The organism is Streptomyces actinomycinicus (assembly GCF_016741775.1).
Classification (GTDB): Bacteria; Actinomycetota; Actinomycetes; order Streptomycetales; family Streptomycetaceae; genus Streptomyces; species Streptomyces actinomycinicus.
In genome coordinates, this window is sequence record NZ_JAERRK010000004.1 from 1 (window position 1) to 55,188 (window position 55,188).

General features: G+C 69.9%; 55 protein-coding genes and 2 pseudogenes (1 of these 57 only partly in view). 27 read left to right on the forward strand and 30 right to left on the reverse strand.

The window, feature by feature from the left end:
- Positions 1 to 257 precede the first annotated feature (257 nt).
- The gene (locus JK359_RS09650) at positions 258 to 692 is read left to right on the forward strand and encodes a VOC family protein (protein WP_201834010.1); all 435 of its coding nucleotides are present in this window, start codon (positions 258 to 260) and stop codon (positions 690 to 692) included.
- 71 nt (positions 693 to 763) lie between these two features.
- Here the strand turns inward: JK359_RS09650 and JK359_RS09655 are convergent.
- A pseudogene (locus JK359_RS09655) lies at positions 764 to 862 on the reverse strand (IS5/IS1182 family transposase); the annotation flags it as partial.
- A 224-nt stretch (positions 863 to 1,086) separates the two neighbouring features.
- The gene (locus tag JK359_RS09660) at positions 1,087 to 1,533 is read right to left on the reverse strand and encodes a MarR family winged helix-turn-helix transcriptional regulator (RefSeq protein WP_201834012.1); all 447 of its coding nucleotides are present in this window, start codon (positions 1,531 to 1,533) and stop codon (positions 1,087 to 1,089) included.
- Between the two features lie 108 nt (positions 1,534 to 1,641).
- On the opposite strand from JK359_RS09660, the gene JK359_RS09665 reads away from it, so the two are divergent.
- Together JK359_RS09665 and JK359_RS39810 are read left to right on the forward strand one after the other, a co-directional pair.
- The gene (locus JK359_RS09665) at positions 1,642 to 2,571 is read left to right on the forward strand and encodes an alpha/beta hydrolase (protein WP_201834014.1); all 930 of its coding nucleotides are present in this window, start codon (positions 1,642 to 1,644) and stop codon (positions 2,569 to 2,571) included.
- Between the two features lie 557 nt (positions 2,572 to 3,128).
- Positions 3,129 to 4,514 carry an NB-ARC domain-containing protein gene (locus JK359_RS39810; protein ID WP_307788033.1) on the forward strand — a complete coding sequence of 462 codons (1,386 nt, stop codon included), beginning with the start codon at positions 3,129 to 3,131 and terminating at the stop codon, positions 4,512 to 4,514.
- A 664-nt stretch (positions 4,515 to 5,178) separates the two neighbouring features.
- Here the strand turns inward: JK359_RS39810 and melC2 are convergent.
- The 8 genes from melC2 to JK359_RS09710 form a co-directional block, all read right to left on the reverse strand.
- A complete protein-coding gene (gene melC2 / locus JK359_RS09675) occupies positions 5,179 to 5,997 on the reverse strand; it encodes a tyrosinase MelC2 (protein ID WP_201834016.1) in 819 nt (272 codons plus the stop codon).
- A gap of 43 nt (positions 5,998 to 6,040) precedes the next feature.
- Complete coding sequence (melC1, locus tag JK359_RS09680; RefSeq protein WP_443729078.1) at positions 6,041 to 6,595, reverse strand: apotyrosinase chaperone MelC1; 555 nt, start codon at positions 6,593 to 6,595, stop codon at positions 6,041 to 6,043.
- 836 nt (positions 6,596 to 7,431) lie between these two features.
- Positions 7,432 to 7,746, reverse strand: coding sequence for a mercuric ion transporter MerT (merT, locus tag JK359_RS09685; RefSeq protein WP_236677591.1), 315 nt, complete (start codon positions 7,744 to 7,746; stop codon positions 7,432 to 7,434).
- The gene (locus JK359_RS09690) at positions 7,743 to 8,516 is read right to left on the reverse strand and encodes a heavy metal-responsive transcriptional regulator (RefSeq protein ID WP_201834020.1); all 774 of its coding nucleotides are present in this window, start codon (positions 8,514 to 8,516) and stop codon (positions 7,743 to 7,745) included. The genes merT and JK359_RS09690 overlap by 4 nt, the downstream gene beginning before the upstream one ends.
- A 646-nt stretch (positions 8,517 to 9,162) precedes the next feature.
- Positions 9,163 to 10,599, reverse strand: a complete 1,437-nt coding sequence (locus tag JK359_RS09695) for a sensor histidine kinase (protein ID WP_201834022.1) — start codon at positions 10,597 to 10,599, stop codon at positions 9,163 to 9,165.
- A complete protein-coding gene (locus JK359_RS09700; RefSeq protein WP_201834024.1) occupies positions 10,596 to 11,330 on the reverse strand; it encodes a response regulator transcription factor in 735 nt (244 codons plus the stop codon). Before JK359_RS09700 ends, JK359_RS09695 begins: the two co-directional genes overlap by 4 nt.
- A 204-nt stretch (positions 11,331 to 11,534) precedes the next feature.
- Complete coding sequence (locus JK359_RS09705; RefSeq protein ID WP_201834026.1) at positions 11,535 to 11,939, reverse strand: PepSY domain-containing protein; 405 nt, start codon at positions 11,937 to 11,939, stop codon at positions 11,535 to 11,537.
- Positions 11,940 to 12,401: 462 nt separating this feature from the next.
- A complete protein-coding gene (locus tag JK359_RS09710) occupies positions 12,402 to 13,661 on the reverse strand; it encodes a SpoIIE family protein phosphatase (protein WP_201834028.1) in 1,260 nt (419 codons plus the stop codon).
- A gap of 221 nt (positions 13,662 to 13,882) precedes the next feature.
- Between JK359_RS09710 and JK359_RS09715 the strand changes: the two genes are divergently transcribed.
- Complete coding sequence (locus JK359_RS09715; RefSeq protein WP_201834030.1) at positions 13,883 to 14,524, forward strand: carbonic anhydrase; 642 nt, start codon at positions 13,883 to 13,885, stop codon at positions 14,522 to 14,524.
- Between the two features lie 1,692 nt (positions 14,525 to 16,216).
- Positions 16,217 to 16,633: a hypothetical protein gene (locus JK359_RS38870; RefSeq protein ID WP_236677593.1), complete on the forward strand. Its 417-nt coding sequence runs from the start codon at positions 16,217 to 16,219 to the stop codon at positions 16,631 to 16,633.
- Positions 16,634 to 16,836: 203 nt separating this feature from the next.
- Here JK359_RS38870 and JK359_RS40090 read toward each other — a convergent pair whose 3' ends face one another.
- From JK359_RS40090 to JK359_RS09740, 4 genes are all read right to left on the reverse strand, one after another.
- Positions 16,837 to 18,621, reverse strand: coding sequence for a serine/threonine-protein kinase (locus tag JK359_RS40090; protein WP_201834032.1), 1,785 nt, complete (start codon positions 18,619 to 18,621; stop codon positions 16,837 to 16,839).
- A gap of 873 nt (positions 18,622 to 19,494) precedes the next feature.
- Positions 19,495 to 20,241 carry a hypothetical protein gene (locus JK359_RS09730; RefSeq protein WP_201834034.1) on the reverse strand — a complete coding sequence of 249 codons (747 nt, stop codon included), beginning with the start codon at positions 20,239 to 20,241 and terminating at the stop codon, positions 19,495 to 19,497.
- Between the two features lie 170 nt (positions 20,242 to 20,411).
- Positions 20,412 to 21,194, reverse strand: a complete 783-nt coding sequence (locus JK359_RS09735) for a TIGR03084 family metal-binding protein (RefSeq protein WP_236677594.1) — start codon at positions 21,192 to 21,194, stop codon at positions 20,412 to 20,414.
- A 134-nt stretch (positions 21,195 to 21,328) separates the two neighbouring features.
- Complete coding sequence (locus JK359_RS09740; protein WP_236677595.1) at positions 21,329 to 21,826, reverse strand: DUF1963 domain-containing protein; 498 nt, start codon at positions 21,824 to 21,826, stop codon at positions 21,329 to 21,331.
- 39 nt (positions 21,827 to 21,865) lie between these two features.
- Here JK359_RS09740 and JK359_RS39815 point away from each other — a divergent pair, with 39 nt between their 5' ends.
- Positions 21,866 to 21,988 carry a hypothetical protein gene (locus tag JK359_RS39815; protein ID WP_269138984.1) on the forward strand — a complete coding sequence of 41 codons (123 nt, stop codon included), beginning with the start codon at positions 21,866 to 21,868 and terminating at the stop codon, positions 21,986 to 21,988.
- A gap of 297 nt (positions 21,989 to 22,285) precedes the next feature.
- Positions 22,286 to 22,669 carry a hypothetical protein gene (locus tag JK359_RS38880; protein WP_236677596.1) on the forward strand — a complete coding sequence of 128 codons (384 nt, stop codon included), beginning with the start codon at positions 22,286 to 22,288 and terminating at the stop codon, positions 22,667 to 22,669.
- Positions 22,670 to 22,829: 160 nt separating this feature from the next.
- Here JK359_RS38880 and JK359_RS09750 read toward each other — a convergent pair whose 3' ends face one another.
- Positions 22,830 to 23,270: a nuclear transport factor 2 family protein gene (locus tag JK359_RS09750; RefSeq protein ID WP_201834036.1), complete on the reverse strand. Its 441-nt coding sequence runs from the start codon at positions 23,268 to 23,270 to the stop codon at positions 22,830 to 22,832.
- A 116-nt stretch (positions 23,271 to 23,386) separates the two neighbouring features.
- On the opposite strand from JK359_RS09750, the gene JK359_RS09755 reads away from it, so the two are divergent.
- The 3 genes and pseudogenes from JK359_RS09755 to JK359_RS09765 all read left to right on the forward strand — a co-directional run.
- Positions 23,387 to 23,959 carry a TetR/AcrR family transcriptional regulator gene (locus JK359_RS09755; RefSeq protein ID WP_201834038.1) on the forward strand — a complete coding sequence of 191 codons (573 nt, stop codon included), beginning with the start codon at positions 23,387 to 23,389 and terminating at the stop codon, positions 23,957 to 23,959.
- 109 nt (positions 23,960 to 24,068) lie between these two features.
- Positions 24,069 to 24,446: an STAS domain-containing protein gene (locus JK359_RS09760; RefSeq protein ID WP_236677598.1), complete on the forward strand. Its 378-nt coding sequence runs from the start codon at positions 24,069 to 24,071 to the stop codon at positions 24,444 to 24,446.
- 388 nt (positions 24,447 to 24,834) lie between these two features.
- Positions 24,835 to 25,115 (forward strand): annotated as a pseudogene (locus JK359_RS09765) (helix-turn-helix domain-containing protein); the annotation flags it as partial.
- Positions 25,116 to 25,570: 455 nt separating this feature from the next.
- Here the strand turns inward: JK359_RS09765 and JK359_RS09770 are convergent.
- The 3 genes from JK359_RS09770 to JK359_RS09780 all read right to left on the reverse strand — a co-directional run bounded on the left by JK359_RS09770 (position 25,571) and on the right by JK359_RS09780 (position 27,021).
- Positions 25,571 to 26,005 carry a DUF2267 domain-containing protein gene (locus JK359_RS09770; protein WP_201834040.1) on the reverse strand — a complete coding sequence of 145 codons (435 nt, stop codon included), beginning with the start codon at positions 26,003 to 26,005 and terminating at the stop codon, positions 25,571 to 25,573.
- A 79-nt stretch (positions 26,006 to 26,084) separates the two neighbouring features.
- The gene (locus JK359_RS09775) at positions 26,085 to 26,480 is read right to left on the reverse strand and encodes a DUF2267 domain-containing protein (RefSeq protein ID WP_201834042.1); all 396 of its coding nucleotides are present in this window, start codon (positions 26,478 to 26,480) and stop codon (positions 26,085 to 26,087) included.
- 103 nt (positions 26,481 to 26,583) lie between these two features.
- A complete protein-coding gene (locus JK359_RS09780; RefSeq protein WP_201834044.1) occupies positions 26,584 to 27,021 on the reverse strand; it encodes an Hsp20/alpha crystallin family protein in 438 nt (145 codons plus the stop codon).
- Between the two features lie 128 nt (positions 27,022 to 27,149).
- On the opposite strand from JK359_RS09780, the gene JK359_RS09785 reads away from it, so the two are divergent.
- Positions 27,150 to 27,809 (forward strand): type III effector protein, encoded by a 660-nt coding sequence (locus JK359_RS09785; RefSeq protein ID WP_201834045.1) that lies wholly within the window; start codon positions 27,150 to 27,152, stop codon positions 27,807 to 27,809.
- 282 nt (positions 27,810 to 28,091) lie between these two features.
- Positions 28,092 to 28,436 carry an ANTAR domain-containing protein gene (locus JK359_RS09790; RefSeq protein WP_201834047.1) on the forward strand — a complete coding sequence of 115 codons (345 nt, stop codon included), beginning with the start codon at positions 28,092 to 28,094 and terminating at the stop codon, positions 28,434 to 28,436.
- A 162-nt stretch (positions 28,437 to 28,598) separates the two neighbouring features.
- On the opposite strand, the gene JK359_RS09795 is transcribed toward JK359_RS09790, so the two are convergent.
- The 3 genes from JK359_RS09795 to JK359_RS09805 all read right to left on the reverse strand — a co-directional run bounded on the left by JK359_RS09795 (position 28,599) and on the right by JK359_RS09805 (position 34,057).
- Positions 28,599 to 32,933, reverse strand: coding sequence for an nSTAND1 domain-containing NTPase (locus JK359_RS09795; RefSeq protein ID WP_201834049.1), 4,335 nt, complete (start codon positions 32,931 to 32,933; stop codon positions 28,599 to 28,601).
- Complete coding sequence (locus JK359_RS09800; RefSeq protein WP_201834051.1) at positions 32,920 to 33,369, reverse strand: CU044_2847 family protein; 450 nt, start codon at positions 33,367 to 33,369, stop codon at positions 32,920 to 32,922. Before JK359_RS09800 ends, JK359_RS09795 begins: the two co-directional genes overlap by 14 nt.
- A gap of 517 nt (positions 33,370 to 33,886) precedes the next feature.
- Positions 33,887 to 34,057, reverse strand: a complete 171-nt coding sequence (locus JK359_RS09805; protein WP_201834053.1) for a hydrophobic protein — start codon at positions 34,055 to 34,057, stop codon at positions 33,887 to 33,889.
- Positions 34,058 to 34,301: 244 nt separating this feature from the next.
- Here JK359_RS09805 and JK359_RS09810 point away from each other — a divergent pair, with 244 nt between their 5' ends.
- Positions 34,302 to 34,475: a CsbD family protein gene (locus JK359_RS09810; RefSeq protein ID WP_201834055.1), complete on the forward strand. Its 174-nt coding sequence runs from the start codon at positions 34,302 to 34,304 to the stop codon at positions 34,473 to 34,475.
- Between the two features lie 81 nt (positions 34,476 to 34,556).
- Here the strand turns inward: JK359_RS09810 and JK359_RS09815 are convergent, their stop codons facing one another.
- Both JK359_RS09815 and JK359_RS09820 read right to left on the reverse strand, forming a co-directional pair.
- On the reverse strand, positions 34,557 to 36,086 hold the full coding sequence (locus tag JK359_RS09815) for a DEAD/DEAH box helicase (RefSeq protein WP_201834057.1): 1,530 nt from the start codon (positions 36,084 to 36,086) through the stop codon (positions 34,557 to 34,559).
- A gap of 88 nt (positions 36,087 to 36,174) precedes the next feature.
- Positions 36,175 to 36,378 (reverse strand): cold-shock protein, encoded by a 204-nt coding sequence (locus JK359_RS09820; protein ID WP_023544341.1) that lies wholly within the window; start codon positions 36,376 to 36,378, stop codon positions 36,175 to 36,177.
- 767 nt (positions 36,379 to 37,145) lie between these two features.
- Between JK359_RS09820 and JK359_RS09825 the strand changes: the two genes are divergently transcribed.
- Entirely contained in the window at positions 37,146 to 37,823 is a 678-nt protein-coding gene (locus JK359_RS09825; RefSeq protein ID WP_201834059.1) for a GAP family protein, read from the forward strand.
- Here the strand turns inward: JK359_RS09825 and JK359_RS09830 are convergent.
- The gene (locus tag JK359_RS09830) at positions 37,813 to 38,304 is read right to left on the reverse strand and encodes a hypothetical protein (protein ID WP_236677599.1); all 492 of its coding nucleotides are present in this window, start codon (positions 38,302 to 38,304) and stop codon (positions 37,813 to 37,815) included. The two genes, JK359_RS09825 and JK359_RS09830, sit on opposite strands and share 11 nt — an antisense overlap.
- Positions 38,305 to 38,418: 114 nt before the next feature.
- On the opposite strand from JK359_RS09830, the gene JK359_RS09835 reads away from it, so the two are divergent.
- Positions 38,419 to 38,880 (forward strand): DUF4279 domain-containing protein, encoded by a 462-nt coding sequence (locus tag JK359_RS09835; protein WP_201834061.1) that lies wholly within the window; start codon positions 38,419 to 38,421, stop codon positions 38,878 to 38,880.
- Positions 38,881 to 38,978: 98 nt separating this feature from the next.
- On the opposite strand, the gene JK359_RS09840 is transcribed toward JK359_RS09835, so the two are convergent.
- The gene (locus JK359_RS09840) at positions 38,979 to 39,314 is read right to left on the reverse strand and encodes an SCO0607 family lipoprotein (protein WP_236677633.1); all 336 of its coding nucleotides are present in this window, start codon (positions 39,312 to 39,314) and stop codon (positions 38,979 to 38,981) included.
- A gap of 275 nt (positions 39,315 to 39,589) precedes the next feature.
- Here JK359_RS09840 and JK359_RS09845 point away from each other — a divergent pair, with 275 nt between their 5' ends.
- Entirely contained in the window at positions 39,590 to 40,270 is a 681-nt protein-coding gene (locus JK359_RS09845) for an RNA polymerase sigma factor (RefSeq protein ID WP_201834063.1), read from the forward strand.
- Positions 40,257 to 40,487, forward strand: a complete 231-nt coding sequence (locus JK359_RS09850) for an anti-sigma factor family protein (protein ID WP_201834065.1) — start codon at positions 40,257 to 40,259, stop codon at positions 40,485 to 40,487. The genes JK359_RS09845 and JK359_RS09850 overlap by 14 nt, the downstream gene beginning before the upstream one ends.
- A gap of 162 nt (positions 40,488 to 40,649) precedes the next feature.
- On the opposite strand, the gene JK359_RS09855 is transcribed toward JK359_RS09850, so the two are convergent.
- Both JK359_RS09855 and JK359_RS09860 read right to left on the reverse strand, forming a co-directional pair.
- Positions 40,650 to 41,159, reverse strand: coding sequence for a DM13 domain-containing protein (locus JK359_RS09855; protein ID WP_201834067.1), 510 nt, complete (start codon positions 41,157 to 41,159; stop codon positions 40,650 to 40,652).
- A 110-nt stretch (positions 41,160 to 41,269) separates the two neighbouring features.
- Positions 41,270 to 42,121, reverse strand: a complete 852-nt coding sequence (locus tag JK359_RS09860) for a hypothetical protein (RefSeq protein ID WP_201834069.1) — start codon at positions 42,119 to 42,121, stop codon at positions 41,270 to 41,272.
- Positions 42,122 to 42,640: 519 nt separating this feature from the next.
- Here JK359_RS09860 and JK359_RS09865 point away from each other — a divergent pair.
- A complete protein-coding gene (locus tag JK359_RS09865) occupies positions 42,641 to 44,170 on the forward strand; it encodes an ATP-binding protein (protein WP_201834071.1) in 1,530 nt (509 codons plus the stop codon).
- A 212-nt stretch (positions 44,171 to 44,382) separates the two neighbouring features.
- Here the strand turns inward: JK359_RS09865 and JK359_RS09870 are convergent, their stop codons facing one another.
- Entirely contained in the window at positions 44,383 to 45,411 is a 1,029-nt protein-coding gene (locus JK359_RS09870; RefSeq protein ID WP_201834073.1) for a saccharopine dehydrogenase family protein, read from the reverse strand.
- Positions 45,412 to 45,521: 110 nt separating this feature from the next.
- On the opposite strand from JK359_RS09870, the gene JK359_RS09875 reads away from it, so the two are divergent.
- The gene (locus JK359_RS09875; RefSeq protein ID WP_201834075.1) at positions 45,522 to 46,499 is read left to right on the forward strand and encodes a helix-turn-helix domain-containing protein; all 978 of its coding nucleotides are present in this window, start codon (positions 45,522 to 45,524) and stop codon (positions 46,497 to 46,499) included.
- Between the two features lie 199 nt (positions 46,500 to 46,698).
- Here JK359_RS09875 and JK359_RS09880 read toward each other — a convergent pair whose 3' ends face one another.
- Complete coding sequence (locus JK359_RS09880; RefSeq protein WP_236677635.1) at positions 46,699 to 48,093, reverse strand: MFS transporter; 1,395 nt, start codon at positions 48,091 to 48,093, stop codon at positions 46,699 to 46,701.
- Between the two features lie 155 nt (positions 48,094 to 48,248).
- Here JK359_RS09880 and JK359_RS09885 point away from each other — a divergent pair, with 155 nt between their 5' ends.
- Positions 48,249 to 48,662, forward strand: a complete 414-nt coding sequence (locus tag JK359_RS09885; RefSeq protein ID WP_201834079.1) for a winged helix-turn-helix transcriptional regulator — start codon at positions 48,249 to 48,251, stop codon at positions 48,660 to 48,662.
- On the opposite strand, the gene JK359_RS09890 is transcribed toward JK359_RS09885, so the two are convergent.
- Positions 48,646 to 49,584 carry an XRE family transcriptional regulator gene (locus JK359_RS09890; protein ID WP_201834081.1) on the reverse strand — a complete coding sequence of 313 codons (939 nt, stop codon included), beginning with the start codon at positions 49,582 to 49,584 and terminating at the stop codon, positions 48,646 to 48,648. The two genes, JK359_RS09885 and JK359_RS09890, sit on opposite strands and share 17 nt — an antisense overlap.
- Before the next feature lie 283 nt (positions 49,585 to 49,867).
- Here JK359_RS09890 and JK359_RS09895 point away from each other — a divergent pair, with 283 nt between their 5' ends.
- The 7 genes from JK359_RS09895 to JK359_RS09925 form a co-directional block, all read left to right on the forward strand.
- Entirely contained in the window at positions 49,868 to 50,059 is a 192-nt protein-coding gene (locus JK359_RS09895) for a hypothetical protein (protein ID WP_201834083.1), read from the forward strand.
- Between the two features lie 298 nt (positions 50,060 to 50,357).
- The gene (locus JK359_RS09900; RefSeq protein WP_201834085.1) at positions 50,358 to 50,903 is read left to right on the forward strand and encodes a MauE/DoxX family redox-associated membrane protein; all 546 of its coding nucleotides are present in this window, start codon (positions 50,358 to 50,360) and stop codon (positions 50,901 to 50,903) included.
- A complete protein-coding gene (locus JK359_RS09905) occupies positions 50,900 to 51,436 on the forward strand; it encodes a S26 family signal peptidase (protein WP_201834087.1) in 537 nt (178 codons plus the stop codon). The genes JK359_RS09900 and JK359_RS09905 overlap by 4 nt, the downstream gene beginning before the upstream one ends.
- Positions 51,424 to 51,978, forward strand: coding sequence for a TlpA family protein disulfide reductase (locus tag JK359_RS09910; protein ID WP_201834089.1), 555 nt, complete (start codon positions 51,424 to 51,426; stop codon positions 51,976 to 51,978). The genes JK359_RS09905 and JK359_RS09910 overlap by 13 nt, the downstream gene beginning before the upstream one ends.
- A complete protein-coding gene (locus tag JK359_RS09915; RefSeq protein WP_201834091.1) occupies positions 51,975 to 53,840 on the forward strand; it encodes an ABC transporter ATP-binding protein in 1,866 nt (621 codons plus the stop codon). Before JK359_RS09910 ends, JK359_RS09915 begins: the two co-directional genes overlap by 4 nt.
- 86 nt (positions 53,841 to 53,926) lie before the next feature.
- Positions 53,927 to 54,364 (forward strand): SMI1/KNR4 family protein, encoded by a 438-nt coding sequence (locus JK359_RS09920; RefSeq protein WP_201834093.1) that lies wholly within the window; start codon positions 53,927 to 53,929, stop codon positions 54,362 to 54,364.
- A gap of 191 nt (positions 54,365 to 54,555) precedes the next feature.
- Positions 54,556 to 55,188, forward strand: the 5' portion of a protein-coding gene (locus tag JK359_RS09925; RefSeq protein WP_201834685.1) for a phosphatase PAP2 family protein. It continues 723 nt past the right edge of the window; the window shows 633 of its 1,356 coding nt (coding positions 1-633); it begins with the start codon at positions 54,556 to 54,558; its stop codon lies beyond the right edge, outside the window.

Genomic DNA, 55,188 nt, shown 5'->3' on the forward strand with positions numbered 1-55,188 from the left:
AGAACCTAGCGGCGCGACTCGACCTCCAGCAGGCCGGGGAGAGGTGCGCGTGAGGTGCTCGCAGGGGACTCGAGCCGCTCGGCAGCGCTGGAGGCCGGTGCACACGTAGGCCCGTAGAACCCCGCCCTCGTCTCGCTCCGGGTACTGTCCGTTTTGATCACTTGGCGTCCAAGGTGCCCTGGGGGGCGAGGGCTACCGGGCGGTTCCGCCTGAGAAATTGAGCGGCAGGGCCCCCTTGTACGCGGTACGGTGCGCCGATGTCAGCGATCAAGAAGTTCCAAGTCACCTTTGACTGCGCAGATCCGGAACGCCTCGCTCGCTTTTGGTGCGAGGTGTTGGGGTACGTCACACCGCCGCCACCCGAGGGGTTCACCACCTGGGAGGATTTCAACCGCACACTGCCCCCTGAGAAGCGGGGTTCATGGTTCGCCTGCAGTGATCCCTCAGGTGTGGGCCCGCGCCTGTACTTCCAGCGCGTCCCCGAAGGCAAGGTCGTCAAGAACCGGGTGCATCTCGACGTCCGGGTGGGCACCGGGCTCGTGGGGGACGAGCGCCTCGCCGTGCTCGAGGCCGAGTGCGCTCGACTGGTTGCGCTCGGTGCGACTCACGTACAAACGCTGTACGCCGATGAGGAAAACGAGTCGTGCATCCCGATGCTGGACATCGAGGGCAACGAATTCTGCCTGGACTGAGCATTCTCCGAGCCGGGGGAGGCAGAGAGCCGCCTCCCCCGGGCCTCTCTGGTTCCCGTACCGGGCGGGAGTTACGCGGTGAGGGCGAGGTTGTGCAGCCGGGCGATGCCGAGCACGGCGGTATGAACGCCTTCGCTTTTCAGGCGGCGGTCACGAAGGATCTTTCGGGAAGCTCTCCCACGAGCCGACGCGCGCCGTCCGGCGCCTGACGGGACTGCGCCAGCAGTTCGTCCAGTTCTTCGCAGCGGACGTCGATCCCAGGCCGGTGCCCCCTACAGCCGCCGTCCGCGATGACTGTGACCCCACCGACGGCGGCCTTCGCAACGCGGGTCTTGCGGGGCCGAGCAGCGTCACTCGACTGTGGGGTCGGATGCCAGTCGCCGGACGCGTCTCCTCATCCCGGCCGGCCGTGGGCGCCCGCCTCGAGAGTTGCACGAAGGGTGGCCAGCGTGGAGGCGATGCGGGCGAGGTCGTCGGGAGAGACCGCCGCGGTCAGCGAGATCAGCTCACTTTCGACAATGGGGCGCGAAGCGGACAGCCGCTCCTCACCCGCGGATGTGAGGCGGAGAATGGACGAGCGGCGGTCCTCAGGATGCGCGACCCGCAGGCACCAGCCCGCAGCCACCAGCCGGTCGACCGCCTTACTGACGGCCCCCACGGTGATCGCCAGTTCGCCGACGATGTCGAGCACGCGGCACCCCGGCACACGGTCGATGATCTCCAGCAGCTCGAACTGTCCCAGTCCCAGCCCCTGTTCGGCGCGCAACCGGGCACTCACCGCGTTGTACAGCCGGGTCTCGACGCGGACCAGATCAGTGAAGACTGGCGTGACGTGGCTCACATTACCTCCAGTAGATTCCTGGGAATCATCTTCCTTGGAATCCGGTTGAGGCAAGGCAGATGGATTCCAAGGAATCCATCCTCGCACCCCGACCTATGGAGGCCCCGTATGTCCCGACAGCAGCGTGACGCCCTGGACGCCATACTCCGTTCCGCCCCTCGCAGCGAGGTCCGGCCCACTCCCGAGGAGCAGCGCAGCGGTTTCGCCGCGGCTGTCACCCGCCCCGCACCGGAGGACGTGGTCACCCACAGGGCCGTCCTGGGCGGGCGGCCGGCACTGGAGCTGGAGCCGGCCGAAGCCTCCGGCCGCGGCCGACTGCTCTACTTGCACGGCGGCGGCTACGTCATCGGCTCACCGGACACCCATGCAGGGCTGGTCGGTGAACTGGCCCGCCGCGCCGGGCTGCGCGCGACGTCGGTCGACTACCGGCTGGCGCCCGAGCACCCTTTCCCCGCGGCTGTCGACGACGGACTCGCGGCCTACCGCGAGCTGCTGGCGTCGGGCACCGACCCACGGGACCTCGTCATGGCCGGTGACTCCGCCGGTGGCGGTCTGAGCATCGCCACGCTGCTCGCCGCCCGGGAGGCGGGGCTGCCGCAACCAGCCGCCGTGGTCGTCTTCTCCCCCTGGGCCGACCTCACCCTCACCGGAGGAAGCATCCGCTCCAAGGAGAGCGCCGACCCCATCTTCACAGAGGCCGACCTGCGCGCCTACGCCGATCTCTACGTCGGCGCAGGCGACAGGGCGCATCCCCTGGCCAGTCCGGTGTTCGCCGACCTCACCGGACTGCCCCCACTCCTCGTGCAGGTCGGGGCGAACGAGCTGCTCCTCGACGACGCGGTGCGGCTGGCCGGCCGCGCGGGCGCCGACGGCGTCGAGGTCACGCTCGAAGTCGGTCCCGGCCTCCCCCACGTCTTCCAACACCACTACGGCCGTCTCGACGAGGCGGACGCCGCACTCGACCGCGCCGCCCGCTTCCTCACCGCCCACCTGAGCGCCGGACGCCCGGCCGTCGACCCCCTCGAACCGGTCCACTGACACCGACCCCGGCGGCCTCGCTGCGTGCACTGCCTGGCCCGGGACGCCGGGACCTCGCAGACCACCGGCTACCGCTACTTCCGTGAGGGCATCGGTGTGCTGGCAGCCAAGCTCCTGATCTGCACGAGGCGTTGGAACTCAGCCGCGCACGAGGATGGCACACGTGGTGCTGGAGGGCCGGCTGATCGCCTGCAACCGGCTGCCGGGGGCCGGTAGAGGCGGCACCACCTGTGATTCTCCCAGAAGCACAAGAGCAGAGGCGGCAACAACCAGACCGCTCGGAGAACGCCCTGGACCCAACCCGCGCCACGAAACTCAGGTCCTTCGCAGAGGGCCGGCCCCACAACCGTCCGCCGGGCCATGAGTGACTCCCGAACTCATCAACAACTCATCGACATTGGTCAAACAACGGAGCCAAGCCGTCACTCCCGAAGCCGTTCGAGAACAACCACCGTTCTCGCGTACAAAGCCACGGTAACGGCTCGGACATCGGCCGGAGTTGAAGACGACACGTGGGTATGGTCGGGGTGCCGTACGGGGCTGATAGGAGCGGGGGCGTGGAGCACAGGGAGCCCGATGAAAGCATCGCGGAAGCCCACGGCGTGGGCGGGGACCATGTGGATTTCCGCGGCGGCACCTTTCACGGCACCGTGATAGCCAAGGTCGTCGCCGGCCGGCCACCTGCTTCGTGGCCGCACCAGGTCGGGGCCATCCCTCCCTCCGCCGTCTGTTTCCAGAACCGCGCCGAGGCCGGCCGTCTCACCGCGTTCCTTGCCAGGAGCGGCACCGTGGTCATCACGTCGCAGCCTGCGCGTGCGGGGTTGGGGCCGGGCCTGAGCGGGGTCGGCAAGACCCAGCTCGCCGCCCACTACGCCCGCACCGCCTGGCAAGCCGGCGACCTCGACGTGCTGGTGTGGATCACCGCGACCACCGCCCAGAGCATCACCACCGGCTACGCCCAGGCCGCCTCTGAACTGCTCGGCGTCGACCCCGCCGACCAGCGTGCCGCCACCACGTTCCTGGCATGGCTGGAGCCGAAGGCCGGGCAGCGACCGTGCCGCTGGCTAGTGGTCCTGGACGACGTCGCCGATCCGGCGGACCTCACTGGCCTGTGGCCGCCGGCCAGCCCCACGGGCCGGACCCTGGTCACCACCCGCCGCCAGGACGCCGCCCTCACCACCGGCCGCCACCGCGTCCCCGTCGGCGTCTTCACCCCCGCCGAATCCCTCGCCTACCTCACCACCGCCCTGCCCACCCACGCCAGGACGGACGGGCAGCTCGCCAGCCTCGCTGAGGATCTCGGACACCTGCCGCTGGCCCTGTCCCAGGCCGCCGCCTATCTCACCGACTCCAGAACCCCCATCGCCGACTACCGGCAAGCCCTGGCCGACCGCACCACCGCATTACGCGACACCCTCGCCCGCGACCGCAGACCAGCACCGACCCGCTCCGCCCTGCCTGACGCCGACCACTCCGTTCTCGCCCGCGATGCCGCCGAAGCCGCTGAGGCCTCCGCAAAGCCGCAGCCCCAACCGCCCACGACGCCGCCAGCACCACCTGGCTTCGGGCCACCACAGGAACCCGGTTTCGAGCCGCCGCACCACACCCCGTTCGTGCCGCCGCGACCGCGCCGGCCCCCGCTGAGCCGGTCCCCCCGAGGCCCGGTGTCCCGCGCTGTCCGACTGCTCCTCGCCCTCGCGCTCATCCCTCTGACATGGCTGATGGTTATGCCATTGCAGTCCGGCACGGAGAGCACCAGGCTGCTGGCGGGGCTCGGGCTGTTCGTCGCACCGGTGCTGGGACTGTGGCTGTCGTGCTCGGCCGTCGCCCGGCGCAGCGGGCGGCTGAGCAAGGCGGTCAAGATCCAGGCGACTGTCGGAATTTTGGTACACGGAACAACGGCGCTCACCCTTCTGATAGGCGCTATGAACGACCTGAACTGAGTTCGTGGCCCGAGTATGTGGTTGGCGGCTTGCGGCTTACGCCGATCCGCCCCTGCGACTGGGGCGTGTCCGGTGGGCCAGCGAGCTGTCGTGCGCGGTCGGGCGACTGCACTGACTCGTTGGCCGGGCACCCTCGTGAACCATCAGGCCGGGTGCCGCGTCATCCTGGTACGCGGTCCGTACCGGGTGGCGCCGGCCGAGGGAGAGCAGGGGGACAGATGACGGCACGCGACGTGTTCTGTGTCGTGCTGGCGGCCCTGGCAAGCCTGGCGTGCCTGCTGGGCGGTGCGCGGGAGGCGCGGCAGCGAGCGCGGCTGCATCGGTACGGCGACCACGCCGAGGGGGTGGTGGTGGACCGGTACCTGGCGCCGGCGGACGACAACCTGACCCCCGTCATCGAGTTGACCGACCGGCACGGCCGGCCCGTCAGGTTCACGCCCGTGGCCACGGGGACGGGGCTGGGGCTGGACCTTGGAACCACTTCCCGGTCGTCTTTCTGCCCGATCATCCCGAGACCGCCAGAGTGTTCACCCGGAGGCACCTCCGGCCCCTGTACATCAGCATGCTTACCGGAAGCGGGATCTTCCTCGGCGGCCCGGTCCGGACGGTCGCGGACGGTCGAAGGACTGCGTCCCAGTCAGCGGACCTGTGCGTGGTGCGCAGTTCAGCGGTAGGTGTAGAACTTCGTGTGGTCGAGCATGTCCTGGGGCGTCACGTCGTTCCACGGCTTCATCGTGTCGCGCAGGCCTATGACACCTTCAGGCGCGGTCACCGGCACGTATCCGGAAGACGGGTGCTTGGCCTGCCAGTCTGCCCAGAGTTTGTCGATGAAGCAGTGGTGGAGCCAGAAGACGGGGTCATTCGGTGAGGCGCCGCTGAGCATCTGGCCGCCGACCCAGACATGAACCCGGTTGTGCAGGTTGGGGCCCTGCCAACCCTCGAGATGGTTGCGGAAGCTTTCGGACTCGCTGTTCCACGGTGGGGCGTCATAGGTCGGCATGGCCAGGACGGTGTCCACCTCCTGTCGGGTGGGCAGCGCGCGGACGTTGGCGCCGAGGTTACGCCGTAAGAAGGTCCGGCCGTCGACACGGACGTTGACCGGCCAGCTGCCTTGCGTGAAGGCGAACGGTCCGGAGGTCACCCGGTCGTCGCCGGCGCGGCCGGTCCCACCGAGGAAGGTGTCCGACCACAGTGAGCTGCTGGGTGATCGGTCTTTGGTCCAGTCCCAGTAGGGCAGGCTGACCGAGGATGTGATGCTCTGCAACGCGCGTTCGAACTGCAGCAGGAAGCGGCGGTGCCAGGGCAGGAAGGAGGGAGACCGGTGGCCGGTTCGTTCTCCGTCGTCCGTGTCACTCATGATGAATGCATTGTGTGTCGTCACGAACTCGTCGTACCGTCCCTGCCGCTTGAGCTCGAGGATGGCATGGACGAAGTCGCGCTTCTCGGTGGCCGACAGGTCGGCCTGGTCCTTGCGTTCTCCCACGGTGTTCTTCCTTCACGTGTGGTGGTGCGTTTGCGGGGGCCTGTCAGGCCATGAGGGGTACGAGAGAGGCACCGTCCAGGTCCCGTACGGCCGCGCGGGCGACCTCTAGGGGAGTGCGCTGCTTCTGGTAGTGGTTGACGACACTGAGCCAGGTTCCGTCCATGCTCCTCATGACGTGGAGGTCCCTGTCGTCGATGCGCACGACGAACTCCGTGACAGGGGACTGCCCGTCGTCCGGGTGACGGCTCCGGCGTCCGGGGTGTGAGGTGTGCTCGTCAGGGGCGGGCCTGCCTTCGATGTGTCGGCCCAGATAGATTTCGTCGAACGCTTCCGGCTCGTCCATGGAGCTGCCCTTGGCTCCATCGGCCCGCTCCGCATGGGGCGGCCTGCCCGTGCCGTGCTCTTCAGAGTTTGCCGCTGCTACGTCCGTCCGACTCACAAGGGCCGCGCCGGCGACCGCCATCGTGCCGGTGAGCAGGGCTTTACGTCGAGTGGTGTGTTCCACTGAGGGTCCTATCGTCCGGTCGCCGCGGTGCCAGGACCGCGGCAGGAACGTTTCTGTCTGCGACGGGAACAACGGGGTGCCCGCTGCCGCCACATGGTGGCAGCGTTGCGCGCCCTACCGGAGGTGCGCTGAATGCGGACCCGTGTGAAAGAGACAACCTGACCGGGACATACACCGTTCAACTGCGGAAGATCTCCTTCCTCTTCGTCGGTCGAGGGCCCAGGACCGCAAGAACCTGCCCAGCCGAAAGTCCGCCCAGGAAATGTTTCGGCTGGCTCGCCTGAGGGTGGTGATACACATGCCGATGATTCGACTGGAATGGGTGGACTGCACCCGTGGAACCGGGTAGTCGCTCCAGTTTGGCCCTCGCTGAGCTGGGCGGTGTCCATCCGGTGCGCCGGTCGTTGCGGCCTGGCAGCCCGCCTTCTCCGGACGGGACAGCCGGCGCCTGACGTTCACGCTGACAAAGCAGCACACTCCGGGCGGACACCCGCGCACTCGCAGCGACCAGCGCCAAAGTCACAGCGACCAGTACCAAAGCCAGAACATCGACCATGAACGCTCCCCCGGGGCCGGGCCCGAACCGCCGCAAGCCGCCTGCAGATTCCCGTCAGGAACCCGCTCGGTCACCGGCTGGATCGGCGGCCGCCCGACGTCCCGGCATCAGACCCCGCCGGCATCAGACCCCACAGACAACACTCACCCCACCGCCGCTTCTTCCGTCGCGGCACCGACCCGAAAACACCGGCAACGAGTCCCGATAACTCACCCGTCGCGTCCTGGTGGTGTTCCATTCGCTCGACCAGGCTCTGCGGTCCCTGCTGTGCGACACCCAGACCGCTCCCTGGTGCTCTGCCAGCCACGCCACGGCGGCTTCGCGCCCTCATCCGCACAGGCCGGCGTGCTCGGCCTGTGCCTGTGGCCCGCGCTCAGCGAGTGGCGTCGCTGCCTTCCGCCCCAGGTCGCGGGCCCGCGGTGGGCATGCCGAGGTCGACCGGGGCCGGTGCCCTGTGGCAGGACGTCGTGCGGCGCCGGTGCCGTACAACCAGGGCTGCGAGTCCGGCGGCAACGATCAGGACCGCCAGGGCAGGCATCCAGAGCGCCCCGATCGCGGAAGCGACGCCGAGGCCGCCGAGAACGGCCATGAGCGGGCCCGCGCAGCACACCGCACAGGCAACGAGCGCGGCCGTGCCGGCGCCGAGCGTGCGCCAGGGCCGGGACGGACGGGGAGAGGGGGCGCTCATGCGGTCACTCCGAAGAGGTCGGCCAGCATCCCGGCGGCGGACTCGGGTGCCCGCGCCTCCAGCTGGAGCGCGGACGGGGTCAGGTGCAGGGCAAAGTCGAAGAACGCGCAACAGCCCTGCTCGGCCGCGGCGAGGGCCGCGAGCTCCCCGGCAAGCCGTGCGCTGGCGGGGAAGATCAGGCGTACGCCGTCGGGGATCTCCTCGCGCCCCACAGCCTTGCCGGCCAGCTGCTGCCACTGGGCGATGCGCTCACCCAACTCGGCGCCGCCGAGGGTGCAGGCCACCGGGGCGTCCCGCCACGGCTCGGCAGCCGGAGAGAAGCGGGTCGGCGACAGCGTGATCGGCACGGGCTTCGCCGTCGCCGAGCCGGCCGTGGTGCAGCCGCAGTCGGGCCCGCAGGCCCCCGCGGGCGCCGGGCCGGACAGATCGGCGCGGACAGCGGCCAGGTGGGCGGAGAACGCGCGTAGCTCGGCGATCCGGCCGTCCGTCTCGGCGATCCGGTCCGCGAGCAGCGGCAGCATCCGCGCCCGGACCGAGGCGCACACCCCTTCCTCGCGGACGTCGAGGAGTTCGCGGATCTCTTCCAGGGTCAGGCCCAGGAGCTTGGCCGAGGAGATGAAGGCCAGGCGCTCCACCGCGTCGTCGCCGTACAGCCGGTACCCGGAGGGCGTCCGGTCGGCGGCGAGCAGACCGGCGTCCTCGTAGAAGCGGAGCGTCGTGGCGGGAACTCCTGAGCGCTCGGCCAGCTGCGAAATGCGGTAGGTCGTCACACCGCCGACGGTAGACCTTCGACTCGAGTGGAAGGTCAAGCGCACTCCCCCCCCCGGCGCGGCCAGCAGCATGGAACGCATCCCCCTCCCCCTGCACACTCGGTTCAGGCAGACCAGCCGGGCCACTCGGTCACACTCGCCCTCGGACCGGCCGGACGTTCCGGGTACTGGCCTGTCTGCATCCCTTACTCCCCCACCACCACTTGAGCGGCACCTGCGCCGCGAGAAGCAGGCTCTTCTCACGCCGGGACCGAACAGCTCCGCGGTCCGTGAATCCGGCCTTCCCGCCTCCTGGGCGCGCCTGCGCAACCGCTGCAACGAGTTGGCCAGGTTCTTCATCGGGGGGCACGCCTTCGGGTTTCCGCGACCCGCGGCCCCGCAAGCACTGGGCGAGGAAAGATGGGTGGGCCGCCTCGTCGGCTACGGCGGTGGCCCGCTCCGGGCTGCGCCAGGTGGTCCGGCCGGCCCCGGGCGCCGACGCCGTGATCAGCGCAGGGTCTTCACCGAGTAGTGATGGAGTTGCGATCTCTCCAAGGACGGGTCGCAGGTGGCCGGCGGCATCCCCAACGCCGGGCCTCCGGTCACCCATTGGTGATCGGCCTGGTTCAGAGCCTCCTCCACCGGCTCGATCCGTGCTGACGGCTGGTCATGTGCGCTCGGCGTGCCGGGGTGAACGGCGCGGACCGCGTGCGGGCAAGGCGGTTGCCGGGATCCGGCGTTCGCGGCCGGCGGGGCGCAGCCGGACGTGCGCGTCCAGGCCGCCGCCGGGGGCCGCTTGCAGTGTGATTTCTCCGCCCGAGGCGTGCACGAGGTGACGGACGATGGGCAGGCCCAGGCCGCTGCCGTCGTGAGGGGAGTCGGAAGCACGCCAGAAGCGGTCGAAGGCCCTCTCCCGGTCGGCCGCCGGCATGCCGGGGCCCTGGTCGATGACGTGGAGATCGACCCCAGGGGCGCGAACCAGGGTGATGGTCGTGCCGGGTGGGGAGACACGCAGCGCGTTGGCGACCAGGTTGTCGATGATCTGTTCCAGTGCCCCGGGGATCGCCCACACCTGTCCGGCCGGCGCTCCGGAAACCGTGATGGTGACGTGTTGCTCGGCGGCGAGTGGCTCCCACATGGCTTCCCGTTCGGCGAGGACGGCGTCCGCGTCGACGGTTTCGGGGGTGGTGGCGGTGTTTTCGAGGCGGGCCAGGGCGAGCAGGCCGTGGACCATGCGGCTGAGGCGTTCTACCTCCCCGATGGTCTCTTCCAAGTTGGGCTGGGCGCGTGGATCCAGGTGGGGCTCGAGGTTCTCCAGCCGCAGCCGCAGTGAGGTCAGCGGGGTCTTGAGCTGGTGGGAGGCTTCCGAGGCGAAGCCGTGCTGGGCTTGGAGCAGGTGTTGCAGGCGGGTTGCGGTGTGGGTGAACGAGGCGGCCAGGCGGCGTAGTTCGGGTGGTCCGTTGCCGGAGTCGGGTGGGTCGTCCAGACGGCCGGCGGCGAGCTGGGTGGTGGCTCGTTCCAGGGCGCGCAGGGGCCGGGTGATCCAGCGGGCCAGGGTGAACGCCACGAGCGCGACGGCGGCCAGAATGGACGCGCCGGCCACGGCGAGGGCGGTCCAGATGCGGTGTTCCCGGACGGTGACCGCAGTTATCGGGTAGGTCACCCGCAGGGCACCGCGGATGGTCGTGCCGGAGGCGCCGGGCATCGTGGTGGCCAGAACATCGATGCCGTCGGTGCCGGTGCGGGTGGCGACCGTGGGCTGGTTGCGCAGGGCGGCGGCGATGTCCGGCTCGTCGGCCAGCGTGGTCCCGGGGGCGGTGGTACCGGTGGAGTCGGTGAGCACGTGGCCGGTGCGGTCTACGATCACGACGCGGGCGCCGGTGTTGGCCTCGGCGTACTCGCTGGCGAGTTCGGGCAGAGCCGTCAGGTTGCCCTTCTCGATGTTTTCCTCGGCGACCTCGGCCAGCATCGAGGCGTCGCGTTCGACGCTCCGGGAGAACCGGGATTCCTCGCCGCGGGCGTAGAGGTAGCCGAGCGGGATCTCCAGCCCCACCAGTACGAGCAGCGCCAGTGCGAGGTAGCTGAGTATGAGGCGTCGGGTCACGACGCCGCCTCGGCCGGCCCCGCCTCACCGGGCACGGTGAGACGGAAGCCCACGCCGCGCGCGGTGATGATCCAGGCGGGATCGCCCAGCTTGCGGCGCAGTGCGGCGACGTGCGCGTCAAGGGTCTTGGTGGGGCCGAAGAAGTGCGGGTCCCACACGGTGTCCATGATCTGCTGGCGGGAGTGCACTGCGCCGGGATCGTCGGCGAGGTGGGCGAGCAGGTCGAACTCCCGTGGAGACAGCGCGATCTCGCGTCCCCCCAGGTGGACCTGCCGGGTCCGGCGGTCGATCTCCAGCGGACCCAGCCGCTGCGCTGCGGTTGCCCGCACCTCCTCGGGAGCCGGAGTGTGCGCTGCCTGCGGCCACGCCTGCTGCGTGCCGGTACGGCGGGTGACCGCCCGGATCCGGGCCACCAACTCCCGCACACCGAACGGCTTGGCCAGGTAATCGTCCGCGCCCAGTTCGAGTCCGACGACCCGGTCGGCTTCTTCACCCCGGGCGGTGATCATGATGATGGGGATCGCGGACCGGGCGCGCAGAGTACGGCAGACGTCCAGGCCGTCCATGTCCGGCAGCCCGAGATCGAGCAGGACCAGATCGTGAGCCTGAAGGGGGTTGGCGAGGCCGGCGGCACCGGTGCGTACCCGGTCCACAGTGAACCCGTACCGGCCGAGTCCTTCGGTGAGGGGGCCGGAGATCCGGTCGTCGTCTTCTATCAACAGCAGCCGCATGGCGACAGGCTCGCACAGTTGCGCAGCAGTGCCTGGAGCGTTCATCACAACCTGCTGGGATCAGAGAAAGACGACGGGACGGATCCGGCAGAGCGAGGGAGAAGGTGCCACCGGCCGTCGAATGCGGGAGTGTGGTCGGCCGAGCGACAGCATCTCAACGGCGCGCGACGACAGGGACGGGGGTGTCAGCCGTCGTCCGGGCCGTCAGCCCTCGTTCTCCTCGGTGCCCTCCCGCTTGGTGCCGGTGACTTTGTAGCTCTTGTCCAGGTAGACCTCAACCGACGTGCCGTCCGACTCCTTGACCTCCACCGCGAGCATGCCGGGCTTCTCCCTGTCCTCCTCCGACTTCACGACGGTGCCCGGGTACTTGGCCAGTGCAGCCGCCTCGGCCTTCTGCTTGACCTCACCCGTCAGCGGCGTCTCCTTCTCCTCACCGGCCTCGTCCTCGGCCGCACCCTCCTGGGCACCGCCGGCGTTCTGCGCAGACTGCTGAGTGTCCGAGGTGCTCGCGCTGGAGCCGGAGTCTGACCCGCCACCGCAGGCGACCAGCGCGAACATCAGCACGGCCGCGGGGACGGCGAGCAGGGCACGGGCAGGCAAAGCACGCATGCGGAATCTCCAGAACGATTTCGGGGTGCGGTGGTCCGTGCCGCTGGACCACCGGGGGACGAGCACGACCTTAGAAACCCGCCCTCCAGAGCCCGGTCAGCAAACGACAGCATCAGTCCAGCAGACCCCCAATCTTTCGCCACGGTCACGGAAACCACAGGCCTCCTACGCCTGCGGTGAGCGTGCCCTGCCGCCTGCTCATTCGCTGTCGGTGGTCCGTGGGACGCCCTTCGCGTGCGCCTCTCACAGCGCCACCGGCATCGACGGCTGACCTCAGCTGCCGTCCTTGGGGAACTGCATCTGTCGTTGCCACTCAGTACGCGCCGCGGATGTGTCTTCCGGCACGTCGCGGCCAGGCGCCCGTCGCGAAGGTGCGGGCCGGGAGAACTACGGTCCACGTGGATCGGAGCACGACCTGGGAGAACTACGGTCCGCATAGATCGGAGGTCGGCGTCGGCCAGATCAGTACGGTCGGGTCGTGCGGTCCAGGCGGACGACGACGATGGCGATGTCGTCGTCGGCGCCGCTGGCCAGGCCGAGGCGGGCGAGGAGCGCGTCGGCCAGGTGTTCCGCGCCGAACCCGGTGCAGGTGGCGAGCGTGGAGGTCAGGCGGGCCAGGCCGGCGTCGATGTCCTCGTCGCGGCGTTCGATCAGGCCGTCGGTGTAGAGGACGAGGGTGTCGCCAGGGGTGTAGGTGGCATTGGCCTGGGGGCGGGGGACGTGTTCGGGGCGGGCCCCCAGGGGTGGGTCTGTGGCCTGGTCGAGCAGGTCGCAGGAGCCGTCCGGGTGCAGGAGGACAGGCGGAGGATGGCCGGCGCTGCTGTAGATCAGCAGTTGGCTGTGACAGTCGACGAGGACCTGGACGGCGGTGGCCGCCAGTGCTCCGTCCACCGAGCGGGCGTACAGCCCGAGGACCTCCAGCGCTTGGGCCGGGCCGTGGACGGTCCGGGTGGCGGCGCTGAGGGCGCTGCGGAGACGGCCCATGACGGTGGCTGCCATCAGCCCGTGGCCGACCACGTCCCCGACCGTGACCGTGAAGCGGTCCGCGGGCAGGTCGACCGCGTCGTACCAGTCGCCGCACACGTTCAGTGATCCGGTCGCGGGGAGGTAGCGCACGGCGATGTTCGGGTGCCGGGCCAGGTCCGGGGAGTGGAGCATGGCTTCTTGCAGGGCAACGGCGATGCGCCGTTCACGCGCGTGGGCTTGTCGCAGTTCCTCGTTGAGCTGCTGCAGTTGCCGCGCCCGGGCGTACAGCTCGGCTTCCATGGCCGCTTCCCGGCCGGGACTGACCGACGGCAGGGGCTCCGTGCGGCGGGCCCGCACGACGTCGGTCATGTCCTCGGACCGGTGAATGATCCAGACGACCTTTCCGTCCGGGTCGAGGACGGGCACGTTGATGGCGGTCCACCACCGCTCTTTGAACACGGCGGGGTTCCCGGGGACCGGGATGTCGTACTTCTGCAGCGCCATGTGGTCCGTCTGGCCGGTGGACAGGACACGGTGCAGTGAGTCCTTCAGCGTCTCCACCCCGTCGGCCTCCGGATCGGTGGGATTGTCCGGGAAGGCATCGAAGAGGTACTGCCCGAGCAGTTCGGCCCGGCTGCGTCCGGTCACCTGGCAGAAGGCCGGGTTGGCGTCGGCGATCACCAGGTCCGTGCCAAGCACCAGGCACGGGCTCGGAAGGGCGGCGAACACCCCTGAGTAGTCGATCTTCGGTGTCACACGTATCCCTGCCAGTCCCCCGCTCATCAAATCTACGAAAGGTCCAGCTCCCGCGCCCGCCGAGCGCTCGCGGGTGGTGGGCCGGACAGTTGTGCAGCGCGCTGAGGAGGCGGATCGAGATCTGCATCGGCCGTGTCCATGCGTGCCGAGCAGGCAGACACGGAGGCTGCCGAGCGCGGCCCGGCCGTGCGCTCCGGCCGGGTCGGCCGTACCCTGCGGCCATGACAGAGATCCAGGCCGCAACCCCCCGTGAAGCCTTCGACCTACTACTGGACGGTAACCAACGGTTCATCGCGGGCGCCCCGGCGCACCCGAACCAGGACGCCACCCGACGCGCCGAGGTCGCTCCGTCTCAGCGCCCGTTCGCGGTGCTGTTCGGGTGCTCCGACTCCCGCCTGGCCGCCGAGATCATCTTCGATCGCGGTCTGGGCGATCTCTTCGTGGTGCGCACTGCCGGCCACGTCATGGGCCCGGAAGTGATCGGCAGCATCGAGTACGGCGTCGACGTGCTCGACTGCCCCCTGGTCGTGGTCCTCGGCCACGACTCATGCGGTGCGGTCGGCGCGGCGTGCGCCGCCCTGGAGGACGGCATGGCGCCGGCCGGATACATCCGGGACGTCGTCGAGCGCGTCACTCCCAGCGTGCTGGCGGCGAAGGCGGCGGGACGCGTGAGCGCGGAAGAGATCCTCGCGGAGCACATAGGGCACACCGTCGACCTCCTGCTGGACCGCTCCCGCCTCCTGGCCGAGCGGGTCGCCGCCGGTCGGGCCGCTGTGGTGGGCCTGTGCTACAACCTGGCCGACGGCAGCGCACGTCTCGTCGCGGCCCGCGGCCTGGACATGCCCGTCGTCTCGGCGCCGTAAGGGGCAGAGGCGGAGCCTGCGAGCTGGCAGGCACACTGAGCCGAGTCGCTCCGGGTCTGCCGTGATGGCGTTGACACGGCTGTCGCAAGCGAGGCCGGCCTTCGCCGCCGGCCCGGGACGACCGGTGTGCCCTGGGCGCTGTGGAGGGTCGGCAGCAAGCGAGGAGCCCCGGTGCACGGAAGCGAGGGCGTTGATGCGGAGGGTGTAGCCATGGCCCCGGCCTACGATCACGGCGTGGTCGAGGGCGGCGGGCACCTCGCCGAGCGCTCGGCTGACTCAGGAATCTTGCCCAGGCTTCCCTCAGCAGATGGTGGTGGAGGTCGTCCATGGCAGTGGCGGGCAGGCAGACAGGCAGGACGCGTGACCAACTGATCACCGGCCCGCTGCACGCACAGCACCTACCCGAGGGGTCAGCATCCCGGCCTCTGCTCCGGGCTCGGGGGGGGGGAGGCTCGTGAGGAGTGCCCGGCTCTCGGCACGGTCGACCAGCCACTGCACCCACTCGAAGGACACCCCGCCGACCAGCCACTGCACCAACTCGAAGGACACCCTGCCGACCAGCCACTGCACCAACTCGAAGGGCACCCTGCCGACCGGTGCCGTCCGTCGGCGCGAACGTGCAAGCCACGCAGCCCATCATCAGACCCGCCGCACAAGCACTGATCGACTGCGGCGCAGAGCTTCAGGTGCACCTCAGTAAGTGTGCCGTGCACCCTCCCTGTCCAGGTGGCGCCGGCGAACGCCCGCGCGGGCGCTACCGCGCGCAGCTGATGCCTCGTGCGGACTGAGTCCGTAGCAGGTGTTGTCGGAGGGCGGTGCGGTGGAGGCGCATCGCGGCTGTCTGACGACGCCCGCAGCGGGCTCACGCCACGAAGGGGTCGAAGGACCACTGCTGTCGTTCGCTGTCCGGCACGACGTACCACCGGCTCACGGGGCGCAGCCTACGACCAGCCGCACCATTTAGATCCGGTGCCTCGTGGCCCTGCTCAGCGCGCGATCGTGTGATCGGCCGGACAACTCCTGGCCGCGTCGGGTAGGAGCCCTCGAATCTGATGGACCTGCCCTTGCCCCGGAGTCGGCCTCCAGCGAGGTGCGGTGCAGCCCCAACTCCTCGAAGCCGTACGCGCCGATCAGTCGCGGCGTCTCCGTCCCCGGGCCGGGACGCCGGAGCTTCCTTGTCAGTATCCCACCTGCTGAGAACCGCATCGCCGCCGAGGAGACGCCGAGGAGAGTGGCGCGTCATCACGTAGGCGAAGTGGGCCACACCGATCATTTACAGGCAGAAGGCGGGCCAGGCCTGGGATTTCGCCAACTGATGCTGTAGTTAAGTCAGTTGTTGCGCCTTCTAGATCGCGACAGGCGGTGATCGCGGCAACTTCAGTCGAGCTTCCTGCGATCGCCGGCCCCCCTCATGCACAGCGAAAGGCAACACGTATGGCGAACAACCGCAGGATGCGCTACGGCGGACGAACGCTGGCGCTCTCAGCGGCTGCGGTGGGCATCGTGGCGGCGATGGCCGCTCCGGCTTCGGCCGATGACCAACCCACGCGGGCACAGCTCATGACCGACTGCGCGTCGGGTGAAGGGAAGTGCACTTTCAACGAACCGCAGTTGGGCAAGGCGTATCTTGGAAACTTCCACCGGGTTTCCGACTCGCTCTACAACTGCAGCACATCGCCTGCCACCCAGTCGATGACCTGGTCCGACACGGTCGGCTCGACGGACTCGGCCGGTGTATCCGTGACCGCCGGCGGCAAGATAGCCGGAATCATCGACCTCAGCGTGACGGCGACTTACAACCACACCTGGTCGAGCACGCACTCGGAGACCAGCTCCGTCAACATGACGGTGAAACCCGGCGAGGTCGGCTGGATCTCCCGTGCACAGGTGATGCAGACCGTGTCCGGCACATGGCAGACCCACTACGACGACCGGAAGTGGGGGCACTACTTCTGGTTCGTCCCCGACGTCGTCACCGGGCCTGCACCGAACGGGACGGACGGCCAGAACAACGCGGTGGTCGTCAAGTCCAGGAAGATGACCGCTGAGGAGAAGCGGTCCTGCTCCAGCGGCTCCGGTACGGCCAACACGTTCGTCGTGCACGGCTGATCCAGCGATCGGCGTCCGGCTGCCTCGCGATCCGCATCTCCGCGAGGCAGCCGGAGGGCAGCTCAATGGCCATCGAGGATGTCCTCAGGCAGCTCAGCGACATCGTGCTCGGACACACTGATCGCCGGGGGCGACGCACCTTCCCTCCCCGTACCCGCCGGCCTCCATGTCCCGCCAGCCGCTCCGTGAGGCCGGCGCGGGGGTCATCGGTCGCTTGCGGCCGTTGACTGCTCGGAAAGACGTCTGCGCATCAGGAGCAGGGAATCAGTGGATTTCTTGCGAACCTCTTCCTTTTTCGTGGAGCCGACCAGGTAAGCGGACAGCGTGGTTCTACCTATCCGACCCGTTAGTTCGGTGTACGGCAAGTTCGCCTTGCTTCCGTCCTCGTAGGTGGCCAACGTCCCTTCTTCGGCTACCACTTCATCAAAACCAGACAGTTTCGGAGCGATCGCTTCGTGCACATCGTCCCAGCGAATTTTTCCGCTGTGCTGAATTGTGCACTGGTGGATCGTATCCCTATCATCAGAGATGGATTTCCGTGCCGTGTCTTCATCCGCATAAACCACCACTTCGGAGATGCCGGAGAATCCATTTTGATCGTCCTTCACTGTTCGGCTAATCGCTGACAGCGTGCCCGCCCGCGGGGGCTTCTGGGACAGCTCGCAATTACCTCGGATCGCGCCTTCCGAGGCCGGGTCCTCCTCGTACGGGTCATTGCGAACGAAGTCGGGGCCCCAGTCCTCGGGTGAAAGGGCCACTGCCGATGCGATCCTGTGCGCCTCTGCGGTTGCGGCTGCGCTGTCGCGGGGGGACGGCGAAGTAGTCCCGCCCGATGGATTTCTGGTGCCGCCTCGAAGTACGACCAAGCCGAGCGCCAGCGCCAGCACCACGGCTGCCGCGATGATGACAGGAAGAAGCTTTCGCCGAGAGCGCCACGAGGATGATTCGGGACGCGGACCTGGGCTGGCGGAGGCGGGCGGAGGACCGGGAGCCGGACCCGGGGGCGGGACCGACACTGTGGACGGGACCGATACTTGAGGGGTCGTCGGCCTCGCCGCAGGCGGGTGCTCGAGCTGCGACGACCATGTCGTCGGAGCCGTTTGTCGAGCCGGGCGAGGCTTGGCGGCGATGGGGGCGAGCCGCCGTGAGGCCTCCTCGCCGTCCATCCGCTGAAGGGGATCCTTGGCCAGCAGGCCGAGGAGCACCGGTGTCAGAGCTGCTGCCCGCTGCGGCGGAGTGGGGTCCTCGAAGAGCAGCGCGGTCAGCGTGGCGTAGTCCGAGCCGCGCTCGAAGGGGCCGGTCCCTTCCACCGCGAAATACATGGTCGAACCAAGCGCGAAGAGATCGGAGGCGGGGGTGGGCTCCTCGCCGCGTGCTCGTTCCGGTGCCATGTAGGGCGGAGTCCCGATGATCCCCGAGGTGGTGGTCAGGCGTGGCTCTCCGGAGCTCGGTTCCAGTGCGATGCCGTAATCGGCCAGCAGGACCCTGCCGCCCTCGGTGTGCTGCCCGGGCTCCGGCCCAGGGCAGGTCAGGAGGATGTTCGCGGGCTTGACGTCCCGGTGCAGGACGCCGAGCCGGTGGCCTTCCCTCAGGGCATCCAGGACCGCCAGCCCGATCCGCGCGACCTCGGGGGGTGCCAGCGGCCCGTTCTCGCGCACCACCGCCTCCAGGTCGATCGCGCCGGGGACGAACGCCATGACGATCCAGGGCAGGCCACCGTCCTCGACGAGGTCGTGCACGGTGACGACATGGGGATGGTCCCGCAGCCGCGCGGCGTGACGGGCCTCGCCGCGGGCCCGGGCGATCCGGCTGCTCACCTCCGAATCCGTGAGGCCCGGCGGCAGGGCGATCTCTTTGAGGGCGACCTCGCACGCCAGTTCCTGGTCGTAGGCGAGCCATACGCGGCCCATGCCTCCGGAGCCGAGCTGGCGCACCAGCCGGTAACGCCCGGCGATCACGCGGCCAGCGGCCTCATGCGCTCCTGTCATAGAGCTGCTTCTTCCAGGACGGCCAGCGGGGTTCCCCGGCGATCATTGAGAGCCCCCTCTACACAGGTATCGCACAGCTGAACGGCGGGCAAATCGAGCCCGTGTGCCGTGCAGCTCCCGATCACTCTCGCGAAGGTGGCGAGAAGGCCCGGGGAGGGAGGCATGTGCAACGGCTTGAGCGGGAGCCACGGTGGCGCGAGCGATCACGGGCCGTTACGCCGGTCCAGGGAAGGGCAGGCTCATGGGCCTGTGGCGTGGGTACGGATGAGATCACGTGCTGCCTGACGGGGAGGGGCTGGCACCGTACGACACGAGCTGGCACAGCCAGGCGAGCGAAGCCGGTTTCCCGTGTGAGTGACTGTCCTCGGCCGTGTTGCCGCCAGGTCACTGCGCCGCCTACCGGTAGGTCCTGGGAGCAGCGGAGCCGGTCCTGGGCGAGCGTCACCGGACCGGGCGCCGACGAGGAAGGCGGCTTCTCGGCGGCTTCTCCGTGGCGCCGCAGCAGGCCACCGCCCCGCCCGTAAAACCAGCATCTGGCATCTCTCACAGGAAAGGCCAGTTATCACCAAAAACAGATATTGTCAGCACACCAGCTGGTACCGCATCAGCACTGAAGACGCTGTCCTCTGATTCTGATTGCCGCCGTACGATCATTCACCCGGCCACCCAGTACGAATCCTGGTGCGGAAGAGAATACTGCCGAGACGCATCAAGCGAGCGTCCCCGGTGGAATCGTGAGCCGAACTCGTGTCGATATCCCGCCGCGCCACGTCAGAACTCGCTTCCCGCAGTCAGCCCAGGTCAGAACAACCTCGGCGTCGTCAACACCGGCCATTGCCGCACAGAAGTTCCTTGGTGGGGGGTCCCATGCTGTTACAGGTCAGGGCGCCTCGCGGGGGGGGGAGGGAGGTTGGCGCTCGTGTACGCGTCCGCGATGCTGAACACGCTCGCGCACGCCGGGCACTCCGCCCGGCCAAAGACGTGCCTGATTCCCGCGGCGAGTCCCTGCTGCCCGTCCCGAACGGCTGTGGCGTGCATCCATCGGCCCGGGTCACGAAGCTCTCCGGCCGGGGCGGGCCGCAGCGCCCGCCGCTCGGTGTCGCCCAGTTCCCAGTCGCGGATGGCCGAGTAGCGGCCGTATTCCCCGATGGCGATGGTCACCTGCGCTGCGCAGTGCGGGCAGGACAGGGTGTAGAAGTCGTCGGTGAAGTCCCCCTGGACGGCGCTCCAGTGGTACTGCCCTTCCAGCGCGAGCAGATCGCCGAAGATCTGGGCGTAATTGGCCGGACGCGTCCGGAGCTGCTGATCCACAAGTTCCCGCAGTCCGGCGATCGCAGCCGCGCAGCCCGCGAGCAGGGCTTCGCCGTCAGGGTGCTGCAAGGTGCCGCGCACGATGGCACTGGCCAGTTCAAGCGCCTGGGCACTCGAGGGGGCCAGGCTTGCCAAGCGCGGGAGAGCACGGAAGCTCGCCGGGGAGACCGTCTGACCGTGCAGGCACAGACGGTCCCAGAGTTCCTCCCAGATCTCCGGGGTCTCCTCTCGCTCGACCTGATCGAGGAGCACCGGCACTCGACCGGTCACCCCTTGGGCATCGATTGATTCGACCTGGTCTGCGCCCACTACCTGCACCCCCCTTCGACATGGCCCGGGCAACGGTCCTGCGCTCGGCCGCGCAAGGGAGACCACGGTTTCCAGCACCACGCACCGCAACCGCCGCCGCGACACTCCGCCGCCCCGGACCGGAAGCACCGAGACCGAGGTCCTGCGCCCCTTCGGGCTTCGACCGCGCGTCAGAGGAAGACGCGTGCCACCTCCAGCCACTTCTGGGCGTCCTCGCCGGTCGCCGTCATGTTGGTCTCGGACCACGGGCGCCGCCGGGTGACGCACAGGCAGAAGTCGAGAGCGCCGCCCTGCACCCGTTGCGCGGCAGCCTCGGGGCCCCACACCCAGGTCCGTCCGTCAGGTGCTGTCAGCTCGACGCGGAAGGGGTCCGCCGGCTCAGGCAGTCCGACGGCGGCGAAGGACAGCGCCCGTCCCAGCACCCCCAGTGACGCCACGTGCCGCAGTCGATCCGTCGGGCGGTGTGCCACGCCCACAGCATCGAAGACGTCCTGCCCGTGTGCCCAGGTTTCCATCAGACGAAGGGGCACCATCAGGGCCGGGGTCACCTTCGACATGTACCAGGGGAAAGCGTGGTCCCATGGTGTGTCGCCCAGTGCCGCCGCCAGTTCCGCTCGACCGGCCCGCCACTCGTCCAGAAGTACCGACCGCGGTTTGGCCGCTCCCGCGGCGGCGGCCTTGTCTGCGTACCCGCTGCCTTCGGCTTCCGCCCGGCTGAGCTCGGCGCCGAACGCGTCCGGAGTGCGTAAGGCGCTGAGTGCGTTCGCGTCCGCCCACGCGAGGTGGGCTATCTGGTGGGCGACCGTCCAGCCCGGTGCCGGTGTCGATACGGACCAGTCGTCCACTGCCCTGACCAGGGCGTCGAGTTCGTCACCCTCAGCCACCAGCGCGGACAGGACTCCGGCGTCGTCTGCATCGGGGACGGCGAGGTTGTAGTTCAACATGTGCGCCATGGTGCCACTCCCCCTGTCCAACGGCGGAGACTCAGCGTGCGGGCCGACTCCGATGTCGCCGGAGTCGGTCAAGGCCGCGATGATCCGCCTGATGCTCGTCGCGGGCGGCGTCGGCCGGTCGCGGGCCGGGGGCGTCAGCTGCACTGACAGGTGAACATCGCACGGTCGAAACGACGTTCGGCCAGGACTTCCGGCCGGATGAGCCAGTAGAGCGTGCCGCAGTCACCCCACATCATGCCCGCGTGCTCGTCCGAAGCGAACTGGGCGAGCAGCACCCAGCACAGTGCTTCCTCCCGGACACACGGGTCGTTCCACGGCGGGCAGCCCAGGGCGCCGTGGGCGACCTCGGTCTCGACCTCGTCCTGGTCCGGGTCCGGGTCCGGGTCCGCATGACCGCCGGCCTGGTGGACACTCGCTCCGATGTTCCACAGGGCTTCCTGGAAGTCCTCGCTACACAGTGGATGGTCGTCAGAGGCCGACGTGAACTCCCCGTAGACCAAGGGGTGCCAGAGGTACGGCACCGTCGTCCGCGCATGCGCCGTCAGGGCCACCTCCGGGTAGGGCCGGACACCCTCCCGGTGCTTCCCGCTCGGTGACGGCGACGTAGAGATCTCCGACATCGACATCGACATCGCCCAGACCATCGCCCACCTCGCGGACCGCCTCGGCGAATGGAGCGGCCTTCCCTGCACCAACTCGTGGACAGCCTCATCCATCGCGCTGGACAGGCCGGACAGCACACCGACGACATCGCCCTGCTCCTGCTCCTGCCCAACCACACCGCCGAGGTCTGAGCCCAGGCTCCGGTGACAAGCGCTCAGGTGCGATGGCCCAGGGCGAAGAGAAAGGGCGCAGGCAGGTGGGCGGGGAGAGAGGAGCGAGGGGGACGAACACCAAGGCAAGTCGTTCCCGGCCGACGCATGGCGTGCGGGACCGGGGCGTCGCCGCGCACCCGCAGCCGGCCGAGTCGTTCACGGCCGGACCAGGTGCGATCCCGTGGTGCTCGGCGGGGCAGGCAGGGGGACCCTGCCAATGGGCTGACCCTCACTCGCTGTTACTCTCTGCGGGTTCCAATGACTCAGGGGGAAGTCGTGTTCACCTCGGTTGCCACGGAGTGGCCGTGGCTGTTGGCCATCGCAGCACTCGTGGTCCATTGCTCGGCCATGGCGAAATGGGTGCCGATCCAGCGCTTCTGGACGGTGTACCCCTTCATCTGGGTGGTGTGCGGCACCGGGGCCGTGGCGTACGGCCAGTGGCGCGGCTTCGCTCTGGAGAACATGCTCGCCGTGTGCTCGTTCGCGCTCATCGGATTGACGATCGGCATGTACCCGACTCGCAAGCTGTTCACGGAGTGGGCGCACGAGATCAATCAGGGAGAGACACGCGAGCGGTACGACTACCCGCGCACGCACCTCGCGTTCTGCGGGGTATCCGTGCTCGTCATGACGGCTGCCGCAATCCTGCTGGCCCGCTGACTGACCCACGGCGGTGAACCGGCCGGGGCACCGGCCCTGCCTCCGCGGTCGGAACCGGCGCCGGACCAGCGCGCCGCCACGTCGGCGGACCTCTGTCCCTCGCCGCCCGGACCCTGCCTGGGCTGCCTGGCCGGTGGTGACGGCCAGGCAGCCGTGGTCGCTACCGGCCTTCCAGCGCCGTCACAAGCTGAGGCAGGGCGCCGCGGGCCACGATGAGCGCCAAGTGGTCGTGGAAGTCCCGGCTGTGGACGATCAAGCCGTCGCGGACACGCAGCACCTGGATGTTGGCGGACTCGGAGGTCCGGCCGGTGTCCCGTTGGTGCACCTGGTAGTCCCACTCGGCGACGACCACTTCGGGATCATCGGTCTCCCGGATCACCACGTCCTTCGCGGCCAGTTCAAAGGGCGAATGCGCGGCGACTTCCGCGAACCGCTCCTTGAGCGCGCCGCGCCCCTCGATGCGGCGCGGCCCGACCGGCTCGAAGACGGTCTCCACCACGGCGTCTTCGGCATAGAGCCCGGCCAGCTCCGAGAACCGCCCCGTGGTGATGCCCTCCAACAGCTTGAGGAAGACCTCGCGCGGCGACACCTTTTCGGACATGATCAACCCCCATCGGAGTGGGCCACTAGAATCGGACTAGCGACTCCGGTTGAACGATACGGACTGGGCACTCCGGTTGTCGAGGATGCGTCCGGCTCGGAATGGAGGGGATGAGGGTGAGCGGCGCTTCGGAGCGACCGTTGCGGGCGGACGCGGCCCGTAACCGGGCCAAGCTGCTGGACGTCGCCACGCAGGTGTTCACCACCCGTGGCATCGGCGTACCGACGGAGGAGATCGCCCATGCCGCCGGTCTCGGGGTCGGCACTCTCTTCCGGCACTTCCCGACCAAGGAGGCGCTGCTGGAGGCGGTGGTGGTGCGCAGGCTGGAGACGATCACCGCCAGGACCGCGCAACTGGCTGCCGAGGCCGAGCCCGCCGAGGCCTTCTTCGCCTGCTTCCGCCTGGTGGTGGACCAGTCCGCCGGCAAGGAGGAGTTCACCCGGGCGCTCGCCGCGGCCGGGGTGGACATGCACGCGTCCTTGCAGGAGTCGACCACGGTCATCCGAGCACAGCTGGCCGAACTCCTGTCAGCGGCGCAGCAGGCCGGGGCGGTCCGCTGCGAGGTGGGCCTCCCGGAACTGATCGCGCTGATCGTCGGCACCGGCACCGCGACGGAGCAGCTCACAGCAGACCCCGCGGCCCGCGAACGGATCTTCGAGGTGGTCTTCGACGGGCTCCGGCCACGCTGACCTGTGCCGCGATCGTTGCCGCGAGACGTCTGCGGGCCGGGCACACCGTGGCCGGCCCGGACCTCGGGCGCACTGCGCTCGAGGCTCCGAGTGTGCCAGGATCACCGCCATGTCTGAGGGAGAGATGACGGGCACTGAACACACCAAGGAGCCCGGTCGCCTGTCGGTCGCAACCACCGCGACCGACGGTATCCGCGTGCTGACGGTGGCCGGGGAAATCGATCATCACACCAGTGAGACACTTCGCCAGGCCCTGGACGCCTGCGACACTCCCCGCCCCCGTATCGTGGTCGACCTGCACCAGGTCACCTTCATGGACTCCAGCGGCATCAACATCCTCATCGCCGCCCACCGTGCTCTCGCCGAGGCCGGTGGCTGGCTGCGCCTGGCCGCCCCCGGCCAATCCGTGATGCGCACGCTCAGCATCGTCGGCGTCGACGCTGTCATCGACTGCCGCGAAACCCTCCGCCAAGCCCTCACCAACTGACCGCCCCCCAACCGTGCCTCGCACGGACGAGGAGGGTTGGGGTCATGCGGGGGCCGCGCGGCCGGGGCGGTGGCAGCCAGGGTTGGAAGTACCGCTCCGGGTTCTCCGCTCACGTGTCTTCGGCCGGTGCGAGCCCGCGCCGGTGGACCGCTGCGGGCTCCGAACGCCCGGATCGCTGACTGCCGCCAACCATGGAACCGCTAGCGGCTGTCCCCCAATGGATCAGGCGTCGTCATCGGTGCAACGCGACGACGAATTCGTGGGACGTGAACCCAAGTCCCGCGCAGGCCATGCCGAGACCGACCAGTGCCATCAGAGCCATCATGAACTGCATGTAGCCGGACAAGCGGGCGATGGCGCGGCTGGCGTTGGATGCGACGATCTTCAGATGGCTGATGTGATCACGGCGTCGGAGCCTTCCTGGATAGCCCTGTTCATCGGGCTGACGCACGTCAATTCGGCAATTGCATTGGCGCGTTGGGGTGTGAAGGCGCGGACTCGGAGCGCAGGGGCCGGCCGTGGAGTCTGTCGTTGGAGGACCGGGTCCTGCTGGTCGCCGTGTACTGGCGCACCAACCTCACGCTGCGGCAGCTGACACCGCTGTTCGGGGTGTCGAAGTCGGCCGCCGACCGCATCATCGGCCACCACGGTCTGCGGAGCCGTCTGCAGGGGCTTGGGTTTTGGGGATGCCAGGGCGGCTTGCCTTGGGGAAGAATGGTCGGCATGACGATTTGAAGAGCGCCTGGCGAGCGGCAGCGTTGGCTCAAGGTCGGGACTTGGGAGACGGTCCCCGATGGTGACCGGCGGATCTGCGCGGCCTGCGGGACGCCCGTCCGCTCATACCAGTACCGTTTCTATCCGCCTGAGTCCTCCATGTTCGAGCGGTGCGTCGGGTTCGCCTGGTGCTCCGGCTGCCGTGTCTACTCCGGCTCGATGGTGCACGTTCCCCGGAAGCGAGTCCTCGTTGATGCCCTGGCGTCGCTGCCCCGTGATCAGCGGGAACGTCTCGAGCGAAGCGAATCTGGGCTGATCGAGTACTTGGACAGGCAGGTCCGGGGAGGTGGCCCACCGTCCAGCCGTTGACGGTCTGTTGCATGCCTCGGGCGACGGAGGCCTCGTCGTTGTCACGCAGCCTGTGTGAGTTCGGCACGGCCGAACAGAAGAGCGTAGCCGGAGGGGAGTTGACGCAGGATACGGGTGAGCAGTTCCGGGTCGGTCAGGGCGGCGACGGTGGCGAGGACGGATCCGGCGTCCCAGCGAGCAGCGGCCGGGGTGGCACCGGTGCGGGCGGCGAGGTCCTCGACGAATGCCCAGCCGGTGCGGGGCTGGGTGTCGGGGAGTTGCTGGGTGAGGATGCGTGCGGCTTCGAGGGGCAGGCGGGCGGCCAGTTCCACGCGTTCGTCGCCGGTCAGCTGGCGTCCAAGTCCCGCCAGGACCAGGTCGACGGCCTCCTGGGCCCGGGCCCGGGTGGGGTATGCGCCTTCGTGGCGGACCTTCTCCAGCAGCTGCTCGTAGGTCATCGCCGGCAGATGCCGAAGGGGTGCACGCTGATCGGACATCACTGCGGTGGTCGCCTTTCTGTCGCCGAGGGAGTGATGCCGGTGCCCGGCGGGGGGTGCGGGCACCGGGTGTGCGGGGTCAGATGGGCTGGGGGTGGCCGAAGAGCAGGTCGTAGCCTGCGGGGAGCTGGAGCAGTATCTGTGCGAGGAGTTCGTCGCCGGCGGCGTCGGCGACCGTACTGAGCACGGCGCTGACGTCCCAGGCCGCTGTCTGCTCGGTGGCGCCCTCGATCCATGCCGCCGTCGCCCGCACGAACCGCTCCGAGGACAGGGGTTCGGCACTTTGCAGCGGGTTGAGCAGGATCAGGGCGAAGTCCTCCGGCAGGCGCGCGGCCAGCCCGGCGCGCACTTCGCCGACCAGGTGTGCGCCCAGCAGGGCGAGCACCACACGGGCGGCGCGCTGTGCTTCCGGCCGGCTCCCGTACTCGCCGCGCTCCTTCACCTCGTCGAGGAATGCTTCAGATCGCAGGGTCACGTCGGCCGCCCCCTTCTTCAGATGCTCAGCATGGTGGGGCGGAGGGCGGACGAGGGGGAGATCAGGTGCCCGTCCTCCGCCGTGTCGGCCCGGGACGCCGGGGTCAGCCGGAGATCTCCTTGCGGGTGGACTCTCCGCTGACGGTGATCTTGCGGGGCTTGGCGCGCTCGGCGATCGGGATGCGCAAGGTGAGCACCCCGGCGTCGTAGTCGGCCTTGATGTGCTCGGTGTCGAGGGTGTCGGCCAGCACGATCTGGCGGGAGAAGACACCCAGCGGCCGCTCCGACAGTTCCATCTGCACGTCATCGGCCTTCGTCACCGGACGGCGCTCGGCCCTGACGGTCAGCATGTTCCGCTCGACGTCGATGTCGATCGCCTCGGGGCTGACACCGGGGAGGTCGAAGGCCACCACGTACTCGTCGCCCTCGCGGTAGGCGTCCATCGCCATCGCGGACGGCCGCGACCAGGTACCCGTGCCGGAGCCCATCAGTTGCTGAGCCAGCCGGTCGAGCTCACGGAAGGGGTCAGTGCGCATCAACATCGGGAAACACCTCCAGAGGGGTCGGGCAGTTGCTGCCAATGCGCCTCACGGAAACTGTTGTAACATGTCATCCGATGGATGACAAACGCGATGTCGCCGAATGGACGACATGCGGGAAGGAGGTGCCCATGACGGCAGTGCGGCGAGCAGACCCTTCGGGTGCGGTCCCCGGGAGTCCGGCGTCCTTTCTCGCCGCCGTGACCGCCCTCGAGGCCATAGACGGCGCCCTGCAGGACGCCCGACGGCAAGCCCCTGATGTTTCAGGAGCGCCCGGCGTCGGGGCGGAGCAGGCCCTGGCCTCGTTGTTGCTGCTGCGGCAGGTCCGCGAGCAGCTTGCCGGATGGGAGACCGGCCTGATCGAGACCGCCCGCGACGCGGGAGCCAGCTGGGCCGACCTCGCCCGCCCGCTCGGCGTCGCCAGCCGCCAAGCGGCCGAACGCCGCTACCTGCGCAATCGGCCCGGTCCCGCCGGGAGCACCGGCGAACAACGCGTCCAGGCCACCCGCGAACGCCGGGCCGCCGACCGCACCGCCGCCGCCTGGGCCCGGCACAATGCCGCCGACCTGCGTCGCATCGCCGGCCAGATCACCACCCTCACGGATCTTCCCCCCGCCGCCCGCCACCCCGTCAGCCAACTCGACGCCGCCCTCGCCCAGGACGATCCCGCCGCCCTCGTCCACCCCCTGTACGCGACCCGCCCGCACCTGACGGATCTGCACCCCGACCTCGCCGCCCGGATCGACTCCCTCACCGAGTCCGCCGCCCCGGCCGACGGCCCCTCCCGCTGACCCGGCCGCGCCTCGGTGAAGCCGGCGGGTCGGAGACCGACCGCCTGCTGCCGGGGCGCTGCCAGGGCATCTTCGGGACACGGCGCGGGCGCGAGCCGGAGAGCGCGGCGTGCGGGGACCGGGCCGGTGACGGGCGACCCACAGGTCCGCCCTCGCCGGTCACCTCCCGACGAGACCGTCCTGCCCGCCGGCCTCACCGCACGGCGCACGGGCAGATGGCCCCAGGGACCATCGGATACGCCACTGCACGGACACCACCGACTACACCGGAATGTGATCGCGATGGAGATCGGAAAGGAAAGGCACTCGGCCCGGGTCGACGGTCACCCGCTGCACGGGCAGGGAGATCTTGCGCTCAGAATCGACCAGCTGCAGCGGGAGATCGCCCAGCTCCAGGAAGCCGTGGTCTCGCACGCGGTGATCGACCAGGCCATCGGGGTGGTCATCTCGCTCGGCGGCCTCCGTCCCGACCAGGGCTTCGAGGTTCTGCGGACGGTGTCCCAGCGCACCAACACCAAGCTGCGGGACATCGCGGAACAGATCGTCGGCTGGGTGCACAGCGAGCGCCTGGCGGAGGACGTCCGTCAGGCCCTGGAGACCGCCCTGGCCGACGCGGCGTCCGCCTGACCGCCGGCCTGCTCGTCGCAAGTGTCGCAGGCGGCGGTGTCGCGGCAGACGGCCGGGATCGGCCGCCTTGCGGCCGTCGCGGTCGTCGGGACCGGCGCACCGGTGGCTGTCGTGGCCGGCTCCGGCGTCCCCGGTGGTCGGCCTGGCCGCCTGGTGGTCCACTCATGACCGCTGGGCGCACGGGCGGCCGGTCGGCGCGCCGACCGGCAGCAGTTTGCGTTCGGCTGCCGTGTACGGGCGGTCGGCCACCCGGCAGAGGTGGTGCCACCAGATGTCCGGGTCGACGTCCAGGCTCTGCAACTGCCCTCGGGCGGTGAGCCGGAGGCGGTTGCCGGAGACGACCGCGGAGAAGTTGTACGGGCCCACAGTGGCTGGTCCCTGCCCGAGTGCGTCGCCGGTCGGGACGTCGTGGAGCCGTATGCCCTCGTCGAGCGTCAGCGAGGCGAAGACCCTGTCGCCGATGAAGGCGAGGACACGTGCCGCGGAAGGGTAGGTGACGACGCCGCCGGTCCGGCGGCCGGTCGCGGCGTCGTAGAAGCGCAGCTTCCTGTCGTAGTGGCCGAGGGCCACCACCTTGCCGTCCGGGCTGAAGGCCGCGGTGGGGATGCCGTCCTCCAAGGCCCCCGCCACGCCCGTGGGCGAGGTCCAGCCGGCGACACGTCTGTTCTTGACGAGATCCCAGGTCGTCAGCCGTGAGAGCAGGCGCCCGGAGCCACTGACGATCAGGGCCTCGTCCGGGTGGCCGGGACGGGGGACGAGCTGATCGGGGACGTCCGACTCGGGCAGTCCCACACGCTGCGCGGAGGCGACGACCGCGCCCGTCGCGGGGTCCACACGGAGTACGTCACCGGACGTCAGCAGTACGGCGAGTTCGCCGTTGCCCAGCTGGGCCACCGACGTGATGCGGGACTTCCGGGCTGCTCCGCGCAGGTGCCCGGCGAGATCGACTTCGGTACGGCTGCCGAGGTCATCGGCCGCGATCAACAACAGCGTGAGACTGTTGCCGTCCGCCACGGCCACCCTCTCGCCCTCCTTCGAACTCACCCAGTGCGGTGTCCACGTGCGGTTCGCGGCGATGCCCGGCAGGGCCACGCTGCGCGTCGGGCCCCCCGCGCGGCTGAGGTAGAGCCGTCCGTCGTCCAGCGTCGCGAAACGGTCCTTGTGCGGATCGAGCGCCACGGTGTGCTCGGCGGCGGTGTCCTCGGACGGCAACGGCTCGATGTCCCTGCTGAGGCGGAGCCGTACCAGTCCGTCACCGACCGCCGCCACCGCCGGCGGGCGTCCGGACGACTTGCCGGGCCAGATCACCGCTCGTGCGTCCTGATCCGACGTTCCGTCGCCGGGAACGACCGCCGTCCACGTGTCACCGCGGACGACACCCACGGCGGAGAGGACGCCGTACTCCGGCCCGTCACCCGCTGCTTCGGCCGGGCGGAAGTTCGTACGGTAGTAACCCGTGGCGTCGAGACCGTCGAAGTACCGGGGAGTCACCCGGGCCGCGGCGCTGCCGTCCACGTTCAGGAACCGGGCGTCCGGGCCGGGCCCGCTCCTGTGCAGGGAAAGCACCTTGCCGCGCGCCATGAAGTCGTCCTCTGCTCCGACGTCCGTGGCAAGCCGCCGTTGCTCCCTCCCGTCCCGCAGCGAGAAGACACCCGCCGACGTCAGGAAGTCGCCGGACGAGACGCGGATCCACTGGAGCGTCACGTCGTCACGGCCGTCCGCGAAGGCGGCCCCGTTCAGATCACGGCCCGCGATCGCCCGGCTCCTGATCACCCGTTCCGTACCCGGCACCTGGTGTCCGGAAGCCACGTCCCACACGTCCAGCCCGGCGTGCTGCTCGAAGCCGCGCGCGCGCCGTTTCGTGAAAGGAACGTGCAGGCACAGCAGGCGGGCGGAGTCGTCGGAGAAGTCCAGTGAGGGGTTCAGCTCGCGGCCGGAAGCCGGCCGCGCCCCGGTGAGCAGCCGCGGCTCGGGATCCTTGCCGATCTCCCAGAGCCGCACCGAACCGTCCGCCGACGCCATGGCGTACCAGCGCCCGTCGTCGCTGATCGTGTCCCACGAATCCTGTGTGGGCACCCCGCCGAGACGACGGACCCGGGGGTGGTCCGAGGTCGCTCCCGTGACGACGGAGACCGTCCTGCTGCCCTGAGCCGGCTCCGTCGTCACCGCGACCACGTCGGTCCCCGAGGCTGCGGTCACATGGTCCACGCTTCCCGGCCACAACCCGGCGTGCACGCGTTCCACGTCCCGCATCCTCAGGTACTGCCGGAACAGCTGTGAGTGTGCCGTGTCCGTGGCCGACGTCGCCCAGGCACCCATCGCCATCTGCACGGAGAGCCCGAAGTCGGTGGCGGACCGACGCCGCGCCAGCTCGGCCAGCTGCTCGGAGGCCGCCGTGCGCAGTTGTGCCTCGATCACGTCGCGCTTGCGGTTCGCGTCCCAGGCCAACCAGGCGGCTATCAGCGTGAGGACCGTGACGAAGGCTGTGAACCCGCGCAGGAGGTACGCGCCCCGCCTCACATGACGCCGGCCGGCGGCCAGGTAGGCGAGCTGCGCGGGGGTGATGTCCCGGCCGCGTTCCGCCTCCCATCTGTCTGCGGCTGCGAGCAGCTTCCGGGGGACGGACGCGAACGGACGGCGGCCCTCCGCCTCCCAGGCGGCCGCCGGTCCGGCGAGTTCGGCCTGCCAGGCGCGGAATTCCGCACCCTCGCGCAGACAGGTACGCAGCCACTCCCACTCCCGCAGCAGAGCTTCATGAGCCATGCCCAGGGACTCCTCGAGCGGATGACCCGGCCGCGGCCGCATCCAGGCGAGCAGTTTCTGCTGTGCCATACGGCGGGCCAGCCGCTGCTGCTCCTCGTCCAGTTCGCCCACCGGCACGCTGTCCGGCAGGAACCGGCCGAGCCCGTCGGGACGGGCAAGACGCTGGAACAGCCGGCGTGCGGCCTGCTCGTCCGCGACCCCCTCCGCGACGGCCGCGTCCAGGGTGCGCTGTGCGTGCTGGGCCAACGCGCCGGACAGACCGCCCAGTTCCTGGTAGGCGGCGAGGGTCAGGAGCCCCCCGGAGCGCCGCCGCCACAACTCGGTCAGCGTGAATTCCAGCAGCGGCAGGGCGTTGCTCTCGCCTCGGCTGAACTGGGCGTCCCGGGCGTCGCGCAGGAGCAGGTCCCTGAGACCGTCCTGGAGGCCGGCTCCGGGGATCGGGGCCAGCCGTGCGGATATCACCTCGCTCAGAGCCTCTTCGGTCAGCGGGTCCAGGGACACCACCGCCCGGGCGCGCTCCCGGGCCGGCAGTACGGCGGACAGCACGTCCAGCGTGGCATGCCGGGCGGTCAGGACTGCCCGGAGTCCCCGGTCCGGCGCGGCACCGGCGGTCAGCTGCCGCCACCAGGTCACCACCTGCCGGGCGGCGGACGGCGCAGCGGCGGCGTACTCCTCGAACTGATCGAGAACGAGCACACCGAGCCGGTCCTGGAACGCGGCCCGTAACTCCTCCCGCAGATGGGCCAGTGCGACCTCGTCCCCGGTCAGTGCCTCCCGTACGGCCGCCAGACGGGAACCGGTGTCGCCCCCGGGAACGGCCGTCTTCCACAGCGCGAGCACCGCCTCGCCGAGTGCCGCGGCCAGACCGTCCGCCTCGTGCGGCGTGCGCACCACGACGACGGCCCGCGCCGCGCGCAGCCGTGGCAGCAGGCCGGCGTGCAGCAAGGATGACTTGCCCGTGCCCGACTGCCCGGTCAGCAGGGTCAGTGGCTGACCGCGTACCGCCCTGCTGAGAGTCTCCGTCTCTTTGCCGCGCCCCAGGAACAGGTGGGCGTCGCGCTCCTCGAAGCGCAACAGGCCCTTGAACGGGCCGGGGTCCTCGGCGTCGTGCGGCGCCCGCGCGGCCAGACGTGAGGCGGGGATCAGGTAGGCGGTGCCGCCGAGGCTGCCGCGGCCTCGGGTGGCGAGCATGCCGACCACGTGGCCGGCCCCGACGTCCCAGACCGGGCTGCCGCTGAACCCGGGCGCGATCGCGACGCTGCCGTGCCCCGCGTCCAGTTGCAGGAGTCCCGCGCCCTGCCCGCCGCGCAGCGTGCCGTGTGCGTTCACACCCGTGTCGGTGCTCTCGGGAAAGCCGTACAGGCGCGCCTCGCGGCCGTAGAGCGGAGCACCTGGGCCGGACAGGGGAAGCGGTGCGGTCCCGGCGACCTCGTGTCCGAGCCGGAGGACCGCGATGTCCTCGGCCGGGTGCCAGGCGACGACGGAGGCCGTGACCCGCTCCCGAGGTGCTCCGGGCGCCAGCGGGAAGTCCACGTGCGGGGGTTCGGCAGGCCGGCCGTTGTCGCGGCTGTCTTCGTCGGCGACCACATGTGCACACGTGCACACCAGGTCACGGGTCAGGAGGAACCCGGCGCCCAGGAGGTGACCCCGGTCGTCGAAGAGCCGGGCCAGTCCCTGCTCGAACTGCGTTCCCTCCGGCGGGGCCGCCGGGTGGCGGGGGTCAGTCGCCGCCAAGGGCGGGCTCCGCGTCCGGGGTCGGCTCGTGGTCCGGTGCCGGGGCGTCGTCCGGTGCCGGGGCGTCGTCCGCGTCGGCCCGGCCGGTGCCACCGGGTCGGCGCTCCCACTCCAGGGCCACCTTGAAGTGTGCCTCGGTGGCGGCGCGGGCCAGGACGACGCCGGCGTCCGCGCTGAGTTTCACGCCGAACTCCAGGCAGACACGGTCGGGAGCTTGAGGCATGGCCCGCAGCGAGGTGAGGACGTCCTGGACCGCGGGACGGACACGGTCGACTGCCTGGCGCAGGGTGTCGGCCGCGGCCACCGAGGCGTTGCCGCGACGTCTGCTCACCGGCTCGTAGGCGTCACCGTCGAGCGGTGCGGGACTGTCGGTCTCGTCGACCTCCACGCGCAGAAGCGAACCGTCACTCGCCAGGAACTCCGTTATGTCCGCCATGAGTTCGCGTTCGTCGCTTCCTCTCGGTGCTGCCCCGCAAAGACACGGCAAGCCTAGTGCGACGCTGTCCGGTCTGTCGCGGGTCAGGCGAACCCGGCCGCTCCCGGCTGACCATTCTGGAGACGGTGCGAGCCGGATCGCGGCCCAGTTCAGGTCCCTGCCCAGCGGGACGTACACCCGTCCCAAGCACTACTTCGACGACATGCTGCGGGGATGGACCGCGGTCCGGCTCTGACCTGCGCCGATATCGGGGAGCCGCCGGTTTCGTCGCGGACCGGGGCGCCAGGTCCGGCGCAGCGGCCCCGCAGGGTTACGGAGGCGCAGGTCCCACTGCTGCCCCTGCGGGGCCGGTGCATCACACACGTACCCTGCGGGGCGTCCAGTATGCCCGGTCTCTTCACAGTCGGTCCGGGCGAGGTCTCGTCACGCGTGCGGGGCCCGGCCGTGTCGGCCGGGCCCCGCTTCTTCGCGCGTGGCACGCTCTGCGCGCTCAGATTTTTCGGCTGCTCACCCGCCGCTACCAGCGGTACCAACGGCTCCGTCGGCCGCCGCTGCCTGTGGACCGCACGACGAAGCCCAGCAGCCACACGATGAGCACGATCACCGCGATCCACCACAGTGCCTTCAGCGCGAAGCCCGCGCCGAAGAGGATCAGGGCGAGAAGAAGAACCAGAAGCAGGGGAACCATCGTTATCAACCTCCTGGCCGTCGAATGCCCTTACATCGGCCATACAAGCACTCAAAATATGAGTTACTTCTACGGCGTGGAGGGCACGCGCGCCCTGCGTGATTCCCCTTCTCCCTCGTCTCATGCACGGCGGCCGTCGCGTAGCCGGTCACTCGATGTGGTGCTCAGGCTCAGGTTTGCCGCCGCGGTGCGGGGTCATGCGCACTGCCAGCCCCTGAAACCAGCACTGAGGAGGGTGAACAGCATGGCCGCCAGCGAGAAGGTCCGCGCCAAGGCCGAGCAGGTCGTCGGCAAGGCCGCTCAGGCCGCCGGACGAGCCACCGGCAATCAGACGCTCATCGCCAAGGGCCACGCGGCCGAGGCCGCGGGCAACGCCCGGGAGGCCAAGGAGTCGCTCAAGGACACCGGCCGGCCCTGAGGGGCGCGGAGCGCCTTCAGGCGTGGGGGGGCGGCCCTGGTACCAGGGCCGCCCCCCCACGCCTGAAGGCCCTGTCTGGCGTCAGGCGCTGCGGCCACCGCGGCGGCCGGAACTGCGGCCGCCCGCGCGGACGGTGCCGCCCGTGGTGCCGCGGGCTGCCGCCCGGTGGTCGGAGCCCCGCCCCGCCGACCTGGCGCCTGCGCCCGGCGCCGCGTCGGCCCCGCCGTCGATGCGGCGCCGGCGAGCGGATCGCTTGCCGGGCTTGGTGCCGCTCTTCCGGTCCGGGCGGGACGCCGCCGGTGCCGTCGGCTGGGGGGCCTCGATGGTGACGGGCACGCCGGAAGGCTCGCGGGCCCCGGTGATGACGGCCAGTTCCGCGTCGCTGGACTTGATGCGGGCCGTACGGGGGCGGACACCGGCGTCCGACATCAGCCGGGTGATGTCCCGCTTCTGCTCGGGCAGGACCAGCGTGACCACGCTGCCGGAGCCGCCGGCGCGGGCCGTGCGGCCGCCCCGGTGGAGGTAGTCCTTGTGGTCGGTGGGGGGATCGACGTTCACGACGAGGTCGAGGTCGTCGACGTGTATGCCCCGGGCCGCGACGTTCGTCGCCACCAGCGCGGTGACATGGCCGCTCTTGAACTGCTCCAGGGTGCGGTTGCGCTGCGGCTGGGAGCGGCCTCCGTGCAGTGCTGCCGCGCGGACGCCAACGGCCAGGAGCTGCTTGGCGAGCCGGTCGGCGGACCTCTTGGTGTCGAGGAAGAGGATGACCCGGCCGTCACGGGCGCCGATACGCATCGTGACGGCCTTCTTGTCGGTCTCGTCCTGGACGTGGAGGACGTGGTGCTCCATGGTGGTGACCGCTCCCGCGGACGGGTCCACGGAGTGCACCACGGGGTCGGTCAGGAACCGCTGCACCAGGCGGTCGATGTTGCGGTCCAGGGTGGCCGAGAAGAGCATCCGCTGTCCGTCGGACCGCACTTGCTGGATCAGCTTGGTGATCTGCGGCAGAAAACCCATGTCGGTCATCTGGTCGGCTTCGTCCAGCACCGTGATGCGTACGCCGCCGAGCACGCAGTCCCCGCGTTCCACGAGGTCGTTCAGCCTGCCGGGAGTTGCCACGACGACCTCGGCGCCGCGGCGGAGCACGGCGGCCTGCTTGGTGATGGACAGCCCGCCGACCACGGTGGCCAGGCGGAGGTTGACCGCCGTCGCGTAGGGAGTCAGCGCGTCCGTGACCTGCTGGGCGAGTTCACGGGTGGGCACCAGCACGAGGGCGAGAGGCGCCTTGGGCTCCGCGCGCAGCCCGGCAGTGCGGGCCAGCAGCGCCAGCCCGAACGCGAGGGTCTTGCCGGAGCCGGTGCGCCCCCGTCCCAGCAGGTCACGGCCGGCCAGCGAGTTCGGCAGCGTGGCGGCCTGGATGGGGAAGGGGGTGGTCACGCCTTGCGCGGTGAGGGTCTTCAGCAGCCCTGCGGGCATGTCCATGCTGGCGAAGTCCTCGACGGCGGGCGCTGCGGGTGTCGTACTTTCCGGCAGCCGGAACTCATGCGGTGACGGCGTGGACGTCCGGGGCGACGGGGGGCGCCGGTTCGACTTCTGGGACCTGCGGGACATGCGGTTGTCAGCCTTCCTGGAAACAGCACAAACCGGGGTCCGCACCGTGAATGGTGCGGACCCCGGTGAGCGGATACGCGTCCGGCGATCAGGCGGGGACGATGTTCTCCGCCTGCGGGCCCTTCTGGCCCTGCGTGACATCGAAGGAGACCCGCTGGCCTTCCTGGAGCTCACGGAAGCCCTGGGTCGCGATGTTCGAGTAGTGAGCGAAGACGTCGGGGCCGCCGCCGTCCTGCTGAATGAAGCCGAAACCCTTTTCGGCGTTGAACCACTTCACGGTTCCCTGTGCCATGACCTTCTCCTTCGGTAGGCAGAGGCCCCATCCGGAGAATGCCGGAAAACAAATAATGCGCCCGAAGGAGAAACATTCCCGTCAGGCGCACATAGCTTCATGGGTACCACAACTGCAACTCGAGAATCGTAGCACAGCTCGGCGGCCCCCGGCGGATCAGCAAGGCGCCCCGGACGCGGGTGGGGGCCGGGACGTGAACCGCGTACCGGCCGGCTTCATCACCGGGCCGAGTACCTCGTAGGCGCTGCGCGGCACCGTGCAGGGCTGTTCGTAGAGCGCCCCCATATCCTCATCCTGGGCACGGATGCACCAGCTCGCACCTCCAGCCCTGGTCGACGCGATCACGTGGGCCGGTTTCCCGGAGAGCTTCGGGACCGGCGTGGCGACACTGATCACTTCACACCCCCTCCACCAGCGACGATTACACGGCGTGCCGCGCCCCTCTCACGGTGCGGAGGAGGAGAAGCGGCCCCCGGTGCCGGCCTTCCGGCGGATCCCGGGACGCCGGCGGCGTGGGCGCGGCAGGCCCGTCCCGGAGCTGTCGGACCCCCGGAGGCTCCCGAGGACAGATCCGGCCGGTCGCAGGAAGATGGAAGCGGCGGAGATGTGCTGAGTGCGCCGTCGTCGCCGTCTGTCGGGCAGCCCTTGCGCACTCCCCCGAAGACGACGGTGCAGCCGACAACAGGACGAGCCGCTGCGTCACACCGCCGGTCGGATCACCCTCTTCCGCCGGGCCCACTTCACTGGACCGCCTTCCGGAGGCAACCATGGGCGCAGTTCTCGGTGACGTCCTGGGATTCGCGGCGGCCGTCGCGGTCAGTCCGCTCCCGATCATCGCCGTCATCCTCATACTCGCCACGCCCCGAGGTCGGCTCAACGGCGTCCTGTTCACCGTCGGCTGGATCCTGGGACTCGCGGTACTGGGCGCGGTGATGCTGGCGATCGCCTCCCCGGCGGATGCTTCCGCTCACAAACACCCGGCCGCGTGGGTGGGAGCGCTCAAGCTCGCGCTGGGCGTGTTCCTCGTCGTCTTCGGTGCCCGGCAGTGGCACCGGCGCCCGAGGGATCCCTCGCAAGCCCAGCTGCCGAAGTGGATGGGCGCGATCGACCGCCTCACACCGGTCAAGGTCTTCGCACTCGGGGCGGCCCTGGCGGCGCTCAACGCAAAGAACGCCCCGCTGACCATCGCCGCGGGCGCCGCGATCGGCTCGGCAGGGCTGCCGGTCGGACAGCAGATCGCATCGCTGGCGATCTTCGTCGTCATCGCCACGCTCGGCCTGCTGGCTCCGCTGACGGTCTTCCTCCTCGGCGGAGAGCGAGCCAGGACCACGCTCGGCAATTGGAAGGAGTGGGCAGCTCAGCACAACGTCGCGGTGATGGCCGTCCTGTTCCTCGTCCTCGGGGCGAAGCTGCTCGGAGACGGCATCTCCATCCTCACCTCCTGACGGACGGACCGAGTTCGCCACTCCTCACGGACGGACCGAGTTCGCCACTCCTGACGGACTGGCCGAGTTCGCCACTCCTGACGGACTGGCCGAGTTCGCCACTCCTGACGGTCTTCCCGAGTTCGCCGTGCTGCCCTTGGCTTTCGCGCTCCGCGGCGAACTCGTCGAGGAGCTGAAACAGGACGTCGATCGCGCGCGTCTCGTCCTCGGGCGGCAGATCCCCCATGTTCTCCCAGCCGTCAGGGAGGGCGATGTGCAGGACCTGACCCGGCCAGGCGTGGTTGCAGCCATGGCCGCGGCGGGCGACGAGCCACTCGTGCCAACCGGCCAGTCCGGCGCCCCCGTGCCGCATCGCATGCTGGTCGTAGCCGATCAGGAAGGAAGTCAGCATGTGGAAGCTCGTCCTGCCGACGAACATGCCGGGCCGTTGTCCGACGCAGGCGAAGTACTCGCGTTCGCTCATCTCCGACAACTGCTTCATCGAAGCACCCGCCCACTTCGTCCGTCTGCCCGAACTTCACGTCCCAGCGATCGTACGGTGTCCCGCTCGAGCGACGTCGCTCAGCTCACCTGCCGCGCGGCTATCCTGCTCGCAATGCCTCTTCACCAGTACGCCTACTTCGCGTTGTTCAGCCAGCACACCACGGCAGACGAAATGACGCTGCACCTGGGCATCGCTCCTGACGAAGTCTCCGTTCGCGGCAGCCGGTTCACCGAGCCGAGACCGATTCCGGTCAGCCATTGCTGGAAGATCGTCTGCCGGGACCCGGGTCTACGCGTCGACGAGCAGATCGCGAGCATCCTCGGCAGGCTCCAGCCCCACACGGACCGTATCGCCGCCGTCGCCCGCGGCCTGACCGGGAACGGCGGTGGAGCGGTGCTCCAAGTCGTCCGCTACTTCGACGACACCGATCAGGACAAGCCGAAGGCCGCAGATGCCCCCAGCCTCTTCGGATGGCATGTGGACCGCAGCGTCCTGGACTTCCTCAGCGCCACCGGAGCGGAACTCGACGTCGACGAGTACGACATGACCAGGGACGACGAGTACGCCGCATGAGCACATGGCCCTTGCCGTGAACTGGTGGCGCTCAAGGCCTTGTTCTCGTGCTGTGCGGAGTGAAGCGCCTTCCGTGCCTGGCGCATGCGTCGCATCCGTCAGGATCCGGCCGGCGCGTCGATGATGTTGCCGTCCTTGTCGAGCGTGTGGGTACGCCAGTACACGTCCCACTTGTCGTCGACCTGCTGCGGCACCTTTCCCTTGGGGTACCGCACGAATCCCGGTGACGGCTTGTCACCGTCGGACACACATGCGGAACCGGTGCCGTTCACCGTGAGGACGGGGTACTCGCCACTACTGCAGACGTCCTCCTTGTACTCCAGGCCGGAACACCCGGTGAGCACCACCAGCGCGGCTGCGCCGGCAAGTACAGCGCCTACGGCCCCCAACTTGCCAGGTCGGAATGCGGCGGGGCGGCTGGACCAGCGGGGCATGGACACGATCGTCTCCTGTTCGTTCGGACTGTTCCCACTCTCGTCGCAGCGGGCGGCCGAGGCCTGAGTGCGCGTACTCAGACGGCCCCCGCAGTGATGCTCAACAGCCGCAGCACGGTCGATGCCGCACTACCGTCAACGGGCGGTGGCAGCCCCGCCCGCACGGCGGTCGATGCCCCTGCCGGGAGATGAACGAAGAGGCACCGGAAGACGATCCCTCTCGCGGCTGCCCTAAGCTGACACCCTCGGTCGACCGCGGGCAAGGAGACAGACGAATGGCGGGCGCACGCGACCTGCCGCCGGACGAGGTCCTGGTCCAGCGGCTGCGTGACGGTGACGAAGAGACGTTCGTCCTGGTGCTGGACACCTGGTCCGGCGGCATGCTCCGGCTGGCCATGTCGTTCGTGTCGACCAAGGCCTCCGCCGAGGAGGTCGTGCAGGACACATGGCTGGCGGTCTTCAAGGGGATCAGCGACTTCGAGGGCCGTTCGTCCCTGAAGACATGGGTGTACCGGATCCTTGTCAACACGGCCAAGGCTCGCGGTACGAAGGAGAGCAGGACCGTCCCCTTCGCCAGCCTGGTGCCGGAGGAGGAAGGGCCGACGGTGGACGCCGAACGGTTCCGTCCCCCCGGCGAGCAGCACGCCGGACACTGGGCCGTCGATCAGGAACCGCGTGACTGGCACATTCCCGAGGACCATGTGCTGCGCGGCGAAGTCCGCGAGGTGATAGCGCAGGCGCTCGACGAACTCCCGCCGCGGCTCCGCACGGTGATCACCCTTCGCGATGTCGCAGGGTACGGCTCGGAGGAAGTGTGCTCCCTGCTCGAGATCTCGCCCGGTAACCAGCGCGTCCTCCTCCATCGGGCCAGGGCCTCCCTGCGCCGTAAACTGGAGGACTACCTGTCCGGTGCCCAAGACGTCGCGGTAGGAGGGGACGAGCGTGGACTGCGTTGACTTCGTAGAGCTGGTGACCGATTTCCTTGAGGGCGCCCTGCCGGATGCCGACGAGCTGCGCTTCATCGAACACCTGGCGGAGTGCTCCGGGTGCGAGCGTTACCTCGATCAGTTCCGTCAGACGATCGCCGCAACGGGCGAGCTGACCCCGGACCGCATCTCACCGGACGCCAGGCAGCAACTGCTCACCGCGTTCCGGGACTGGCGGCAGCAGTGATGCCCTGGACCCGGTAAGGCCTGGGCCCCGGCTTCCCGTGCCTTGATGACCTGTACGGCTGGGACGGCCGGTGCACACGGGCTCCCCAATGCAGACGCAGGTGCAGGGGAGCGGGTGGCGACAGCCCACCCACTCCCCTGTCTGTTCGCGCGGCCTGGTCCGTCAGGCGCGCTGCTTCAGCTCGGCCGCGCCGAACGACACGCTGAAGCGTTCACACCAGATCGTCACCGTGGAGAACTTGTTCACGTCGGTGCCCGCCGGGATCGCGTAGTTCTGGTTGCCCTCGTTGCCCTTGAGGCTGCCGAGGTCGATGTGCTTGCCGTCATCGAGGTTGCCGCCGCCGTCCTGCTCGACCGGCTGGTCGCTGAGCCACACGTGCAGGGCCGGGCCGTCAGAGGTACGCAGGTTCGTCAGGCGTAGGTTTGACTGCCCGGCCGTGAGCGGCTGGATCTCCACGGAGCCACTGGTCTCGTGCTCGTGGGAGATGAAACTGCCGGACGCCAGCGGCTTGGCCGCAACAGCCCCCTGCCGGCCGGTGGCCACGGGCGCCGCTTCATCCACGCGGTGCGTGGTGAACAGCCGCCAGGGCTGGAAGAGATAGAGCCCGACGGCCGCCACAACGACGACGACGGCGGTGGCGATCCACAGGACAGGCCGCTTGTTTCGGCTCATGAGAGTTTCCGTTTCTTTTGGATGCTCACGCCGGGCCGGTGCCCGAGCGTGGCGCCGGGGGACGAGATTTCCCGGCAGCATGGGGCCGTTCGGCCCTCCTGCTCAGCGGGTCACGGCCGCTCTTGTTCGGTGGTGGAGCGCGCGGCCCTTTCGCGGCGCAGCTCGTCGGCCTCGTCGCGGACGGCGTCGAGCCGCGTCTCGAGCATGCTGACGCGCTCGCGGTAGCGTTCCAGTTCGGCTCGGACGAATTCGGCGTCCGCCACCTGGCGGGCCGTCTCCTCGCGGATGGCGGCTGTCTCCTGCGCGAATTTCTCCTCCGCGGCGTCGAGCGCGGCAACGGCCATGTCACCCGCTTCCTCGGCGAGTGCGGCGCGCTCCTCAGCGGCCAGGATGCGCTGCGCGGAGGCACGGGTGACCGTCTCGATGCGGGCCTCGGCCGCCGCTGAGTCCGTGATGATCGCCAACTCCTCGATGTAGCCGGGCAGATCGGCGGCGAGCCGCTCGATGAGCGTGACCAGGGCGTCGCGTGACTGAGCGGCATGGTCGCCGTCGGCGATCGGCGTCGCAGCGATTGCGGTCATTTCGCTGGGCACTGCTTCCTCTGCGGGCGCCTGGGCGCAGGGCTCGGGGGCCGGATCCTGTCCGGGCTGCGGTGGCACCACCTCGGCGACAGGTGTCCGGGCCCCCTTGGCCTCCTCCTTGGCGTCCTGCTTGGCGTCCTGCTTGGCCGCGTTCTTGGCCTCCTCCTTGGCCGTCTTCTTCGCCTCGGCTGCCACCCGCCTGTCGTCCTTGCGCTGCTGCCGCTTGGCACGGAACTTGCGGAAAGCGCCGAGCGCGTTGTGCTCAGGGTGCCCGCAATAGCGGGGCGCCGTCCCCTGCACGTCGGGGGCGTGCGCCTCGGGCGGATTCGTACAGCCCGGGTAGGCGCAGGTGGGGTGGGTCTCGACGGACTGGACAGTCATGTTCGGCCTTTCATCGCTGAGGAGTTCTCGGTGGTCGGACATTGCCTTGTTCCGGCCCTAGCCGTATTCGCGTTCGGCGGTGCTTGGGCTCGGTGGTATTCCGGCTCGGTGGTGTCCCGGCTCGGTGGTGTCCCGGCTCGGTGATGCTTGGATCTGGTGGTGCCGGCGCTCAGCGGTTCGGGATTCCCGAAGTCGAACCGGCGCCCGGCGCACGATTGCGACCGATGGTCAACGTGGTCTTCCTGTTGGTGAGGTCGTCGACGGCTCGGTCATGTCCTGCCACACCCTGGTGGCGATCACATCGTCATGGCTCATACTCGTCAGTGCGGCTCGCGCGCCGAACGTTACAAGTGGCTTCCGACCAATCGCAGTTGCGGGCGCAGGGGTCGGCACGTCATCGACGTGACAGCCCGCGGCTCGAGTTGCGGCTCTCCGCGGGCGCGTCCGTCCTGAGCAGGCATACTGGCGGCACGCGAGGGTCGAACAGGCAAGGCCCGCGCAGCTGACGGGGGGCGCTTGGTGAGCCGGGACATCCGGACCATGAGGGTGGCTGTCAGGGCTGCCGGCATCGGCTCCGGCAGTGCGCCTGACACGAAGGAGCCGTGTCACTCCTCCCGTTCCACGGATCTGGTCGCTCTGGCTCGGGATGCCGCGCGCGCTCGGCCGGCGGGTGAGGAACGCCCCACTGACGTCGTCGCTCTGGCAACGGCGCTGGCTCGCGTCTCGAGACCTCGATCGGCAGCACGCGTCGTCCGCCTGCTCCCCGCGGGCGACGAGCGAGGGCGGGCATGGCTCGCTGTCATACGCAGGACCGCCGCCGACGGTGACTTCGACACTGCCCTGTCGCTGAAGGATGCAGTCGGCAACCGGCCGTGGGCGGCGAAAGCCGTAGGCCTGCTCGCGCGGGTCCGCGCTGAGAACGGGCAGTACGAGGGTGCCCGGTCGCTCGCGGAGTCGATCCCCTATCCCCACGACCGCCTCCAGACCTGGGCCGTGCTGGCCGAGGTTGCCGCTGAAGCCGGCGATCCCGAGTGGGCACCCGAATTCCTTGACCGAGCGGAACAGACCGAGCGGGTCCACGACGCCTGGACGCTGCCCGCGCTGCCCGTTCTGATCCGCGCAGCACAGCTCGCCGGCGATCACGACAGGGCTCTGGCGTCGGTCGCTCGGCTCGAAGGCATCGCCCGCAGTGAGAGCGCCGCCCGGGAAGCACTGCGTGGCGGACGCACCGGCGATCGGCAGGAAAAGGGCACGCTGAGCGACACTCCCGCACTGGTGCCCTTGCTTCAGGCCTCGATCGGCCTCGGAGAGTACGAGCGGGTGGACGCCCTCTTGAAGAGGGTGCGCGAGCGGGCGGACCGTGCCAAGGCAACCGCGGCGACTGTGAGGGCGCTCGCGCAGTGCGGCGAGGTGGGCCGCGCCGAACGGCTGGCACGCTCCGTGAAGCATCCCGGTCATCGGGCAGCCGCGTTGGCGTCGGTGGCCGATGCCGCTGCCGCTGCCGGGGACCGGGAGACGATCGCCGCCTTGGGTGAGTCGCTCGCCGGGGCGGACGAGATGGTGCACGCGGGGCCGGTCATCGCGGTGGCCGAGGCCTGGGCCGCCGTGGGGGCTGCCGACCGTGCCGAAGCGTGGACCCGGTCCATCGCCGTGCCCGCGCTGCGCGTCGAAGCTCAGGCGGCCGTGGCCGAGGCACTGGCCGGCGCCGGTGACCTGGAGCGGGCAGAAGCCTTCGCTCTTCGTCTCGGCGATCCGGACCTGCGCGCCGAGGCACTGCACCGCGTCGTCACGTGCCTGGCCGAGGGAGGTCTGACGGCCCGGGCGGAGGATCTGGCCGGTCGGATCCAAGGGGCGAGCCGGCGAGCGCGGGCACTGGCGGTGGTCGCGTCCCATGCAGGCGAGACCGACGCTCGCAGGCTTGCCGCGCCGGCGCTCGCCGTGGGTGACTGGCCCGCGGTGATCGAGGTCCTGGCCCGCGTGGATCCGTCAGCGGTGGCCGCCGTCGCCGAAGAGTCGCTGCGCCGGGCCGCAGAGCACCCACTGGAATGACGGCGGCGGCGCTGGTTGACGGCTGCGATGCTGGTTGGCGGCGGCGACGCTGATGGGCGGCGGCGTCACCACGACTTGAGCAAGCCCCGCACGCCGCTTCGACGACGGGTACGCACGACGCCCGGCCGGTCGATCCCCCACGACGCTTCGGCGGTCGGTCCCGCACGACGCTTCGGCGGTCGGTCCCGCACGGCGCTTGGACAGTCGATCCGCTACGGACGCAGTTCCAGGGTGATGTGTGAGGACAGCGCGTGGAGGAAGTCGCGCGCGTCGAAGATCTCTCCTGCGGATGCGACTCCGCGCGCCCGGGTCCGCCCCGTGAGGATGCGGTCGACCGCTTCCACCACCAGCGGCGCGGTGATGGCGTAGATGTCCTGGCCGCGGGCCACGGCGCGTCGTTCGGCGCCAGCCGAGCGTACGACGACGTCGACGAGGAAGGTCTGCTCGGACCGCCCCCGCTCGTCGACCGCGGCCGGCGCCGGGGTGTCCGGGGCGGCGAGGTCCGAGGCCGCCTCCACGGTCATGTAGGTGCACACTTCGGGGATGGGCAGGTGGCTGGGAATGGTGACGACGTCGGCCATGGTGAACTCCCCGATCACGGAGCGGGGGCCCATCGGGTCAGGGAAGGGCCACTGAAGCGTCGGCGCTGCGTCATGACGGTGCTCCAGGCGACCGTTGGTGTAGCGGACGCGCCGGCCGTCCCGCCGTTGCCGGGACACCGCCCCCGACGTGCGTGTCCCGTTCGTGGGGTGCCAACTGCTCAGCCCGTACGCGATGTGCGCCTCGTCGGCGGCGGTCCAGTCGCCCATCGCCGCCGTGGCCAGCAGGTCGCCGAAGCCGCCGAAGAAGGCCATCGCCGGGACGATCACCGCGCCCGCGTCGCGCGCCCGGTCGGCGTAGTGCGCGAAGGTGTCGGCGTTGGCCTCGATTTCGGCCGCCACGTCCAGGTACGGGATCCCTGCTCGCAGGGCCGCCTCGATGACGGGGCCGGCCGTCACGGCAAAGGGTCCGGCGCAGTTGATCACGGCCGCCGCACCGGCCAGCGCGCGGTCGAGTGAGGCAGGGTCGTCGACGGATGCGGTGCGGGCGTCCAGCCCGGTTTCGTGTGCCATCGCCTTCAGCTTGTCCGGGGCACGGCCGGCGAGGACCGGGCTGTATCCGCGCTCCCCCAGCTCCGCCACCACGAACCGCCCGGTGTGCCCGTACGCGCCGAACACCACCACCGTCTGGCCCGATCCCATCGGTTCCCCCTGCGCTCGAATGATCCGCTTCGATCTGTCACCGGCATCCTGGCGAGGCCCGACAACTGCCCGCGACTGTCCGGAACGACATGGCACGTAGAATTCCGGACATGACTGCGGTTGCGCTGGCCGTCACTGACGGCATGCTGCACTTCGAACTGTCCCTCGCGTGCGAGGTCTTCGGCGCCGAACCGACCGGCCTGGCGGACCCCTGGTACCGCTTCTCGCTCTGCGGGCCGGGCACGGTGCGGGTCGGCCGATTCCGCCTGGAGCCCGAACACGGACTGGACCGGCTCCCCCTCGCCGACACCGTCATCGTGCCCGGCTGGGCCGACATCGACCGGGACCCGCCGGCGGAGCTGATCGACGCGGTGCGCGCGGCTCACGAGGCGGGCGCACGGGTGGCCTCACTGTGCACGGGTGCCTTCGTGCTGGCGGCTGCCGGCCTGCTGGACGGCAGGCGCGCGACGACGCACTGGGCACACACCCGGGAGCTGGCCGAGCGCTACCCGCACGTGACCGTGGACCCGGACGTCCTCTACGTGGACAACGGCAGTGTGCTCACCTCGGCCGGCAAGGCCGCGGCCATGGACCTGTGCCTGCACCTGGTCCGCGCGGACCACGGCTCGTCGATCGCCAACACGCTCGCTCGTCGCCTGGTCGTACCCCCGCACCGCGACGGCGGCCAGGCTCAGTTCGTCACCACGCCGCTCCCCGAGCCGGGCAACCACCCGCTGGCCGCGCTCATCCCCTGGGTGGTCCAACGACTGGACCAGGCACTCACCGTCGAGGACCTGGCCCGCCAGGCGCGGATGAGCTCGCGCCACCTGGGCCGCCACTTCAGATCGGTGACGGGCACCACTCCACTGCAATGGCTCCTCACCCAACGGATACGCCGTGCCCAGGAGTTGCTGGAGACCACCGACGACACGGTCGACACCATCGCGGCGGCCACCGGCATGGGCAGCGCCACAACACTGCGCCGCCATTTCAACCGGACGGTCGGGGTGCCGCCGGACACCTACCGCCGCACCTTCCGCTCACAGGCCCGCACCGGCCCGGACCGGAGCGGGCAGCCGCGGGCGTGAGACCACCAGGCCGGCGAGTCGGACGCCCGGTGGTGAACCGTGCCGTGGGCCGGTTCGGCGTCCCCGGTCTCGCGGTTGCGCGTTCCTCTGCGGGCGCGCATCAGGGGCACTCCGCGTCGGCCACCTGGCCGGCCTGCGCGAGGGCACCGGGCGGTCCGAAGCCGACGAGTTGCGGCGCCTCGGCGGCGTCGCCGCCTGGTCAGGGAGCGGCGTTCTCGGCGCCCGGCACTTCCTCGATCGTCGTTTGTCGTGCCGGGGCGGGCGATCGGAGCAGGGTGGCGGCGAGGAGGAGGGAGAGGGCCACCAGGCAGGCGCCGATGCGGAAGGCGAACTGGTAGCCACCCGTGAGTGCCGAGGCGGTGCTCGCCCCGTCGGCCAGCAGGGCATCGGTGTGCGAGGTGGCGAGCGTGCTGAGGACCGCGAGGCCGAAGGCGGCGCCGATCTGCTGCATGGTGTTGAACATCCCGGAGGCGATCCCCGAGTCCTGGGGCGTGGCCGCTGACATCGCGAGCGTGGCCAGCGACGGCATCGCGAGCCCGAAGCCGATGCCGAGCGGCAGCAGCGCGGGCAGGACGTCCACGGCGTAGCTCCCGCCCGCAGGTACGCGGCTGAGCGCGCCGAGACCTGCCGCGATCAGGAAGAGTCCGGGAAGGAGTACCGCACGGGGACCGTAGCGGGCGATCAGCTTGGGCGAGAAGCCGAGGGACAGCGCGCCGATCGCGACCGAGACCGGGAAGATGCCCAGGCCGGTGTGGATCTCGTCGAAACCGAGCACCTTCCGCAGGTAGAGGACGCCGAGGAACTGGAAGCTGAACATGCCGGCCACCATGAGGGCCTGGATGCCCATCGCTCCCGAGACGTTGCGCGAACGGAACACACGAAGCGGCAGGAGCGGATGGGGCGCCGTCGCCTGGCGCGCGACGAATGCCGGCAGCAGGGCGAGTGCCACGGCTCCGCAGCTCAGCGCGTGTGCGGAAGTCCAGCCGTGGTCCGTGGTCCCGACGATCGTGTAGACGCCGAGCATCAGTGCGCAGGTGACCAGGAGCGCGCCCACGACGTCGGTCCCCTCGCGGAGACCGACACCCTCCTCCGACGTGAGCACGCGCCAGGCCCACAGCACGGCCACGATGCCGATCGGGACGTTGACGAAGAAGATCCAGTGCCAGCTGATGGTCTGCGTCAGGACGCCGCCGGCGAGGAGTCCCGTCGAGCCGCCGGCCGACTGGACGAAGCTGTAGACGCCGATGGCCTTGGCCCGCTCTTTCGGCTGCGGGAAAAGGGTCACGACCATGCCGAGAGTGACGGCGGAGGTCACCGCGCCGCCGGTGCCCTGGAGGAACCGGGAGGCGAGCAACATCCCTGGATCCTGGGACACACCGCACAGCAGTGAGGCAGCCGTGAAGATGCTCAGACCGGTGATGAAGACGCGCTTGCGCCCGATGAGGTCGCCGAGCCGCCCGGCGAGCAGCAGCAGACCGCCGAAGGGGACCAAGTAGGCGTTGACGACCCATGCCAGGCCCGACGAGGAGAACCCGAGGTTCTGCTGGATGGACGGCAGCGCCACGCTCACGACGGTCCCGTCCAGGATGACCATCAACTGCCCGGCGCAGAGCACGGCCAGAGCCGGCCAACGTGACGTCCCTGCCGATGTGCTGATTCTCCGCATGTGAGCCCCCCTTCCTATGGTGCACGACTTGTTACAGCGGTCATCTTCTGTAACCATGACGCGCTGCGGAAGGAGGAACTTTCATGTCACACAGTCACACCGATGTGTCCGACCAGGTCAGCAACGAGGCATGCCCGCTCACCGAGGTCCTCGACCACGTAGCAGGCAAATGGAGCATCGGCATCCTCGTCGCCGCCGCGCACGGACCCATCCGGTTCACCGAGTTGGAACGCACCATCACCGGCATCAGCCGGCGCATGCTCACCTTGAACCTGCGCAAGCTGGAACGCGACGGCCTGCTTGTCCGGACCGTCCACCCCACCGTGCCGCCCAAGGTGGAATACAGCCTCACCCCGATGGCACGCGAACTGCACGCGAGCCTCACCGGGCTCGTCGGCTGGGCAGAGCGCCACCGAGCCGACATCACCGCCGCCCGCGCCGCCTACGACGCCGCGACCGCATCGGCGGGGGCCAACACGCCTAGTGCGCAGGTGTGATGGAGAAGGTCTGGCTTCCGCTGCCGTCGCAGGGCTGCGTCACCGCCGGTGCCCCGGCGGAGTTCCTCGACCCGCTGATGCCCACGCACCCACCGCCCACCACGCGGAGCACGTACTGAGCGCCGCCACCGGAACCCGATCGCTCGACACGGAACCTGCTGGTCTTCGCGCAGTCGTCCCAGGGCTCCAGCAGGGCGGCACCCGTGCGCACACTGATCGCCTTCAGGCAGCCCTTGCCGTGGTCAGGGTGGTACCACTGCACGCGGATCGTGTCTTCCCCCGCGGGCACCAGCTCGGTCTCCTGTGGTGCGACGTCCCCGCACGGACGCTGCACGGCCACCAGCGAGTCGTACCCTTCGGCATGCCCATCGGTCAGGCACAGACCGTCCGCCAGGACCGGACGAATCTCCACGGGCCCGTGCGGCAGGACGGTCCGGGTTCCTGAGGACCCGGGCCCACCCGCTCCGTCACCCCCGGACGGGCCTACGGCCCAGACGGCGGCGGCCACGCAGGACAGCACGGTGAGCCCCAGCAGCAACGCGGGCACCCGGCGCCGGCTCAGCCGCCGGAGGATGCGCCGGCCCGCTGTCCTCGGCTCGTCCCCGGCCTCGCCCTCGTCTTCACCGCCGTTCCGGCCCGTGCCGCCGCTGACGGCCCTTTCCCGGGCCGCCAGCCACTCGTGCACCCGCTGTTCGTCCCCGCAGGCCCGTACGAACGCGGCCACCAGTTCGGGACGCGGCGTGGCCTTCCCGCCGAGGACGTCCGCCAGCGTGCTGCGGGCCAGCACCTCTCCTTGGCCGGCCGCACGCTCCTCCAGCTGACGGTAGGTCAACCCCGAGCGTTCCTTCAGCTGCCGCATGGCTGCCGCGAACTCGCCCACGCCGGCCGCCTGCTGCGGCCGTACTTCCCCCGCATTCGCCATGCGGCCATCGTGAACCGCCCCACCGCCCGTGGACAACGCTCGTTTCGGTCCTCCGCCGCCTGTCCGGACAGGATCCGGACAGGCCTCTGACCAGCCCGGACAAGGACCGTCTTGTCCGAGACAGACCATGCCGTTGCAGCGGCCGGCTTCCGCACCCCAAGCTCGGATCAGCCCGCCGGACGCGACCGGATCAAGGTCCGCACACCGACCGGTGCCGCGCCGTGCGCGGACCGGAACCGAGCCGGGCATCCCAGGAAACCCACGAAGAAACCGGAGGACGGGTATGCGCATGCAACTGCGGACGATCCCCGATCGTCTGCTCGACAAGGTGGCCCCGAAAGCGAGTGCGTCGGCGAGCGGCTGCTGGCAGAGCGAGTGCATCTACCGCCGCTGCGAGGGGCGCACCACGACGCTGATGTGGTACGAGGTCTGCAGGGACTACCAGAAGGTCGGTTACTGCGGCTGCCGCATGTAACGGGCGTCGTCTCCCTGCGTAGCACGCATCTCCGAAACACCGGCTCCGCCCCGGCCACGCCGGGCGGAGCCGGTCTCCAACCACCGGTCTCCAACCACCAGTCTCCAACCACCAGTCTCCAACCACCAGTCTCCAACCACCGGTCTCCAACCACCGGTCTCCAACGGCCTGTTCCTTATGGCCGATCTTCGACGGCCCGGCTCCGACGGCCCGGATCCGGCAAACGGTCTCCGGCGACCGGGCTGCGGCGACCGGGCTGCAACGCCGTGCGCTTCGCCGGCTGGAGGGTTTGGCTCCGATGAACTACGTGCTCGTCAGCGGCCGGGTCCTGCTCGGCCTCGTCTTCTTGTGCTCGGTCGCCGGAAAGGTCCGCTCCGCGGAGGCGTACCGCGCCTTCCGGGTCTCGGTGGCGCGACTCGCCCCGCCCCTACGGCGCAGGACGAAGGCCGTGGCGCCCTTGGTGATCACCGCCGAGGCTGCCGTGCTCATGGCGCTCGTCCTCCCCGCGTCCGTCAAAGTGGGCTTCGCGGCGGCCGCGTGCCTGCTCGCCGGGTTCTCCATGGCCCTGATCGGGGTGTTGCGGCGCAAGGAGAGCGCCGCCTGCCACTGCTTCGGCGGCTCTGAACCCGTCGCCCCGCGGCACGTCGTGCGCAACGTGCTGCTGATCGGCGTGGCCCTCGCCGGACTGGCGGGACGGCCCGCCACTGCCGGGGCGGCGGTCGGGTCGTCGGCTGGACTGCTCCTGGCCGTCGGCGTCGGGGCGCTCCTCGCGCTGTTCACGGTGGCCCTCGACACGCTGGCTCACCTGTTCGGCCCGGTGAACAGAGACGAGGCCGGGGCGTGACGCGCGACACCGCCGCTCGCACGGCACTCGGCGGGATCTGCGCGGTGGCCACCGCTGTGGCCCTGCTCCGGCGCCGGTACGTCGTCGTCACCGTCGAGGGCGAGAGCATGACTCCCACCCTCGTCGCGGGTGACCGGGTCGTGGTCCGCCGCACCGGGCTCGCCGCCGTACGCAGTGGCCAGCTGGTGGTGGCCGGGCCGCCTACCGGTGAGCGGTGGGACCGCCTCCCACTGCCCGAGTGGCTGATCAAGCGCGCCGTCGCCGTCCCCGGGGACCGGGTACCGAAGGACGCAGGGCCGGCACTGGGAGCGCCGGACGGGGAGCGCGTGCCGGACGGACGGCTCGTGCTGCTCGGAGACAACCCGAACAGAAGCCTGGACTCCCGCCACTTGGGCTACTTCGCCTCCGGCCAACTGCTCGGCGTCGTCGTCCGCCGGATCCCGCGCTCGGCTGCCGGTGCCGGCCGTATCCCTTCGTCGCCCGGCCGCGGCCGGGCCGTCCCAGGAAGGACCCACTCAGCATGGCGTACCTGACCGCCGTCGTGACGCTGTTCGGTCTGATGAGCATCGTCAACCTGATACTGACGTTTGGTGTCGTCCGACGGTTGCGCACCCAGGAGGACGGGTCCACGCCCGCCGCCGAGGGCGACCCGTTCCAGGGCTCGGGACTCACCGTCGGGGAGCCCGTCGGCAGCTTCTCCGTGCACGACACCGAGGGCAGGCCGGTGACCCGTGACAGTCTGCGCGAGGGAATGCTCGTGGCCTTCCTCTCCCCCGGCTGCCTCCCCTGCGAGGAACTCCTGCCGGGTGTCGTGGAATTGGCCCGCACGGCGGGCCCCGGGCAGGTGCTGGCCGCCGTGGTGGTGGACGGGGACGACGGGGCACGACCCGACGCCTTCGTGGCCGCCCTGTCGCCGGTGGCGACGGTCGCCGTGACACGTCTCGGGGGTGAGCTGACCCGGGCCTTCGAGATCAAGGGCCTGCCGACCGCCGTCCGTATCGGTCCCGAGGGCCGGGTCGCGGCCCGTGGCCGTGCCCTGCTGCGGGTTGCGCATTCCGTGAGGGCCGGTGCATGAAGGGGAACAGGAGCGAGGATCCGGGCCGCCGTACGGGCAGCGGGAACGAACAGCTCACGCCGCGCGCCGCGTTCGTCGCCGCCCGCAGTGCCGTCTCGCTCGCCTGGCGGTCGGCGCCGGCGCACATGACGGGCCTCGTGGTCGTCGCCGTCGCCGGTGCCGGGGTACCCGTGGGAGTCGCCTGGCTCACACGGCTCGTCCTGGACCGGCTGACCGGTGTGAGCGGGACGGCTCTGCTCGGGCTGGCCCTGGGCGTCGCCCTGCTGGGGCTGGTGGCGGCGCTGCTGCCACACCTCGGCCAGTACCTGGGCACACGGCTCAACCGGGCGGCGGGGTTGCGGGCGGTGAACCGGCTCTTCACGGTCGTCAACTCCTTCGGCGGCCTCGCCAGGTTCGAAGACCCGCGCTTCCAGGACCGTCTGCGGATGGCTCAGTCCGCGGGCAGCCAGACCGTCGGCCGCGTGGTGGAGACCGGGCTGAGAATCGCCGGAGGGGGCCTGGGCGTCGTCGGTTTCGTCATCGCGCTCTTCGTCATCAGCCCGGTGATGACGGGTCTCGTCGTCGCAGCTGCCGTGCCCGCGCTGGCTGCCGAGTTCCGGCTGTCCCGGCTCCGGGCGAGGAGCGCCTGGCGCATCAGCTCCGCGCAGCGCAGGGAGTTCTTCTACCAGTCCCTGCTGTCGAGTCTGGACGCGGCGAAGGAGATCCGGCTGTTCGCGGCCGGTGACTTCTTCAAGCACCGCATGCTCGACGAACGGCGTGCCGCCGATGCCGAGCGCCGGCTGGTGGAGCGCAGGGAACTCGTCACCCAGTCGGGCCTCGCGGTGCTCAGCGCGCTCGTCTCCGGAGGGGGGCTGGTGTGGGCCGTACTGGCGGCGAGGCAGGGCCGGTTGTCGGTCGGTGACGTCTCCATGTTCGTGGCTGCCGTCGTCGGGGTGCAGGGCGCGATGTCCGGCCTGGTCGGCTCCCTGGCCGACGGGCACCATCAGCTCCTGCTGCTCAACCACTACATGGCGGTACTGGGGGCCGGACCGGACCTCCCGCCGCCGGCCGGACTCGTCCACCTTGACACGCTGCCCGCGCTGCGCCGGGGTATCGAGCTGCGGGACGTCTGGTTCCGGTACGGCGACGGCTGTCCCTGGGTGCTGCGCGGTGTGAATCTGTTCCTCCCCCGCGGCGCGGCCGTCGCCCTGGTCGGTCACAACGGTGCCGGCAAGAGCACGCTGGTCAAGCTGCTGTGCCGGTTCTACGACCCGACGCGGGGCGAGATCCTCTGGGACGGGGTGGACATCCGCCGGGTACCGGTACACGAGCTGCGTCGTCGGCTCGGGGCGGTGTTCCAGGACTACATGAACTACGACCTGACGGCCGGCGAGAACATCGCCGTCGGTGACGTGCGGGCGCTCGGCGATCCGGCGAAGCTGGCCACCGCCGCGCGGGAGGCGGGCGTGCACGACGTGGTGGCGAAGCTGCCGCACGGGTACGACACCATGCTGAGCCGGCTCTTCGCCGCCGGCGACGCCGATGACGACACGGGGGCTCTGCTCTCCGGGGGCCAGTGGCAGCGCCTCGCCCTCGCCCGGGCGTTTCTGCGAACCGAGCCGGACCTGCTCATCCTGGACGAGCCCAGCTCGGGTCTCGACGCGGAGGCCGAGTACGACATCCATCTGCGGCTTAGGCGGTACCGGGCGGACCGCACCAGTCTGCTGATCTCGCACCGGCTCGGGGCGGTCAGGGACGCGGACAGGATCGTCGTGCTGGCCGACGGCCGGATCACCGAGGAAGGCTCCCACGCCGAACTGCTCGACGCGGACGGTACGTACGCCCGGCTCTTCACCGTCCAGGCCAACGGCTACCAGCCCTGACGCCTTTCCCGCCGTCGCCGGCACCCTCATCTGCCACCGCGGCTGCGCCGGCGGCGCCCCGGAGACCATTGATTAAGCTCTCGATCATGTGGAGACAGGCAGCGACAGAAGTATTTCCTGGCGTGGGCTTCCGGGATCCGGCCGAGGCATCCGGCCTCGTCGCCGCGGAGACGCGGCTCGGGCGAAGACTCCCTGCAGAGCTGCGGCAATTGCTCCTCGAAAGCGACGGCGTGACGGGACACTTTCACGTGGACACCGTCTGGCCCATCGACCGGATCGTCGAGACGAACCTTCTCTTCCGGTCCGACGAGGCGTTCACCCAGTTGTACATGCCGTTCGACGCCTTCCTCTTCTTCGGGGACAACGGAGGCGGCGATCAGTTCGCCTTCGTCCGGCAGCCCGAGCGTCCGGACATCTTCGTCTGGGAGCACGAGAGCGACAGTCGTCGGTGGGTGGCGAACGACCTGCTGGACTACCTCGGCCGTGCACTCCGAACCGGCGACGACGACTGGTTCCGGCCGTGAGGCGCCGGCCACCCCTGCCTTCGTGCCGCCCATGACCAGCCGAACCCGCCTTCACCGCTCCGCTAGCATGTTCGAACTCATCACGATCGCCCCTCGGTCCATCACCGGGAAGCCATGCCACACAGCGGGAGTAGTGGCCTGGTCCACCTAATACAAAATCGGTCAGTCCGTTGACATTTATGACATCGCGGATGTTTTCGCGAATAAACGAGAAAATAGCGTTCGCCGTGCGACGTCAACCACGGGCGATCCTGTGGGCCGCGGCAAGCGTGGCGGTCCTCGGGTTGCTCATCACGCTGGGGATCGCAGCGCGTCATTACGGTGGCGTGCCGGCACTGGTGAGCAGTCAGGCGAAAGAGGTGATCCTCACTCCCAAGCCGGGGCCGTTGTACGCCGGCATGGCGTTGATGATGGTCGTGCTCACCTGGCGGCAGCGGTTCGTCGCGGCCGGTGTCGCCGTCGGCATCGACGCCCTCTCCGTGCTGGCCCGGTTGGCGACCGACACCGGCACGACCGACGGCAGTTTCTTCGGCACCGGCGCCTTGTGCGTGATTCTGGGCCACGGGGTCACCGCTCTCACACGCCGCAGCGGCCGGGAACGCGTCCTGCTCCTGAAGGGCGTCGGGCTGGGCCTGCTGCTGGTGGCCGGCCGCAAGACGGGGGACACCTGGCTGCTCATCACGGCGAAGACCCGCCCGTCGGTACTCGACCAGTACGCGGCGACCGCCGATCAGGCACTGGGCAACCCGTCGTGGCTGGCGGGCCGGCTCCTCCAGGCCACCGGCCCGATCGGCACCCATCTCCTCGGCTGGGTCTACGCCCAG

Bases quoted from the DNA above. Each gene is read 5' to 3' on its own strand.
- JK359_RS09780 (WP_201834044.1), bottom strand. From the start codon at position 27,021: ATGTTGATGCGCACTGACCCCTTCCGTGAGCTCGACCGGCTGGCTCAG.
- JK359_RS09920 (WP_201834093.1), top strand. From the start codon at position 53,927: ATGTGGAGACAGGCAGCGACAGAAGTATTTCCTGGCGTGGGCTTCCGG.
- JK359_RS09665 (WP_201834014.1), top strand. From the start codon at position 1,642: ATGTCCCGACAGCAGCGTGACGCCCTGGACGCCATACTCCGTTCCGCC.
- JK359_RS09790 (WP_201834047.1), top strand. From the start codon at position 28,092: ATGGAGATCGGAAAGGAAAGGCACTCGGCCCGGGTCGACGGTCACCCG.
- JK359_RS09840 (WP_236677633.1), bottom strand. From the start codon at position 39,314: ATGCCCCGCTGGTCCAGCCGCCCCGCCGCATTCCGACCTGGCAAGTTG.
- JK359_RS09880 (WP_236677635.1), bottom strand. From the start codon at position 48,093: ATGGTCATCCTGGACGGGACCGTCGTGAGCGTGGCGCTGCCGTCCATC.
- JK359_RS09890 (WP_201834081.1), bottom strand. From the start codon at position 49,584: ATGGCGAATGCGGGGGAAGTACGGCCGCAGCAGGCGGCCGGCGTGGGC.
- JK359_RS09750 (WP_201834036.1), bottom strand. From the start codon at position 23,270: ATGTCCGAAAAGGTGTCGCCGCGCGAGGTCTTCCTCAAGCTGTTGGAG.
- JK359_RS09760 (WP_236677598.1), top strand. From the start codon at position 24,069: ATGTCTGAGGGAGAGATGACGGGCACTGAACACACCAAGGAGCCCGGT.
- JK359_RS09825 (WP_201834059.1), top strand. From the start codon at position 37,146: ATGGGCGCAGTTCTCGGTGACGTCCTGGGATTCGCGGCGGCCGTCGCG.
- JK359_RS09805 (WP_201834053.1), bottom strand. From the start codon at position 34,057: ATGGTTCCCCTGCTTCTGGTTCTTCTTCTCGCCCTGATCCTCTTCGGC.
- JK359_RS09700 (WP_201834024.1), bottom strand. From the start codon at position 11,330: ATGCGGCTGCTGTTGATAGAAGACGACGACCGGATCTCCGGCCCCCTC.
- JK359_RS09830 (WP_236677599.1), bottom strand. From the start codon at position 38,304: ATGAAGCAGTTGTCGGAGATGAGCGAACGCGAGTACTTCGCCTGCGTC.
- JK359_RS09855 (WP_201834067.1), bottom strand. From the start codon at position 41,159: ATGAGCCGAAACAAGCGGCCTGTCCTGTGGATCGCCACCGCCGTCGTC.
- JK359_RS09650 (WP_201834010.1), top strand. From the start codon at position 258: ATGTCAGCGATCAAGAAGTTCCAAGTCACCTTTGACTGCGCAGATCCG.
- JK359_RS09810 (WP_201834055.1), top strand. From the start codon at position 34,302: ATGGCCGCCAGCGAGAAGGTCCGCGCCAAGGCCGAGCAGGTCGTCGGC.
- JK359_RS09785 (WP_201834045.1), top strand. From the start codon at position 27,150: ATGACGGCAGTGCGGCGAGCAGACCCTTCGGGTGCGGTCCCCGGGAGT.
- JK359_RS38870 (WP_236677593.1), top strand. From the start codon at position 16,217: ATGACCTGGTCCGACACGGTCGGCTCGACGGACTCGGCCGGTGTATCC.
- JK359_RS09870 (WP_201834073.1), bottom strand. From the start codon at position 45,411: ATGGGATCGGGCCAGACGGTGGTGGTGTTCGGCGCGTACGGGCACACC.
- JK359_RS09740 (WP_236677595.1), bottom strand. From the start codon at position 21,826: ATGTCGATGTCGATGTCGGAGATCTCTACGTCGCCGTCACCGAGCGGG.
- JK359_RS39815 (WP_269138984.1), top strand. From the start codon at position 21,866: ATGGAGCGGCCTTCCCTGCACCAACTCGTGGACAGCCTCATCCATCGC.
- JK359_RS09800 (WP_201834051.1), bottom strand. From the start codon at position 33,369: ATGGCGGACATAACGGAGTTCCTGGCGAGTGACGGTTCGCTTCTGCGC.
- JK359_RS09715 (WP_201834030.1), top strand. From the start codon at position 13,883: ATGACAGAGATCCAGGCCGCAACCCCCCGTGAAGCCTTCGACCTACTA.
- JK359_RS09815 (WP_201834057.1), bottom strand. From the start codon at position 36,086: ATGTCCCGCAGGTCCCAGAAGTCGAACCGGCGCCCCCCGTCGCCCCGG.
- JK359_RS09910 (WP_201834089.1), top strand. From the start codon at position 51,424: ATGGCGTACCTGACCGCCGTCGTGACGCTGTTCGGTCTGATGAGCATC.
- JK359_RS09845 (WP_201834063.1), top strand. From the start codon at position 39,590: ATGGCGGGCGCACGCGACCTGCCGCCGGACGAGGTCCTGGTCCAGCGG.
- JK359_RS09895 (WP_201834083.1), top strand. From the start codon at position 49,868: ATGCGCATGCAACTGCGGACGATCCCCGATCGTCTGCTCGACAAGGTG.
- merT (WP_236677591.1), bottom strand. From the start codon at position 7,746: ATGAGCGCCCCCTCTCCCCGTCCGTCCCGGCCCTGGCGCACGCTCGGC.
- JK359_RS09770 (WP_201834040.1), bottom strand. From the start codon at position 26,005: ATGTCCGATCAGCGTGCACCCCTTCGGCATCTGCCGGCGATGACCTAC.
- JK359_RS09705 (WP_201834026.1), bottom strand. From the start codon at position 11,939: ATGCGTGCTTTGCCTGCCCGTGCCCTGCTCGCCGTCCCCGCGGCCGTG.
- JK359_RS09885 (WP_201834079.1), top strand. From the start codon at position 48,249: ATGTCACACAGTCACACCGATGTGTCCGACCAGGTCAGCAACGAGGCA.
- JK359_RS40090 (WP_201834032.1), bottom strand. From the start codon at position 18,621: ATGACAGGAGCGCATGAGGCCGCTGGCCGCGTGATCGCCGGGCGTTAC.
- JK359_RS09820 (WP_023544341.1), bottom strand. From the start codon at position 36,378: ATGGCACAGGGAACCGTGAAGTGGTTCAACGCCGAAAAGGGTTTCGGC.
- JK359_RS09915 (WP_201834091.1), top strand. From the start codon at position 51,975: ATGAAGGGGAACAGGAGCGAGGATCCGGGCCGCCGTACGGGCAGCGGG.
- JK359_RS09875 (WP_201834075.1), top strand. From the start codon at position 45,522: ATGACTGCGGTTGCGCTGGCCGTCACTGACGGCATGCTGCACTTCGAA.
- JK359_RS09735 (WP_236677594.1), bottom strand. From the start codon at position 21,194: ATGGCGCACATGTTGAACTACAACCTCGCCGTCCCCGATGCAGACGAC.
- JK359_RS09860 (WP_201834069.1), bottom strand. From the start codon at position 42,121: ATGACTGTCCAGTCCGTCGAGACCCACCCCACCTGCGCCTACCCGGGC.
- JK359_RS09900 (WP_201834085.1), top strand. From the start codon at position 50,358: ATGAACTACGTGCTCGTCAGCGGCCGGGTCCTGCTCGGCCTCGTCTTC.
- JK359_RS09835 (WP_201834061.1), top strand. From the start codon at position 38,419: ATGCCTCTTCACCAGTACGCCTACTTCGCGTTGTTCAGCCAGCACACC.